This window comes from Enterobacter sichuanensis, assembly GCF_002939185.1.
Classification (GTDB): Bacteria; Pseudomonadota; Gammaproteobacteria; order Enterobacterales; family Enterobacteriaceae; genus Enterobacter; species Enterobacter sichuanensis.
The window spans coordinates 1-53,280 of sequence record NZ_POVL01000037.1 but is presented as its reverse complement, the minus strand read 5'-3'; the positions used below and the strand labels follow the sequence as shown (position 1 = coordinate 53,280).

Here is a 53,280-nt window from a genome sequence, read left to right as displayed (position 1 = left end):
GGAGAGCAGACCTGCATTAGCCGGTGAAATATGGAACGGTTCACCCTTCAGGAAGAAAGCCAGATAGTTATAAAGTGAGGTAAATGCGCCGAAGATAATAAAGCTGATGACAAACGCCAGCGCCAGATTTTTGTTTTTGAAATGCGATGCTGCCCCTTTTACCATTCGCATCACGTTCAGGTTTTGCGTAGGAGTGAAGTTTTTGGATTCAGGCAGAAGGAATTTCACCAGAATAGCAACCGCAATCAGACTGACGGCAAAGCCGTAAAAGATGACATGAATAGAAACGTGATCGATAAGCTGACTGGCAACAATACGGCCGGACATGCCGCCCATCGAGTTACCGAAGACAAAATATCCCGTGACGATCCCTGCTGCTACCGGTGCGACTTCCTCACTGATGTAGGCGGTTGCCGCTGCCGCGATACCGCTCAGCGCCAGACCAATCACCGCACGCAGCGCCACCAGCATCGCCCAGGACTCCACCAGCGGGCAGAGCAGCGTCAGGATCCCGCCCAGCAGAAGGGAGACAATAATTAACCGCTTCCTGCCATAGTGATCGGATAACGTTCCGGTAAACAGCAAGCCAATTGCCAGCAGCGCCGTTTCTGCTGACAGGATAATACTCACCTGACTGACTGGCACATTATATTCCACAGCCAGCGTCGGCAGCAGAGGTTGAATAAAAAACAGAGAAGCAAGTTCAGCAAGCCCGGATAATGCCAGCGCCAGAATTACGCGAATATGCGCACTGGCTTTTACCGGCTCAGATGCTTTCTGGGTATTGTTAGCATGCGTTAACGCCATAATAACCTCAGTATTATAGTTAAGGTACAGAATTTCGTTGTGTAAGGCAGATGTTTTTCGGATTTTATTTAATCAACTTCAGAGAGCATTTTCTCAGGTACGCAAACAACGCCTTCAAATAATTTACGTGAAGTACGAATAACCGCCGCACGGGTATTTTCGATATTGTTATCTTCCCTCAATAGTGACACCGATATTTTTCCACTTGGATGTTCGATATCAATAATATTGGTAAAACGATCCTTTGGTCGGTCGGCGATAATTTTCGCGGCGACGGATCCTTCAATGAGCGTCGCGGTCGAAATACCAATTGATCCGGTAATCGCCAGTGATTTATGACAGGTGTGTGGCATGAAATAGCGCACCTGAAGCGTTCCGCCGTTACGCGCCTTGCTGAGCAGAACCGGTTTAGGGATCACTTTGTTGGACACGTCCCCTAAGCCCATCGCGGCGCCAGCCTGACGACGCAGATGTTCGAGCTTTTCTTTAAAAGCCTTATCAGCGTCCAGCTCTGCGGGTGACTCCCCTCCTGTTTTTCCCAGGGCTGAGGCGTCAATCAATACCATGGGCATTGCCATATCGATACAGGTGACTTCAATTCCGTCGAATTCGTTTGTCACACTCTCCGTTGGCAGTAATTTTCCTGTTTTAGAACCCGCAGAATTCAGGAACGTTAAGCCAATGGGCGCAGCGGTACCCGGCACACCGTCAATCTGGGTATCGCCTTCATACACGACCCGGAAATCTGGCGTTTGCACTTCCGCATCAACCAGAGTCCCGGTATTAAGATTACGGATCCGCACCGTCGTTACCGGGCTTTGCGCCTTCACCAGCCCTTTTTCTATCGCAAAGGGCCCCACGGCACAGAGCATGTTGCCGCAGTTGGGTGTGGTATCGACGCGACGTTCGTTGACCATCACCTGCGCAAAGAGATAATCCACATCAGCGTCCGGGCTGTCGGAAGGACTGACGATGGCCACCTTACTGGTTTGCGGGCTTCCTCCGCCAATACCGTCAATTTCAAGTTCATGGCCCGCGCCCATCAGGCTGAGTAAAACCGCATCACGCGCTTCGGTTTCCGCAGGCAGGTCGCTGGCCAGAATGACGGGACCTTTTGATGTCCCGCCACGCATTAATACACATGGGATCTTAAGCATGTCTTTTTCTCATTTCACTTTTATCAGGAGCGCAATAAGGTTTTCACACTCCAGTTGATAACTCTAATGTCAAAAAAAGCGGGATTAATACGTTTTGCACATTAATAACCCTTGCGTTATCGTGGTTTAAGAAAAGCGAAAATGGGATGCAGACATGCAACATGAATTACAGGGAATACAAGCGTTTGTAAAAATTGCAGAAATCGGATGTTTTACAAAAGCGTCGCAATTTCTTCATATTTCACAACCGGCGTTAACACGAAGAATTCAAAAACTGGAAGAAAGTCTGGGTACCACGCTGTTTGAGCGTTCAACGCGCAGCGTCAAGCTCACAACGGTGGGAAGAGAATTTTTACCTAAAGCAAAGAATTTAATCGATTTTTATGAAAGCTCAGTCCTGAGTATTAAAGAGATGGCGACGCATCAGGCCGGGGTTATTACAGTTTCCTGTATCCCTATTGCCGCCTTCTATTTCCTGCCTTCCGTGATACGAGATTATAACAATGACTACCCAAACATCCGGATCCGCATCCTTGAGCACAGTGCCAGCGATTGTCTCGAAGCGGTTTTAAATGGCGACGCAGATTTCGGTATAAATATGATAAACATCACACATCCGAATATCGATTTTGCCCCGCTGGTGAACGAACCTTTTGTTCTGGCATGCCGCCGCGACAATGAACTGGCGAAAAAACCGCTGGTGACCTGGGACGATCTGGCAGGCATGAAGCTGATTGGGGTCAGGCGTTCCAGCGGGAACCGTTCGCTTATCGATCAGGCGTTCGAGAAAATGGCCTGGAAACCGAACTGGTTTTATGAAGTGCGTCATCTGTCAACGTCACTGGGGATGGTGGAAGCGGGTCTTGGCGTCTCTGTCGTTCCCAGCCTGGCGATGCCGACCGATGAACATCATATTCTGGTCAGCCGTCCGCTGATTGAACCCGTCATACGCCGCACCCTGGGGCTGGTACAGCGCCGGGAAACAACCCTGAGCCCGGCGGCGGAGAAGTTCCGGGAGATGGTTTTACATCTGTGGTCCGGTGAAAACCGCAGCCCCTGGATTGGCAAATTTACCCAGTTGTAACCGTCTCATATTGGCCCAAAAGTACCGGTATTGGTGTTCCAGGTGACTCCTGTCGTTGATGACTGTGCGAAATAATGGCTCCCGAACAGAACACAGAGGGAATTCACGTGAAGATATCCATTTTTCGTACGGCATTGCTGATTGGCATGATAAGTACGTTTTCCACTTACGCTACCGAACAGGAGACACCCCGGATGAATAGCAAAACAATTCGCGCGATGACGGGCGCAACGGCAACGCAATCTTTATCTGCTTCTGACACTGCGTTAATCGTCGTGGATATTCAAAACGAATATTACGCATCAAACGATTTTCGCGGTCAGATGGTTATCCCGGATGGCGAGAAAGTCCTTAAGAATAGCCAAAAACTGGTCAGCTATGCCCATCATATCGGGCTGCCGGTATACTTCGTGCGTCATCTGGGGCCGAAGGATAGCCCGCTGTTCGCCGAAGGGTCTGTCTATGCGCAATTCCATAAAGATCTGCAACCTTCTGCGCAAGACACTATTATCACCAAAACGACCCCCAGTTCTTTTGTTGGCACCGATCTGGATGCGCAATTAAAGAAAAAAGGGATTAAAACCGTGATTGTGATTGGTCTGATGACGCATATGTGCATTTCGTCTACTGCGCGTGACGCCGTCCCCCTGGGTTACAGCGTGATTATTCCAGAAGATGCAACAGCAACACGCGATCTGGATGACGGTCAGGGTGGCGTGGTGGATCACAAAACACTGCAACGTGCGGCATTAGCCGGTGTTGCCGATGTATTCGCTGAGATAATGACCACTGAAGACGTTATAGCACTGCCAGTCACAAAATAAGACCGGACTTAAACCCTGTCGCCAGCCAGACTTCTATACTGGCTGGCACATGGAGACTGATATGACGTTGAAAATTGGTATTGTGGTATTTAATGGCATCATCCCTTTTCACCTGTCGGTGCCGTATGCCGTGTTTGAGAAAGCGCTGACGCCGAAAGGTGAGCCACTTTGTCAGCTGGTTGTTTGCGCCACGACGCCTGGTGTGCTTAAAACCAATGCGGGTTTTTCTATCGTTGTTGAGCGCGGGCTGGATGGGTTGGCCGGAATGGATATGGTCATCGTCCCAAGCTGGGATGTCCCTGAGCATGTTCCTGAACCAGAACTTTTGCAGGCCTTGCAAAATGCCCATGCCGCAGGAGCACGTATTATCGGTTTGTGTATGGGCGCGTTTGTTGTCGCAGCCGCCGGGCTATTAAAAAACCGGCCTGCGACAACGCACTGGCGATGGGCAGCTGACTTTCAGCGCCTTTACCCCTGTGCGCAAATGAATAATGACGTACTTTATATCGATGATGGTGACGTTGTCACTTCTGCAGGAACAGCGGCCAGTATCGACTGCTGTCTGCATCTGGTGCGTCAGGCATGGGGAGCAGAAGTGGCAAACAGCGTCGCGCGTTTGCTGGTTGTACCGTCCCATCGTCAGGGTGGACAGCGGCAATATGTCGAATTACCGGTTCAGAATACGCGTCGCGGGGATAATTTCACCAACGCGCTGGCCTGGGCAACGGAGAACCTTGCGCTCGCCCTCACGCTGGACTGCGTGGCGGAAAAGGCCTGTATGAGCCGCCGCAGCTTTACCCGGCGTATTCAGCAAACAACCGGGGAGAGTTTTTCGCGCTGGCTGCTGAACCAACGCATTAACGTCGCGCAACGTTATCTCGAAAAAACTGACCAGCCGGTGGATGACATTGCCGAGCGGGTCGGGTTTCCCTCGACAACCTCCTTGCGTCGTCACTTTAACAATCGGCTGAATACGTCGCCTTCCCGCTATCGACGCGAATTTCGCGGCCGATAGCGGTCCAGGTTATTTCCCGTGCGTATCAAAACCCGCCATCACTGCCGTCAGCTCTGCCAGTGAAAAACCGTGTTTCGCATCATCAACGCCCAGCCCAAAGCGCGTCTGCATCAGTTGATACAGCGCCGCGGCATCGGGGAGATGGATCTGCTCCTCCACATGGCCGTTCTGCCAGTGGGTAAAGTTGAAGTTGGTTAGCGTCAGCTTGCCGCCATCCGGCAGATGGCGACACATCAGCAGATGGTGACGGAAATGCGACTGCGGCCAGTGCGCCGACCAGAAATTCCCCATCACATAATCACTGAAATACTGCGTTGTCAGGTCAAAGTGGTACATCGACTGCCAGTGCTCGTGGTGTCGGAACTGCAGCACCCAGTCGTTGCCTTCGCTCAGCAGACGATACAGCCCGTGCGGCGTCTCCTGTTCTTCGCTAGCGAGCAGACGAATCGGCGCCGTCAGCGTCTGGCCGCCAAACCCAACGTCGGCAATCCATCGCTCGCCGTTAAGCTCAACTAACAGCAGGCGGTGCGTACGCGGCGGCATTTGCGGCGGATTAGCTAATACGACGCGCCCGAGCACGCTACGCACCGTAAACCCGACCTCGCGCAAGACTCGCTCGAACAGGCCGTTTTGCTCAAAGCAGTATCCCCCACGTCTCCCTGTCACCAGTTTGTCGACCAGGCACTGATCGTCAAGCTGGATTTCGCGCGGCAGGACGACATCGATATTCTCAAAAGGGATCGCACAGTTGTGATGCAAATGCAGCGCTCGCAGGGTGTCGATATCAACAGAGGCCGGCTGCTTCCAGCCGATACGAGCGTAATAGGCAGTCAGAAAGGGGGACATATATCAGTTTCCTTTGATAGTGATGCTGTGTTTATAAACTAATTCTACGTGTCCACTTTGATTTCCGTGCTTTTTCTGCATACTCATCTTTGTAGATGAGGAGATCCTATGAGCCACTTTCGCCCTGTTGAATTACGGCATGCCAGCCGTCTGCTGAACCACGGCCCCACCGTACTTATCACCAGCCGGGATGAAACCCTGGACAGACGCAACGTTATGGCCGCCGCTTGGTCCATGCCTGTGGAATTTGAACCGCCGCGCATCGCTATTGTGGTGGATAAAAGCACCTGGTCGCGCGAACTGATTGAACGCAGCGGAAAGTTTGGCATCGTCATTCCCGGCGTGGCTGCAGCCAACTGGACCTGGGCGGTGGGTAGCGTCAGTGGACGTGATGAAGACAAATTCAACTGTTACGGCATCCCGGTGGTAAACGGTCCCGCGCTCGGCCTGCCCGTCATAGAAGAAAAATGTCTGGCATGGATGGAGTGTCGGTTATTACCCGTCACATCCGCAGCAGAAAAGTACGATACGTTGTTTGGCGAAGTGGTTTCAGCGGCAGCGGATGAGCGCGCGTTTGTCGAAGGACGCTGGCAGTTTGACGGTGATAAGCTGAATACGCTGCATCATCTGGGCGCGGGGACGTTTGTGGCGAGTGGGAAGATGGTGAAGGCGCTGGATTGATTGCCTAAATCATATCTTACTGAATTATAGTAAAATTCTATGGCATTTTATGTTTACAATAATGATGCGAAACGGAGGATATTTTCGGAGTTGTTTCTTAGAACTCTTTTATTAAGGAAATATCTCATGTCATGGAATAAAGATGGTGCAATCTCGTATGCCAAATCACACGCCCAACCGAAAAGTACGGGGTATTGTGCTCGCTACGTCACCGAAGCAATCAGAACCGGTGGAAAATACGCACTGTTCAGGCACGACTAATGAAAATACTCTACTTTTTTCTCTTTGCCCTGTCTCCGTTCGCGGTTGCTGGAAGTGTCTATGCCCCAGAGCAGGCAGCGCTCAAATTCAACCAATGGTATATCGCGCAGCTGAATCAGGACAAACCGCCGGTTCTCAATCCAGACATCATGCATGAATACGTTGCCTCAGGGACAATTGCTGCAATTAAGGAAATGTACTCAGGGGATAGTAACGAGAAAGACATGCCTGATGCGGATATGTTCATTAAAGCGCAGGATTGGGATGAGGACTGGAATCAGATAACCGTCCTGCATTCTGATTTTGATGCCGTTTGCACAAACGTTTATATCGCGTTTGGTAAGAAACAAGATCACGTTGTAGCAGATTGTCTCGTTCAGGAAAAAGGGAAATGGAAAGTTCGATCGGCCACGCTGATCAAGTAATTAACTGACAGCCCCCCTGCTACAGCAGCAAAAACACATGGTAGCCCAATGACTACCATGTGTAATTAACTAACTACTTCGCACGCCGCGCAATAATCTCATCCGCCACATTTCGCGGAGCTTCCGCAAAATGATGGAACTCCATCGTATACGTCGCGCGTCCCTGGGACATTGAGCGTAATGTCGTGGCGTAACCAAACATCTCCGCCAGCGGTACATCCGCGCGAATAATCTGGCTTCCGTACTGCTCTTCCATGCCCTGAACCATGCCACGACGGGAAGAGAGATCGCCCATAATATTGCCGGCATACTCTTCGGGTGTTTCCACCTCCACGTGCATGATCGGCTCAAGGATCACCGGATCCGCCCTGCGCGCCCCCTCTTTAAAGCCGAGGATTGCCGCCATGCGGAAGGCCATCTCCGAGGAGTCGACATCGTGATACGAACCAAACGTCAGCGTCGCTTTGACATCGACAACCGGATATCCGGCCAGCACACCGCTGTTCATGGCTTCACGCAGCCCTTTCTCAACGGACGGAATATACTCGCGCGGCACCACGCCGCCCTTGGTGGCATCTTCAAACGTAAAGCCACTGCCGGGCTCGGTCGGCTCCAGGCTCAGCACCACATGACCGTACTGCCCTTTCCCACCGGACTGACGGACAAATTTGCCTTCGATATCCTTCACCGCTTTACGCAAGGTCTCCCGGTAGGTGACCTGCGGACGGCCAATGTTCGCCTCGACGCCAAACTCACGCTTCATGCGGTCGACGATAATCTCCAGGTGCAACTCTCCCATCCCGGAAATAATGGTCTGACCGGACTCTTCGTCAGTATGCAGGCGGAAAGAGGGATCTTCCGCTGCCAGACGCTGCAGGGCGATCCCCATTTTCTCCTGGTCACCTTTCGTTTTCGGCTCGATAGCCAGCGAGATAACCGGATCGGGGAACTCCATGCGTTCCAGGGTGATCACCGCATTCGGGTCCGTTAAGGTGTCACCCGTGGTGACATCTTTCAGCCCAACGCAGGCCGCGATATCTCCGGCGCGCAGTTCGTCCACCTCATGGCGATCGTTGGCATGCATCAGCACGATACGCCCGATCCGCTCTTTCTTCCCTTTCACCGGGTTATACACCGCGTCGCCTTTGCGCAGCACGCCAGAGTACACGCGGATGAAGGTCAGCTGGCCGACGTACGGGTCACTCATCAGCTTAAACGCCAGTGCGGAGAATGGCTCATCATCGCTGGGATGACGCTCAGCGTGTTGCCCTTTTTCATCCACACCGTCGATAGCGGGCACGTCCAGCGGCGAGGGCATCAGCTCAATCACCGCATCGAGCATGCGCTGCACGCCCTTGTTTTTAAACGCGCTGCCGCACAGCATCGGCTGGATTTCACCCGAGATGGTGCGAATACGCAGCCCTCTGATGATTTCCGCTTCGTCCAGATCGCCCGTTTCCAGGTATTTATCCATCAGCTCGTCGCTGGCTTCCGCCGCCGCCGAGACCATTTTTTCCCGCCACTCCCGGGCGGTATTCACTAAATCATCCGGCACGGGCGCGTAGGTGAACACCATCCCCTGCGTGGCATCGTCCCATAGAATGGTGCGCATCTTGATGAGATCCACCACCCCGGTGAAGTGCTCTTCCGCGCCTACCGGGATCACAATCGGTACCGGATTCGCCTTCAGGCGCTCCTGCATCATCCGCACGACGCGGAAGAAATCGGCACCCGGACGGTCCATTTTGTTGACGAAGGCCAGACGCGGTACGTGGTATTTATTCGCCTGACGCCAGACGGTTTCGGACTGGGGCTGAACGCCGCCGACGGAGTCATACACCATCACGGCGCCGTCGAGGACGCGCATGGAACGTTCCACCTCAATGGTGAAATCCACGTGCCCCGGGGTGTCGATAATGTTGATCCGGTGCGGTTCAAAGCCTCTGTCCATACCCGGCCAGAAGCAGCTGACGGCCGCGGAGGTAATAGTGATCCCGCGCTCTTGCTCCTGCGCCATCCAGTCGGTTGTTGCCGCGCCATCGTGTACTTCGCCCAGCTTGTGGCTCATCCCGGTATAAAACAGGATGCGCTCGGTGGTGGTCGTTTTACCGGCATCGATATGCGCGGAGATACCGATGTTACGATAACGTTCGAGAGGAATGGGTCGGGGCATGATATTTCCTTAGTCTGTATGACGTCTCTGTGACGACCGGGATGGTCGCTTACTCATTCGTTTGCTATAATAGTCCTATTGTACGAGTATTATCGAACTATTTTTTAAGGGTTGACCTATTGTTGATATAGCTCAATCTGACACCCTGCGCAGGAAAACGATGATCCCTAACCATCCCGAAACTGAACAAATATTGCTGGAAAATGTGCTGTTTGCCCTCGGCAACCCGCTCCGGCTGTCGATTATTCGCCGCCTGTCCGATGGCAGCGAACTCAGCTGTAATGCGCTGCGTCCGGATGAAGTGGTGAAATCCACTATGACTCATCACTGGCGCGTGTTGCGCGACAGCGGGGTGATCTGGCAACGTCCACAGGGACGAGAAAATATGATCTCCCTGCGCAGAGAAGATCTGGATGCCCGCTTTCCGGGGCTAATGGAGATTTTGCTGCGTACACCGTAACCCGGTCGTGCCGGGAGGCGATTACACCTCCCGGCTTTGCATCAGGACGGCTGTGTTGTCGCGAATGTCTTCGCAATCATTTCAGCGGTTGGCTGTAATCCTCCGAGGCTCCACTGCTCAGGGTCGTGCTCATCAATACGGATCCAGACCGAGCGACGGAACTCGGGATCCCCTCTTCCCTCGATTTCCACCATCAAGTCCGTCATCCGGCGCAGCAGCTCGCTCTTCTGCTCGTCGTTCATGATCCCTTTAATCGTTTGTACATTCACAAAAGGCATTGTATTCTCCCTAATAACCAAGGTCTAAAAATCATACTCAGGTTAGAAAGGAAAACCGCCGGTGTCAAAAGAAAAATCGTTGCCTTACCTCTCGCCCGAACTGTGCGGTCTGGCTGAAGGGGCAAAAATCGTGGGCGATCAATGGATTTTGCTGATCCTGAGGGAGGCGTTTTACGGCGTGACGCGCTTCGAAACCATGCGTAGCCATACCGGGATCACGAAACAAACCTTAGCGACGCGTTTAAAACTGATGACGGAGCTGGGGCTGCTCTCCCGAATACCTTACCGGGAAGAAGGGGCACGGGAACGCTATGAGTACCAGCTTACCGAAAAAAGCCGCACCCTTGCCCCGGTACTTCTGGCGCTGATGGAATGGGGACACAGACAGGTGTTACACACCGCACCGCATTTAACACTGGTGGATAAAGAGACAGGCGATCCGTTGCATATTGGCTATGTGAATACGCAGGGTCATGAGGTGAAACCCCATCAGGTGCAGATTGTGCCGACACCAAAGGGGTAAGCCCGGCAACGTTACCCGGCTTACCCGCAGCATGTTACATTATCCACCCCATCAGCAGCGTGGCGATGATCACCGTCGACGCGCCGCCGATGCGGGTCGCAATCTGTGCAAACGGCATGAGGGACATCCGGTTAGAGGCGGACAAAATGGCCACGTCCCCTGTCCCGCCCAGACCGCTATGGCAGCAGGTGACGATGGCCGCTTCCACAGGATACATGTTCAGACGCGACGCAATAAAGTAGCCGCTCAGCGCCATCGCAATCACCACCGAACCGCACACCACCACGTACCCCACCGAGAAGACTGAGACCACGCTCTCAAGCGGCACGTATAACATCCCGAGGCCAATCATCAGCGGCCAGACCAGCGCAGCGGAGACAAATTTATAGCAGCTGTGCGCCCCCTGCTCCATGGAGGCCGGGATCACGCTGAAGTATTTGCACAGCACGGCAATCAAAATCATCAGCACCGGGCCGGGAATGTGGACCAGTTTTTCAAACAATCCGCCGACGATGAAAAACGCGCACACCATCAGTAATCCGCCCCCCATCAGATGAAAATCCGTCTGTTGAGCACTTTGCGCCCCTGCAAACAGGCTGGTGTCTTCTTTACTGCGCGTGAGCATGCCGTTTCCAGAAAGCGCCGGACGTTTGGTCCCGAGACGCGCCAGCGAGCCTGCACACACAATGGCGAAAATATTCCCCACGACCGCAGCGGGTGCCAGTTGCGCAACAAAAACATCCGGCGTTTGTCCCAGTATTGCCGAATAGGCCAGGGAGAGGGGCAAAATTCCCTCGCCAATCCCGCCGCCAATGATGGGCACAATGATAAAGAAGAAGGTGTGGTAAGGCGTATAACCAAACAGTGATCCCATAATGAGCCCGGTTAGTATGGCCATGAATGTCCCCGCCACCAGCGGAACAAACATGCGCATCATCCCCTGAATGAGCAGTACCCGGTTCATCCCCAGAATACTGCCGACCACCAGGCAGGCGATGACGAAATAGAGCAGATTCGCCTCTTTCATCAGCAGATGCACCGTATCAAGGGTCTGTTTCCCGAAGACCCCAAAATAGACCAGCACAGAGGGGACCATCAGGCAGAGGATCGCCGGACCGCCGATATCTTTCAGCAAGGGGATCTGACGCCCTACTTTGGCAAACGCGAAACCGAGCGTCATGATGACCGCGAGACCACCGATCATATTTTTCGGCAGCAGCCCTGCCCAGGCGGACGTCGCCACAATGGCGGCGATCCCGACAAACAGCATCAGCGGAACCGCGCCCACCTCGGTATTGTTGAGCCCAAAGGCAAAACGCGAGGTCGACAGTTCAGAAGTCGGTACAGGATTATCTTTCATATAATCACCTGAAAATTGTGTTCGGATAAACAGAGAAAGGAATAAACTGAAATCTATTCCTGATAGCAATAAATGTTCTTTAATATAAAAATAATGACTTACGTGGCCTTTTCTTAAAACAGGCTCAGCGCGAAATTAACATGGAGAAACGCAGGGAAATGTGAACAACACAACTCTTTTATTTTAAATAACTTAATTCATTATTATGTAACTAAAGTTAATGACAGCCATTCAGGTAATCTTTTTGAAATTAATAAAACCAGAGAGATTGTGACCCTTATCACTCCTGCCCTGCAGGCTAACCGTTAGATTAGCGCTGCAACAAAACAGATAAAATACTGACATGAAAACATCAAACTTCATGCCTGCCCGCTTGTTTTCTCAATCTGTTTTATTAGAAAATTCAGGAGTTAACCATGTCCCGCAAAGAAGTTCTGTACACCCCCTATAACGGAGCCGTACTGCTGGAAAATCCGTTATTAAATAAAGGTCTCGCCTTTATTAAAGAAGAGCGAGATCATTTTAATCTGCATGGTTTATTACCGCATAATGTGGAAACCATTGAGGAACAAACCGAACGCGCGTGGATACAGTTCTGCCATTTTAAAAGCGATATTTCCCGCCATGTTTATCTGCGCAACATTCAGGATACCAATGAAACTCTCTTTTACAATCTTCTGCGTTCACATCTGAAAGAAACGTTACCGATAATCTATACCCCGACCGTAGGGGAAGCCTGCGAGCATTTCTCTACCATTTATCGTCGTGCGCGCGGTTTATTTATTTCATGGCCTAACCGTCACCGTATCGATGAGATGCTGCAAAGTTTCTCGCGCAACGACATTCGGGTGATTGTCGTCACGGACGGGGAGCGTATTTTAGGGCTTGGCGATCAGGGGATAGGCGGTATGGGTATTCCGATTGGTAAGCTGTCGCTGTATACCGCCTGCGGAGGGATCCATCCGGCCTCCACGCTCCCGATCATGCTGGATGTCGGCACCAACAATCAGCAGCACCTGGAAGACCCGATGTACATGGGCTGGCGCCATCCGCGCATCACCGATGACCAGTACGCGGAATTCATGGATATGTTTATCAGTACCGTCAAGGCGCGCTGGCCCAACGTTCTTCTGCAGTTTGAAGACTTTGCCCAGAAAAACGCCACCAGACTGCTGCAGCGCTACCGCGACCAGCTGTGCTGCTTCAATGATGATATTCAGGGCACTGCAGCCGTCACCGCCGGTACGCTGATTGCGGCGGCGCATGCCGCGGGCACGCGCATACGCGATCAGCGGGTAGTGTTCCTCGGCAGCGGTTCTGCGGGGTGCGGGATCGCCGAAAAAATTGTTGCGCTGATGGTGGATGACGGTCTAACCGAATCCGAAGCCCGCAGCCGGATCTTTATGGTCGATCGCTTCGGTCTGCTGACCGACGACATGACCAACCTGCTCGATTTCCAGAAAAACCTGCTTACCGCCCGCGAAACCGTTTGTCACTGGCCGGTAGAGGCGAAAAATATCTCGCTACTGGACGTGGTGAAGAACGCGCATCCGACGGTGATGATTGGCGTTTCCGGCCAGCCTGGACTGTTCAGCGAAGAGATTGTCAAAGAGATGCATCGCCACTGTCCGCGCCCCATTATCATGCCGCTCTCAAACCCGACGTCGCGGGCAGAGGCACAGCCGCAGGATCTTATCGCCTGGACCCAGGGTGCCGCGCTGGTCGCCACCGGCAGCCCGTTCGCCCCGGTATTCTGGGAGAATGCGCACTACGAGATCGCCCAGTGTAATAACGCCTATATCTTCCCGGGCCTGGGACTGGGTGTGCTGGCCTGTGAGGCTCGCCGTGTGACGGAAGAGATGTTGATGGCGGCAAGCCGCAGCCTGGCCGCGCAGTCTCCGCTGGTGACGACAGAAAGAGGAGGATTGCTGCCACCGGTAGATCAGATTGAAACGGTCTCACGTCAGATTGCCGTTGCCGTCGCCCGCGCCGCAATTGCACAGGGCGTCGCCCCGGCAATAGATGATGAAGCGTTGATGGCGCGTATCGAGAAGACCTGGTGGCAGGCGGACTATGCGCCTTACCGCCGTTCCGCGCTGTAGCGCCGGTCACGCCCTCACCGCAGGGTGAGGGCATCGCTGAAGTTTTAGTGCTGTACGCCTGAGCGGTCAGAAAAATCGCCGGCGGAGAGAATATCATTCCGTGGAGCCGTCTGTTTCTGGCGGGCATAGCGGTCCGGTACCCCTTCGGGACGCGTTTTGAAGCGACGGTGCAGCCACATATACTGCTCCGGCGCCATCCGTACCGCGTGCTCAATCGCCCTGTTCATCTGCGTCGCCACGGCTTCTTTATCGCCGCCCTGCAGCGCCTCGCTGATATCCTCAAGAATAATCAGTTCGTAACCTGAGCCGTTCGCCCTGCGACGCGGCACGAAGGGGACGACGGCAGGCCGTGCGCTTTTGACCAGCATATAGCTGCCCGCCGTCGTGGCGGCATCCGGCACCGCAAAAAACGGCACAAAGACGCTATTGGTCTTCCCATAGTCATGGTCCGGGGCGTACCACAAGATTTCATTCTGCTTCAGCGAGCGGATCATGCCTTTTAAATCATGGCGATCGAGCATGGTTTTATTGGAACGCAGACGCCCGCGGGTCTGCAGCCAGTCCAGCAACGCATTATTGTTGGGACGGTAGACCCCAATGCCCGGGTTAAGCATGCCAAAGATCCGCGCGCCCAGCTCAAGGGTAAGAAAGTGCATACCAACGAGCACCACCCCATTGCCTTTCTCACGCGCCTTTTCCATATGTTCATACCCGGTCACGGTATAGCATTTCCGCACCCGCCACGCAGGCCAGAACCAGGCCATACCGGTTTCGATGACGCCCATGCCTACCGATTCGAAATTACGCTGCAGCAAGGTTTCGCGTTCGTCCGCGCCCATCTCAGGAAAGCAGAGTTCAAGGTTACGGCGGGCAATCGCGACGCGGCGAGGGAGTAAACGCATCGCCAGTCGGCCAAGGCCATGACCGATCCGGAACAACAGCGGATAAGGCAGCAGCATGATGAGCCACAGTGCGGCAATGCCTGTCCAGCTTAGCCAGTACCGGGGATGAAGAAAGGCGAGTGAAAACCGGGGTAATTTTGTCATCAGAAAATTATCCTTTAACGTGTCTGTCCTTAACTGATTCGGTTGAAGATCTTTCCTAAGGATTTATGAAATGTCAGTCAGAAACGTGAAGTGTAGCGGATAAGACAAAACTCATTTTTACGATTTTTGCGAAAAGCGGAAAGCCGGGAAGGACAAAGCCGCTCCCCGGCAGACGATCTTACATTGAATAGCCGGGCTTTTTGATCAGCTCGTCCAGCTTTGGTCCTATTTCGATATCCCAGACCTGCGCTTTCCAGTCCTCGGGATTCACCTGGTTCAACGCCACCGACACTGAACTGTCTTTACTGTTGAAATGGCGAATAATCACCTCGGCAATATCCGCCGCCAGGGCGTTTTTTTGTTCGTCGTTCAAATCACGGGGAAAACATTTGATATCTACGTGTGGCATGTGCAGGCTTCCGGTTGTGAATGAGGGTTCCACGTTATCAGATAATATTGTTTGCCTTTAACACCTTGTGCAGTTCCGGCAGCTGGCATACGGTGTCCGCAATGGCCGTCAGCTTCGGCGTATTTTCCGCAAACCAGGCGTGACGAGGCCCCCAGGTACGCGCCACGGTAATATACACATCCAGCAGCGTCAGCCGTTCACCCAGCGCAAACGGGGCCGCCCTGAGCTGGTTTTCGAACCACAAATAGAGAGATTTCCGGTACTCAATGCAGTTTTTCTGCAGCTGTTCCGGTGCGTCCGGCACCCAGCGTTCGGGATAATCTGCATACGTGAAGGTGGGATAGACGTTCGCCACAAACCAGATGAGCAGACGCTGAAACTGCTGACGTTCAGCCTGACCCACGGGCGGAGCCAGATCGGGACAACGGTCGAGCACCATCAGGGCTATTGCCGCCGTTTCGGTCATGATCGCGCCATTTTCCAGCTCCAGCGTCGGCACCTGACACAGCGGGTTCAGTTTTTGCAGTAACTCACGCTGCGGACCAGGTTGGTCAAACCCGTCCACGTTGATAAAGTGATAGGGAATATCTGCCAGGGTCAGCATCACTTCACTGATTGCCGAGCCCCAGCCGGGTACGCCATAAAGTTTAATCATTTTGCCCCCTCAGGAGTGAAAATCCTAAGTGTAGAGCACCATTAGTAGGTTATCCCAGGCGGGTTGACCTCCGATTGTTCCACCGCCTCGCCCTGCTCCCCCCAGCGCGCCAGCACTTTCTGGTACTCTCCGCGCTCAATCGCACCGTTGAGCGCGGCCTGCAGGGCATAAACCAGTTGATTGCCTTTTTTGGTCGTGGTGGCGACATAAGCTTTCTTCGGCCCCAAACCGACCACGCGGGTTTTGCCGGTCAGCGCCGCTTTATACGCCGAGACCGACTGCGGCCCGAAGAACACATCCGCCCTGCCGGACTGGATGTAAAGATTGCCCGAGGCATCGTCGTGGAGATAAACCGGCAACGCAGGCTCGCGTCCGGCCTTTTTGTTCTCCTCGTTCCAGCCCAGCAGAATACGTTCCTGATTGGTGCCCGAGCCGACAATCACTTTTTTACCCGCCAGGTCTTCCGCACGTTTAATCGACTGGATATCACTGGTCGACTTCACCGAAAACGCCAGCGAGTCGACGCGGTAGGTGGCGAAATCAAACTTCTCTTTACGCTGTTCGGTCACCGCAATGTTCACCAGCGCCACGTCGTAACGCCCGGAGGCGATCCCCAGCGGCCAGTCTTCCCACGCCGTCGGCACCAGCTTCAGCTTCAGCCCCAGACTGCCCGCCAGCAGGCGGGCGATATCCGGGTCGCTGCCAATCCGCGTGCGGTTATCGCTGGCCAGCAGCGCCAGCGGCGGGGAGTTCAGCATCGAGATGGCAACCGTCAGCGTTCCCGGCTCAACAAATTTATAACTGGCGGGGATCTTCGCCACAGCCTGCCGATCCACCGTCACCGGCAGCGGCTGCTCGTTGGCTTTTAAATCAATGCTGGCGTGGCTGGCGGCTGAAAAGATCAGCCCCGCCAGAAGTCCATATTTCATTGTCGCTCCTTACAGCACTTTAGAGAGAAACTGGCGCGTTCGCGGGTGCGACGGACGGTTTAACACCTCGTCGCTGCTTCCCTGCTCGACAATTTTTCCGTCGACCATAAACACCACCTGATCCGCCACCTCCCGGGCAAAGCCGATCTCGTGGGTGACCACCACCAGCGTGGTGCCGGATCGGGCCAGCTTCTTGATCACATCCAGCACTTCACCCACCAGCTCCGGATCAAGCGCCGAGGTGGGTTCATCAAACAGCATCACCCGAGGTCGCAGCGCCAGCGCGCGGGCAATGGCAATGCGCTGCTGCTGGCCGCCGGAAAGATGGCGGGACCAGGCGTCCGCTTTATCCCGCAGCCCCACCACATCCAGCAGGCTGTAGGCCCTTTCCACCGCCTCTTTCTTGCTGAGTTTTTTATGCGCGACCGGCGCTTCAATCAGGTTTTCCAGCACCGTGAGGTGCGGAAAGAGATTGAAGTTCTGAAACACATAGCCCACGTTGACCCGCTGCTTAAGGATCTCCTTCTCTTTCAGTTCAAAGAGTTTGTCGCCCTGACGGCGATAGCCAATGTAGTCGCCGTCAATCTGGATAAAACCTTCGTCGACGCGCTCCAGGTGGTTAATGGTGCGCAGCAGCGTCGATTTGCCCGACCCGGATGGCCCGAGGATCACCGTCACGGACCCTGGGGGGATCTCAAGCGTTACGTTGTCGAGTGCTTTATGGCGACCGAAATATTTACTGACGCCGGTAATCGAAATATGTCCTTCAGGAGAGGCTGGCATGGACGGGCTCCTGTGCTGGCGTGGCGGTGACAGAGCGGCTACGCCGGGTGGCGCGGTTCTGGTTAACGGCAGAACGGCGTTCGCTACGGGCAAGTGCGCGTTCGACACCGTACTGGATAGCGGACAAGACGGTGGTAATAACGAGGTACCAGGCGGCCCCGACCATCAGCAGCGGGATCACTTCCTGGGTGCGGTTGTAGATCATCTGAATGGTATAAAACAGCTCCGGCATCGCCAGGACGTACACCATCGCCGTGCCCTTGGCGAGGCTGATGATCTCATTGAAGCCCGACGGCAGAATGGTGCGCAGCGCCTGAGGTAAAATGATGCGCACCGTACGACGCCAGGCCGGCAGGCCGAGCGCGGCCGCTGCCTCATACTGCCCGTGGTCAACGCCGAGGAAGCCGCCGCGAATAATTTCGGCGGTATAGGCGCTCTGTACCAGCGTCAGCCCCACCACCGCAGTGGAGAACTGCCCCAGCACGTTGATGGTTTCAAAGCTGCCCCAGGTGATGCCGGTGAACGGCACGCCGAGCGAGAGCGTGTCGTAGAGATAGGAAAAGTTGTACAGGATGATCAGCACCACGATCAGCGGCAGCGACCGGAAGAGCCAGATGTAGGCCCACGCCAGGCTGCTCAACAGCCAGGACGAAGAGAGTCGCGCCAGGGCCAGCATGCCGCCAAACACGACGCTCAGCGCGGTGCCGATCAGCGTCAGCAGCAGGGTCTGACCGACACCGTCGAGGATCACCGGGTCGAAGAACCAGCGGGCGAACACGCCCCACTCCCAGCGCGGGTTAAAGGCCACGGACTGAATCACGACCGCCAGGACAAACAGCGCCACCGCGGCGCCGACGGTCCGCAGCGGATAACGCGCCGGGACCACCTTTATGGTTTCAACGTTGCTCATCGTCGTTCCTCATGCGGTTTTACTGAACGCTTCGCGTACCAGCGTTTTGGTGAAACGCAACCGACCATCAAACGGCGGCTGGCTATACTCTTCCGGATCCCGGTTCAGATCGAACTGCGGCTGATAGCCCTGGCTGAGATAGAGCCGGACCGCTTCCGGCTGGCGAAAACCGGTGGTCAGGTAGATCTGGCTATACCCCGCCAGCACCGCCCTGCGTTCCAGCTCCTGCACCACTCGCCCGGCAAGTCCCTGCTGACGCAGGGATTTATTGGTCCAGATACGCTTAATCTCTGCGGTCCGTTCGTCATAGGGCTTGTAAGCGCCGGTGGCGATAATTTCCCCGTCACGTTCCAGGACGATAAACAGTCCCTGCGGCGCTAAATACCATTCCGTCAGCTCCACTTCCGCATCTTTAGAGAAGTAGTCCCCGTAACGGGCGGCATATTCCCCGAACAGCCCCTCGATGATGGGCTGGAGTTCGGCATCTTCCGGCGAGACATCACGAAATTGTTCGCGCATAGCGCCTCCTTAATCACCCAGGCCAGCCGGGTTCACTTCTGACTGAGGAATGCGCTCAACCCCTTCCCCCCAGCGGTTCAGCACTTTGTCGTAATCGCCGTTTTTGATCACGCCGTTCAGCGCGATTTGTACCGGCTCAACCAGCCCGCTGCCTTTTTTCAGCGTCACCGCGATATGCGCCGCCTTCGGCCAGCCGCCGTCGACGCTACCCACCAGTTTGGTTTTGCCGTTCAGCGCCGCTTTCCACGCGCCAATCACGTTCGGACCAAAGTAGGCATCCGCACGCCCGGACTGCAGCGCCAGGGTTTGAGCCGCATCATCTTTGGTGTAGATCGGAGTAAAGGGTTTCAGCCCCTTCTTCAGGTTTTCCGCGTTCCATGCCAGCAGGATGGACTCCTGGTTGGTGCCGGAGCCCACGATGATCCGCAGCCCGGCGATGTCTTCCGCCTTCTGCAGCGAGGTAATCGGGCTGGTGGATTTCACGTAGAAACCGAGGGAATCCTTACGGTAGGTGGCAAAATCAAATTTCTGTTTGCGTTCTTTGGTGACGGTAATATTGCTGATGGCCGCATCGTATTTGCCGGAGGCGACCCCCAGCGGCCAGTCTTCCCACGAGGTGGGCACCACGTTCAGCTCCAGCCCGAGGCTGTCCGCCACCAGACGAGCAACGTCGACCTCGCTGCCCAATAGCGTTTTGTTGTCATCGGAAAACACCGTCAGCGGCGGCTGGTTAAGCCCCGCCACCGCCACGGTAAATTTTCCCGGTACGGCAAAGCGATAGTCTTTCGGCAACCGGGCGATGGCATCGCCGTTTTTGGCAGTGTTGATCGGCGTTTTATTGGCCTCGATGCTCACGCCGGTGCCGTTAATGTTCACATTCTCTGCCCAGACGGCAGGGGTAAAGGCCAGCGCGAGCGCCAGAATAAGCGATGTTTTCTGCATAGCGGTGTTCTCTTTTATTGTTGTGTGAAGTGATTTTTCGGTTGGTCCAGACCTAAGCTTTCGCGCAGCGTGGTACCCGGGTAGTCGGTGCGGAACAGGCTGCGTGCCTGCAGAACCGGCACGACCTGGTCCACAAAGCGCGGGAAGGTGTCCGGCGTGCCGCCCTGAATGATGAAGCCGTCGGCGGCATAGCCTTCAAACCAGGCCTGCAGACCGTCGGCCACCTCTTCCGGCGTACCGGAAAAGCGTGGACGCGGCGAAGCGGCTTCCAGCGCCACCTGACGCAGGGTTAAGTTGCGCTCGCGGGAGTTCCGCTTGATCTCATCGGTAGTGCTGCGGAAGCTGTTTTTGCCTAAGTCGCCGATATCCGGGAACGGTTCGTCGAGCGGATACTGGCTGAAATCATGATGTTCGAAATAACGCCCGAGGTAATTAAGGGCATCATTAATCGACACCAGCGCCGCCGTGGTTTGATACTGGTTTTCCACGTCCTCTGCATCTTTTCCCACAATCACGCTGACGCCCTGGAATATATGTAAATCCGACGGGCGGCGGCCGTGAGTTTCCAGCTGCTGTTTCACGTCGCGGTAAAAGGCTTTTGCCTCGTCGAGGGTTTCATGGTGGGTGAAAATGGCGTCGGCATGTTTCGCCGCCAGTTTTTTCCCGTCCTCCGACGCGCCGGCCTGAAAGACAATCGGACGTCCCTGCGGGGTACGGCCAATATTCAGCGGTCCGGCGACCTGGAAGAAATCACCATGGTGCTCCAGGGTGTGCAGTTTTGCCGGGTCAAAGAACTGACCGCTCTCTTTGTTGCGCACAAAGGCATCTCCTTCCCAGGAGTCCCACAGCCCTTTCACCACGTCGAGATACTCGTCGGCAATCCGGTAGCGCAACGCATGTTCAGGGTGTTTTTCGCGGGAGAAGTTCTTCGCCGAACCTTCCAGCGGCGAGGTCACCACGTTCCAGCCCGCGCGGCCATTGCTCAGATGGTCGAGGCTGGCGAACTGGCGGGCCGTGGTAAAGGGCTCGCTGTAGGAGGTGGATAAGGTTCCCACCAGCCCCAGGCGCGAGGTGATGCTTGCCAGCGCAGATAACACCGTTAACGGTTCAAAGCGGTTTAAAAAATGCGGGATCGATTTTTCGTTAATATAAAGACCGTCGGCAACGAATAAGAAATCGAGTTTGCCCTCTTCCGCCTTTAATGCCGTCGCTTTGACGAAATCAAAATTGATACTGGCATCGGCGATGGCCTCAGGGTGGCGCCAGGCGGACATATTCCCGGATGCACCATGCAAAATGGTCCCGAGCCGCAGTTGACGATGTGCAGACATATTCACCTCTTCAGAATTAAACGTGTTGCAGGGCTTTTTCCGCAAGCTGTGCAAAATAGCGGGCAGCGGGCTCGATTAATGCTTCGTCCGGGTTAAACGCCGGGTGATGTAAACCATATGCACTATTGCTGCCAATGCTGACAAACGCGCCGGGTATGGACTGCAGATAGACCGCGAAATCTTCCCCGCCCATGTGTAACTCGGCGTGCCGGGTTTCATAGCCCGCCTCCCGGGCAACTGAGGTAGCAAATGCCGCCCAGCGTTCGTCATTGACCAGCGCGGTGGGTCCGGCATACCAGGTAATATCAATCTGCGCGCTGAAGGCGCTGGCAAACCCGGCGGCAATCTCGCCCACGCGGGCTTTCACGTTCTGCTGTACCTCCGTGCGATGGGTACGCAGCGTGCCTTCCAGCTCGACGCTTTCCGGCAGCACGTTCCAGGTGTTGCCGCCCGCAATGCGCGTCACGCTCAGCACCACGGAATCCAGCGTGTTGACGTTGCGGCTGGCGACACTTTGCAGCGCCGTCACCAGCTGGCTCGCCAGCACGATGGCATCGTTACCTTCATGCGGACGTGCGGCATGCGCGCCTTTGCCGGTAATGCGAATCACAAAGCGGTCGACGTTGGCATAGAACGGCCCGCCGCGGGTGGCGAATTCACCGACCGGCAGGCCGGGCTCGTTATGCATACCGAAAATCGCGCTGACATCCCGCAGGGCACCGGCCCGCACCATGCTCTTCGCGCCGCCAAAGTTCTCTTCGGCAGGCTGAAACAGGATCCGCACCCGGCCGTTAAGCGAAGCTTCCCGCTCTTTCAGCTTTAACGCCGCACCGAGGATGACGCTGGTGTGGATGTCGTGTCCGCAGGCGTGCATCACCCCTGCCTGCTGCGAGCTAAACGGTACGCCGCTACGCTCTTCAATCGGCAGGGCATCGATATCTGCGCGCAACGCAATCAGCTTGTTGCCGGAACCAATTTCCGCAACCAGCCCGGTCGGCAGATCGTAAGGCAGCGGCGTAATGCCCGCCGTTGTCAGCCACTGGCGCAGGCGTGCGGTGGTCTCGACTTCCTGACCGGACAGTTCCGGGTTCTGGTGCAGCTCGCGACGCCAGGCAATCAGTTGTTCGCCAAAGCTCATACGGTAACCTCCCTGTTAAGACGGGCCTCGGCCAGCAAACGCAGTGACGCCACGCGCGTGGCACCGTCTGCTACCGGGGTATCAATAATAAATTCGTCAATGCCCCACGTTTCATGGAGGGCGTTAAGGTGTTCAAGCACGGATTCCGCCGTGCCCGCCAGCAGAGATTGCGCCCGACGCGCAATGCGTACCGGCTCACTCCCTGCCTGACGCGCGAACGCGTAAGCCTGCTCTTCGCTGGCCACCGTGACGCGCTGGCCGTTGGCCAGCTCAACGCCCCACACTTCCACCTTCTGCGCCAGGGCATCCGCCTCGGCCTGGGACTGCGCCACAATCACCTGCACCGCCACCATCACATCGCGGACGCTGTTTTCACGCCAGGTGGCGATCACCTCGCGCAGCAGATCCGGATCGCCATTCAGGTGCGCGGCAAAAACAAAGTGCCAGTCGAGGCTGGCGGCCAGCAGCGCGCTTTCGCGACTCGCGCCGAGCAGAAAACCCTGCGCAGGCGACGGCGGCAGCGGCGTGGCCAGAACGGCTTCCTCCGTTGACTGATGCTCAGGACGGATCCAGCGGTCGAGCTGGGCCAGCTGTTCGGCAAAACTGCCCTTTTCCTGCTGATTCAGCCCCTGCTGCAGCGCGCGGGTCGAGAGCGGCAGACCGCCCGGCGCTTTTCCGACGCCGAGATCCACGCGGCCTGGCGCCAGCGCGGCCAGAACGTTGAAGTTCTCGGCGACTTTATACGGGCTGTAGTGCTGAAGCATCACGCCGCCGGAACCGACGCGAATGCGCGAGGTTTGCCCGAGGATCCAGGCAATCAGCAGTTCCGGTGAGGGGCTGGCAAGTTGGGGGGTGTTGTGGTGTTCGGCAATCCAGAAGCGGTGATAGCCCAGATTTTCTGCCTGCTGCGCCAGCGCCAGGGTACGCGCCAGTGCATCGGCAGCCGTTTCGTGTTGAGCGATGGGGCTTTTATCCAGAATGCTGATTCGCCATGACATGTTGCGTTCTCGTTTGACTTAACATGTCGACATTATTAAAGGCGTATTTCACCACTGAGAAACAATTAATTTACATTTAGTTTGCCGGAAAACAGATATATAAAACCACGCTAAGAATATGTCTTCAGAGAGGCAATCAACGCATCCACCTGACTGCGGCGGGTAATACGGACAAAGCGAATGTGCGCGTAGCGCGGATTTTGCAGATCGGCTTCATAACGCCTGCGGTTGTTGCGCCAGGTTTTTATCGTCCAGATGATAATGGATTCTCTGCTCAGGAACGCGCGGCGAAAACTCTCCTTATTCCCCGTGCCTGGCCAAAGTTCCCGTTTATGCCAGGCCCGTTTGATGGCCCTGGTAACGGCCTGATACAGCGTGCGGGTAAACCCATAATCGACCCACACCACAACATCGACATGGCGCCATTTAACCGGGCGCGTGCGGTTATAGTTACCGTCAAGCATCCAGTCTGGCGACGCCTGCAGCGCCTGCTCCAGCGTTTCCTGAAACACGTCGTCCGGGGTTCCCTGCCAGTCAGGGCGCCAGTAGAGTTGGTCCATCTCGATACAGGGAATGTCCAGCTCGGCCGCAATTTGCTTCGCCAGCGTGCTTTTTCCACTTCCGCTGGTTCCAACGACATTAATTTTCACTCAAGCCTCAGCCCGTTAACAAAAACTGACCAAATAATAACGTTTTCATCCTGTTAACGAAACGCTATTTCAGCAGGGCAATTTTACCTGGGAGGCGAAGTGCACGACGCGCCTTAAGCAGGCGATTGTCGTGTCTGGCGGTTAGCCGTTCGGGTACTGCTCGTCGGTGACTTTTTCCATCCACTCTACCGGGCTGCCGTTTTCCGATTCGGCGATGGCGATATGCGTCATCGCCGTTTGCGCGCTTGCCCCGTGCCAGTGCTTCACGCCGGGTGGGATCCAGGCGATATCGCCCTGATTCAGCACTTCTGCCGCTTTGCCCCACTCCTGTAGCCAGCCGCGCCCCTGCGTCACAATCAGCGTTTGTCCCAGGGGGTGCGTATGCCACGCCGTGCGCGCGCCCGGCTCAAAGGTCACGGTTGCCCCGCCGATGCGGGCAGGTTCGGTCGCCTGAAAGGGCGCGTCAATGCGGACGGTGCCGGTGAACCAGTCTTCTGGCCCCTTTGCTGAAGGTAATGAACCGCTGCGGATAATTTTCATGTTGTACTCCTCGTTGACTGTTGCGTTAACAGTAGCGCAAAGCAATCCGAACTATTAGCGTGCATAATCAGATAGGAAATATGATTGAAATTCATAAATAGAGGCAACCGCGATGCTAAAAGACAATTTCAACGACCTGCTCTCTTTTATGGTGGTTGCCCGCGAGCGTAGCTTTACGCGCGCAGCGGCGCAGTTGGGCGTATCGCAATCGGCACTGAGCCATGCCATGCGCAAGCTTGAAGCGCGGTTAGACGTACGCCTTTTAACCCGCACAACCCGCAGTGTGGTGCCCACCCAGGCGGGTGAGCAGCTTTTTGCGCGCTTAAGCCCACATTTGCGAGAGATCGAGCAGGAACTCACGGCGCTTCGTAGCGCCCGCGACAAACCCGCTGGCTCGGTCCGCATTGTCGCTGGCGAGCACGCGATGGACGCCGTGCTCTGGCCGATACTGAAAACATTTATGGCGCAATATCCTGAGATTAACGTCGAGGTGACGATCGATAACGGCCTGACGGATATCGTGGACGGCCGCTTCGACGCGGGAATACGTCTGGGTGAACAGGTGGCAAAAGATATGATTGCGGTGCGGATCGCTCCGGACATGCGCATGGCCGTCGTCGGTTCCGCTGTTTATCTTGCACGCTTTGGGGTGCCTCAGGTACCGGAGCAGCTCGCTGACCACCGCTGCATCAATATGCGCCTGCCCACGCGAGGGGGATTGTATCAATGGGAATTTGAACGCGACGGGCGCGAGATTCGCGTGCGGGTTGAAGGACAGCTAACGCTGAATAATCTGTCGCAGCGCATCGATGCGGCGGAGAGTGGTCTCGGATTAGCCTACGTGCCCGAGTCCTCGGTTCTGGACGCTCTTCATCACGGACGGCTGGTCAGAGTCCTTGATTCATGGTGCCCCACTTTTGAAGGATATCACCTCTATTATCCGAGCCGTCGACAGCACACTACCGCGTTCAGGTTGCTGCTTAATGCCCTGCAGCAATAAAAATTTATACCATTTGGTAATAATTAAGGGAATCTGATGATTAAATAATCAACCTCGCAATTGTTTTGACTAAAAACTCACCACGATTCAGCGTGTTGTGATCCCCGTCTGCTCTGACCACACGATTTCCTTCGACGTGCATCACTTTCGGCACGGTTATATTTTGCGTCGCTTATGAATTGCAGGTAGGATGCCTCGCCATGTTTCGCCTTATCCATACGCAGAATGACTGGGAAGGCGACATGTGTTTGCGCAGAAGCAATCGTTTGTATTGCATTCTGCCAGGCAGGACTATCACGATAATGGTTCAGACAGGCAAACAGGTAACTCAATGAAAACAAGCAATAAAAGCGCAGCCGATCATCATGCTGCTAAACGTCGCTGGTTGAACTCCCACGAAGAGGGCTACCACAAAGCGATGGGCAACCGTCAGGTTCAAATGATCGCCATCGGCGGCGCTATCGGAACGGGTCTGTTTTTAGGTGCGGGTGCACGTCTGCAGATGGCTGGCCCGGCTCTCGCCCTGGTCTATCTGGTGTGCGGGATCTTCTCTTTCTTCATTCTTCGCGCGCTGGGCGAACTGGTACTGCATCGCCCTTCCAGCGGAAGCTTCGTCTCCTACGCCCGTGAATTCCTCGGTGAAAAAGCGGCCTACGTGGCGGGCTGGATGTATTTCGTCAACTGGGCGATGACCGGTATCGTCGACATCACCGCGGTTGCGCTGTATATGCACTACTGGGGCGCGTTCGGCGATGTGCCGCAGTGGGTCTTTGCGCTTGGCGCGCTGGCCATTGTCGGCACCATGAACATGATCGGCGTGAAGTGGTTCGCGGAGATGGAGTTCTGGTTTGCGCTGGTCAAAGTGCTGGCCATCGTGGTGTTCCTGGTCGTGGGTACCGTCTTCCTTGGCAGCGGTAAACCGCTGGATGGCAATGCCACCGGCTTCCACCTGATAACCGATAACGGCGGTTTCTTCCCGCACGGTCTGCTGCCTGCGCTGGTGCTGGTTCAGGGCGTGGTGTTCGCCTTTGCCTCCATCGAGCTGGTGGGTACCGCAGCAGGTGAATGTAAAGATCCGCAGACGATGGTGCCAAAGGCCATCAACAGCGTGATCTGGCGTATCGGTCTGTTTTACGTCGGTTCCGTGGTCCTGCTGGTTCTGCTGCTGCCGTGGAACGCCTATCAGGCGGGGCAGAGTCCGTTCGTGACCTTCTTCTCTAAGCTGGGCGTGCCTTACGTTGGCAGTATCATGAACATCGTGGTGCTGACGGCGGCGCTCTCCAGCCTGAACTCCGGTCTGTACTCTACCGGCCGTATCCTGCGCTCCATGTCGATGGGCGGTTCTGCGCCGAAGTTCATGTCGAAGATGAGCAAGCAGCACGTGCCGTACGCCGGTATTCTGGCCACGCTGGTGGTCTACGTCTTCGGCGTGTTCCTGAACTACCTGGTCCCGTCACAGGTCTTCGAAATCGTGCTGAACGTGGCCGCACTCGGGATCATCGCTTCCTGGGGCTTTATCGTGGTCTGCCAGATGCGTCTGCGTAAAGCGATCAAAGAAGGGAAAGCCGCTGACGTTAGCTTTAAGCTGCCTGGCGCACCGGTGACCTCCTGGCTCACCCTGCTCTTCCTGTTCAGCGTGCTGGTGCTGATGGCGTTCGACTACCCGAACGGCACCTACACCATCGCGACCATTCCGCTGCTGGCCGTGCTGCTGATTGCCGGCTGGTTTGGCGTGCGTAAACGCGTTCATGAGATCCACAGCACCGCGCCGGTTCATCCTGATGATGAAAAACACGACGCACCGCTGGTAGAAGAGACCTCGCGTTAATACGCAGTCAATAAAAAGGGAAGGCATTTAGCCTTCCTTTTTTTTATTACAACGCGATACGAATCACATCGTCAGGCTGGGTGGCTTCCTGCTGGCGGGTGGATTTCTGTTTCACCGTCACGTACAGGGCTTTGCCATCCGCTGAGAGCGCCAGGCTGTTCGGGTAGACCGGCGTGTCGATGGTTTTGGTGACCTTATACGAGTTGGCGTCAATCACGCTTACCTTACCGGCTTCACGGTGCGTCACATAAACTTCATTGCGGGCCGGGTTAAACAGGACGGCCAGCGATTCCGGCGCGGCGATTTTGTCGATCACGCTGCCCTCTTTCAGGCTCACCACCAGCACTTCCGGCTGTTTTGAATCGGTCAGGAACGCGCGCTGACCGGCAGTGTCGAGGCTCAGATTCAGGTAGAAGTGCTCTTTGCCGTCATCCTGCACCTTTTTACGGCTGATAATTTTATTGCTGGCCGTATCAATCGTCACCAGCTCGCCGTCCGCATTGGTGGTATAGAGACGTTTCGCCTGCGCGTCCAGCGCCAGGCCGGTGCTGTAGGTCCCGGTATTGGCAATGGTCGCTTTCAGCTTCAGCGTGGCGCCATCCACCACCCAGACGACGCTCTCTTTCCCCACGCCCGTGATGTACACTGTGTTCGTGCTGTCATCGGCCACCAGCTGGCGCGGCTGCAGTGGCTTAACGGTGTCACTACGCTGACGTCCATCCAGCACCAGCCGCCCTTTTACATCGCCCGTTTTCGCATCAATGGCCGTTACCGCGCCGTTGATAGTATTGCCCAACCACAGCGTCTGGGTCGCCTTATCAAGAGTGGCACCAAAAGGTTTGAGATCGCTGTGAATCGCCTGCGTCACGTCCAGCGTAACCGGATCGAGGCGATAGACAACGCCGCCCTTGTCGGTTTTACGGCTTTGCGACGTCGCGACCCACAGGGCATTTTCCTGCTGGCTCACCGCCATTTCATACGCCCCTTTTCCCACGGCTTTACGCAGCACCTCTTCGGCGGCATGAGCCTGGAACGTTCCGGCAAGCAGTAACGTGGCTGAAAGCAGTGACAGGCTCAGGCGCGGTGAGCACAGATGACGTAAAGACATAACAATTCCTTTTCTGAAATGAGGGGTTCTGCTGACATCGCTTCCGGCAGGCAACGTCATGGCATTGCCTTTTGATAATGAGAATAGTAATCATTAATGAATCAAATGTGGAGATTTTCTTTCCCGCTTCGCCTTCCATTAACGCAATGTGCGGTTATAGTTTTCAAAACTTTTACAAAACCTTTAACATATATGGACATGTTCCATTTGGTTCGTTTATACACCACAACCGGTTTTATTCATGAAAATCATTTCTGCCCATAAGGCTTCTCTTCCGCTGCTGCTGGTTCCTGTTATTTTTGCGCCTCTTACCGCCATGAGCGCGGAAGAACAGACCATGATCGTCAGCGCCACGCCGCAAACCGTATCGGAACTCGATACTCCAGCCGCGGTCAGCGTCGTCAATGGCGACGATATGCGCCATGCCGCTCCCCGTATCAACCTGTCTGAATCTCTCGGCAGCGTCCCGGGCCTGCAAATTCAGAACCGGCAGAACTATGCGCAGGATCTTCAGCTGTCGATGCGTGGGTTTGGTGCCCGTTCAACCTTCGGCGTGCGCGGCATCCGTATGTACGTAGACGGTATTCCGGCCACCATGCCGGACGGACAGGGTCAGACCTCGAACATCGATCTCTCAAGCGTGGAGAGTGTTGAAGTGCTGCGCGGCCCCTTCTCTGCCCTGTACGGCAACGCCTCTGGCGGCGTGATTAACATCAATACCCAGACCGGGCAGCAGCCGCCGACCATTGAAGCCAGCAGCTATTACGGCAGTTACGGGACCTGGCGCTACGGCATGAAAGCCACTGGCGCGATGGGTGATGGCACCCACGCAGGCGATGTGGATTACACCGTGTCCACCACCCGTTTCACCACCAAAGGTTATCGCGACCACAGCGGCGCGCGTAAGAACCTTGCCAACGCCAAACTGGGTGTACGTATTGATGACGTCAGCAAGCTGACGCTGGTCTTTAACAGCGTGGACATGAAGGCCAACGATCCAGGCGGACTGAACTATCAGGAGTGGCGGGACAACCCGCGCCAGTCCCCGCGCGGCGATCAGTACAACACGCGTAAAACCATCAAACAGACCCAGGCCGGCCTGCGTTACGATCGTCAGCTCAGCACCCAGGACGACCTCAGCGTGATGATGTACGCCGGTGAGCGTGAAATGACGCAGTACCAGTCGATTCCGTATCAGCCGCAGCTGAAACCCTCCCACTCCGGTGGGGTGATCGATATGCAGCGCCACTATCAGGGGATTGATACCCGCTGGACGCACCGTGGCGAGCTGCTGGTGCCGGTGACCTTCACCACCGGTCTTAACTACGAAAACATGAGCGAAGATCGTCGCGGATACGAGAACTTCGTCATGGATAACGGCGTACCGGATTACGGTGTCAAAGGTGATAAGCGTCGCAATGAACGCAATCTGATGTGGAACGTCGATCCGTATCTGCAAACGAGTTGGCAGCTGACGCAGAAACTGTCAGTGGATGCCGGGGTACGCTACAGCTCGGTCTGGTTTGATTCCAATGACCACTACGTGACGCCGGGCAATGGCGATGACAGCGGCGACGCGAGCTACCACAAATGGCTCCCTGCCGGTTCCGTGAAGTATGCCGTGACGGACGCGTGGAACCTTTACGCCGCCGCCGGGCGTGGCTTTGAAACGCCAACCATCAACGAGCTTTCCTACCGTTCAGATAACCAGGGTGGGCTGAATATTGGTCTGAAACCGTCCACCAACAACACCTATGAAGTGGGCAGCAAAACCCGCATCGGCAATGGCCTGCTGACCGCCGCCCTGTTCCGCACCGATACGGATGACGAGATCGTGGTGGATGCCAGTTCTGGCGGCCGTACCAGCTATAAAAATGCCGGCAAAACCCGTCGTCAGGGTGTCGAAGTGTCCCTCGATCAGCAGTTCGCTGAAAACTGGAAGCTGAAGATGGCGTGGACCTATCTGGACGCCACTTATCGCACCAACGTATGCGGCGATACGAACTGTAACGGTAACCGGATGCCGGGCATCGCCCGTAATATGGGTTACGCCTCGTTTGGCTGGCAGCCGGAGGAAGGCTGGTACGCGGGTTCAGATGTGCGTTACATGAGCGATATCATGGCCGACGATGAGAACACAGCGAAAGCGCCATCGTATACGGTGGTCGGACTGAATACCGGATATAAATTTAACTATGGTAACTGGGGCATGGACGTCTTTGGTCGCGTCGATAATCTCTTCGATAAAGAGTACGTTGGCTCAGTCATTGTCAACGAGTCCAACGGCCGTTATTACGAGCCTGCACCTGGACGTAGCTACGGTGTAGGGCTCTCGGTCTCTTATCGCTTCGAGTAAGTAATAAGAAAAGTTTAATTTATCCCTAAAATAACGCTCCTGATGGCAATAAACCATCAGGAGTTATTCATCAGATAAATAATCAGGTGCGGTATATAGTCGCTCTGTTAAATAATCTCTCAGTTAAAATATTGTCGCTGTAAAAGAGTATTGGCTTCATCAATCAACTTATCAATTGCCTTCTGACTGGCTTCAACATCTCTTCGCTCAAGGGCGGTAAGGAGTTCGTCATAGTGATATGTCGAGGCTTTGATGTCGTTGAGTTCCTGATGCAGATAGTTCATGCAGGGCCCGATACGCACCCATAACTGTTCAATTAGCGCGTTAAGCGTTGGCATTTCCGCATACTGATACAGCGTAAACCGCAAGACGCGATTCGCATGCAGTGCCTGCTGAACGTGCCCGTTGCGCATGGCCTCATGGAAGGCATCTGACATTTTGCGCAACGTCTCAAGCTTAGTGTCAGACATATTCTGACAGGCGGCGGCAACGGCCATCGGCTCAAGCTGTTTTCTGATGGCGTTAATCTCGTTATAACGCTCCAGCGTCACCTCTGGCACCAGAAATGCCTGTGCGGGAGTGGCGTGTAACGCGCCAGAAGAGACCAGCCGCAAAAGCGCCTCGCGAACCGGAGTAATACTGGTACCTAATTTATCGGCGATCTCTTTCGTTATCAGTCGTGCCCCAGGTTTGAGTGAGCCTGTAATTAACGCCCCTTTCAAACTGAGTTCAACTTGCATAGTAAGGCTGACCCTTTGGGCTTTTTCTAAGTGATCCAAATCAAGCATGTTCAATTCCTGTAGCTAAAACTTAATGCTATTTTTAAACGCCAGTTTTAATAAAACGACGCTGGTCCGATATATCCTGTATCGTCATGCCTGGTGGTGGGAGTACGTAAAAACTGCAAAAAAAAGCAAACGTCAATTTTTATCGATTTCGGGCTCATCCGGGATGATGGCGCGAAATGCCATGTCCAGTAATTAAAGACAATATATCGTATCTTCACAAATAAATATGGCGGGAAACCCCGCCATAGTACTCTTTATTTATTGTCGTCCGCGACGCGAATCACGACTTTACCGAAGTTCCGCCCTTCAAGAAGGCCAATCAGCGCCTCCGGTGCGTTCTCCAGCCCGTCCGTGACCTGTTCACGATAGTGAATTTTACCTTCCTGTACCCAGCGCCCCATCTCCTGCTGGAACTCCTGAATGCGGTGCCCGTAGTCCTGGCCGATGATAAAGCCCTGCATACGAATGCGTTTCTTGAGAAGGGTCGCCATCAGAAGCGGCAAGCGATCCGGCCCCTCTGGCAGGCCCGTCGCATTATAGCCGCTGACCAGACCACACACCGGCACGCGTGCGGCGGTATTCAGCAGCGGCAGGACCGCGTCAAAGACTTTGCCGCCGACGTTCTCATAATAGACATCAATGCCGTTCGGGCAGGCGTGTTTCAGTTGCTCAGCGAAATCCGCCGCGTGGTGATCCAGACACTGGTCAAACCCGAGAACCTCGACGGCATGGCGGCATTTTTCAGCACCACCGGCGACGCCGACCACCCGGCAACCTTTGATTTTGCCAATCTGCCCCACGGTCGCCCCCACCGGGCCTGTTGCCGCTGCAACCACCAGCGTCTCACCCGCTTTGGGTTGCCCAATATCCAGCAGCCCCATATAGGCAGTAAAGCCCGGCATACCCAGAACACCCAGCGCCCAGGAAGGATGAGATGGATTTTCACCGAGCTTCACCAGACCGCTGCCGTCTGAAAGTTCATACTCCTGCCAGCCGCTGTAGCCCAGCACCCACTCACCCGTTTTGAAATCGGGATGTCGGGAGTGTTCAACACGGCTGACCGTTCCCCCTACCATCACCGCACCAATCTCAACCGGCGGTGAATAGGATGGCGCATCGCTCATGCGCCCGCGCATGTATGGATCCAGCGACAGCCAGACGGTGCGAAGCAAAAGCTGCCCCGCCTCAGGTTCCGGAACGGGTTGCGTTTCCAGACGAAAATTTTCTGCGACTGGCGCACCATGAGGGCGCGAAGCCAGGACCCAGCGGCGATTTTGCGAAACAGGTTGATTCATCGGGATCTCCTTCTGGTACAAATGTCTTTACAGCCTGGCGCAGGAACGGCGTTCTCGCCTTAGCATTACAAGCCAGACTGGTTCAGCCGTACAACCAGATAGATGCAGGGTTCATTCGTTTCATTGATGAACCGGCAGTCATTGGGCGGCCCCAGTTCGAGACAGTCTCCGGCACGCATCTCGTGGCGCGTATCGCCCTCCTGAAACACCAGCTCGCCGGACTGCAGCCAGATAAGCTGACGTGCCAGCGCGTAAGAAGATGCCGGCATCGGAACATCGCTGCCCGCAGGCAGTTCAACCTGAACAAGATCGATGGGCAGATCGGTGCGGGGAGAAACATGGCGGCGGAGGTAGTGCGTCTGCGGGTCACGCCAGACGGGCTGGTTTGCCAGGCGCAGCAGCTTTCCTTCCTGCATTTCGGCACGGGCAATCAGCGTGGACATGCTAATGCCAAACGCGCCAGACAGGCGGGCAAGCAAGGTGGCTGTCGGGCTGCTGTCCCCACGCTCTATCTTATGGATCATGGCGCGGGAGACGCCTGCCCGGTCAGCAAGCTCGCTCAGGGACCAGCCGCGAGACTCACGTTCGAGGCGAATTCTTGCGCTAATCCGTTGATTCATTGTGTCTGTTATGGTGTTCATGACGTCATACTATAGTGTATGAACGGCATTTCAATGGGCTTTTGATAACAAAAAAATATGGCTTATGCCGTAGCGATCGGGCGATACAGTTGTGTAATATCGTAGCCATAACGTAACACTATAGTGAACAACACACAGAGGTTTAATCATGATCGTTCGTCATGCCTGCAAAGAAGACTGCGCTGCGATAGGAGAGATCTACAACCACGCGGTGGTGCACACCGCCGCGATTTGGAACGATAAAACCGTCGATACCGAGAACCGCATCGCCTGGTTTGAGGCGCGCACGCTCGCGGGTTACCCGGTACTGGTCAGTGAGGAAGACGGCGCGATCACCGGTTACGCCTCCTTTGGCGACTGGCGCGCTTTTGATGGTTTTCGTCACACGGTTGAGCACTCGGTTTACGTCCACCCGGATCATCAGGGCAAAGGCATTGGCCGCACGCTGATGAAAGCGTTGATTGACGAGGCCCGCGCCATCGGTAAACACGTAATGGTTGCCGGGATTGAAGCGCAGAATCATGCTTCGATCCATCTTCATGAAACCCTCGGTTTTGTCACGACGGGGCAAATGCCGCAGGTGGGGACCAAGTTTGGCCGCTGGCTGGACTTAACCTTTATGCAGCTGCAGCTGGATGAGCGCAGCGATCCGGACGCTATCCCATGAATCAGTCGCTGACGCTGGCATTTCTGGTGGCGGCGGGAATAGGCCTGGTGGTGCAAAACACCCTGATGGTGCGTATCACCCAGTCCTCCTCCACCATACTTATCGCGATGTTGCTGAATTCCCTGGTCGGCATTGTGCTGTTTGTCAGCATTCTGCTGCTGAAACAGGGCGTCGCCGGATTTAGCGAGCTGGCCACAACGGTACGCTGGTGGACGCTCATTCCCGGGCTGCTGGGCTCCTTTTTTGTGTTTGCCAGCATCAGCGGGTATCAGAATGTTGGCGCGGCGACGACGATTGCCGTGCTGGTGGCAAGCCAGCTCATCGGCGGGCTGGTGATGGACGTGCTGAGAAGCAATGGCATTCCGCTACGCGCCCTGATCGGCCCGGTGTGCGGCGCGGTGATGCTGGTCGTCGGCGCCTGGCTGGTGGCGCGACGTCAGTTTTAATCGCTAGAGGATCGTGCCACCTTTGGTCAACTGTTCGTGACGCGCCTCCATCTCTTCTTTGTGCTCCTTACCGTGGTGCGAAATGGCGGTACGCAGGCGTTGTTGCTGGGTGTAGCGCTCTTCACGGCTTAGCTCAGCGTCATCGCTCAGTTCAATCAGCAGTTCATTCATATGGGTGATGACGCCTTCGTTAATCGCGGCATCGACACGGGCGATCACGTCGTTTAAATGTGACATTGTCACTCCTTGTTATGTGCCCGGTAGCGCTACGCTTACCGGGCCTACGGGTGCCAAATGTAGGCCGGGTAAGGCGTAGCCGCCACCCGGCGATGACATACTTAATTCAGCTTCGCTTTTGAGAAATCGCTGCCCATCAGGCTCACGCTGTACCCGGTTATGTTGCTCCGGGTCGCATAGAACGTTTTGCCGTTCGCCAGCGCGATCCACGGCGCCTGCTGGTAGAAGATTTCCTGCGCCTGGCCGTAGAGTTTCGCACGCTCCGCCGGGTTGCTGGTCAGCTTCGCTTTTTGTACCAGGGCATCATACCCCTTGTCACACCAGCGCGCGGCGTTTGAGCCGGTTTTAATGCTGTTGCAGCCCAGCAGCACATCGGCAAAGTTGTCCGGATCGCCGTTATCGGACATCCAGCCAAACAGCGCAGAGTCATGTTCGCCTTTACGCATGCCGGAGAGGTATTCGCCCCATTCGTAAGAGACAATTTTGGCCTTCACGCCGACTTTTGCCCAGTCGCTCTGGATCATCTCAGCGATACGACGGGAGTTAGGGTTATACGGACGCTGAACCGGCATTGACCACAGCGTGACCTCCGCGCCCTTCTCCAGCCCGGCCTGCTTCAGCAGCGCTTTCGCTTTTTCAGGATCGTAGCTGTAGTCCTTCAACGCTTTGTTAAAGCCCAGCATGTTTGGCGGGATCGGCGATTTTGCCACCGTGCCCGACCCCATAAACACCGCATTAACGATGGCCTTCTTGTCGGTCGCGTAGTTCAACGCCTGACGCACCAGCACGTTATCAAACGGTTTTTTCTCGGTGTTAAACGCCAGATAGCCGACGTTCAGCGCATCGACCGAGTGCAGCGTCAGGTCTTTGTTGTTCTTGATAACATCAAACTGCACCGGGGACGGCGCAGGAATGATCTGGCACTCGTTGGTCTGCAGCTTCGCCAGGCGGGTTTCCACGTTTGGCGTGATGGAGAAGATGAGATGCTTCGTCGGCACTTCGCCTTCCCAGTAGTTCGGGTTTGCGACGTAGCGGATCAGCGAATCCACTTTGTACTGCTGGAGAACGTAAGGCCCGGTACCAATCGGCCAGGTGTCCACGTTCTCCGGAGTGCCTTTTTTCAACATCGTGTCGGCGTATTCAGCGGAGAGAATGGAGGCGAAATCCATCCCCCAGTCGGCCAGGAATGCGGCGTTAGGTTCACTGAGGGTGAACTGAACGTGGTAATCATCGACCTTTTTCACGTCCTGGATCAGTTTATCGAGACCCACATCGTTAAAGTATTCGTAATTGCCCTGCGACACATTGTGGTACGGGTGTTTAGGGTCTTTCTGACGCATAACCGAGAAAATAACGTCATCGGCGTTAAAGTCACGCGTCGGTTTGAAGTATTTATTGCTGTTGAACTTCACCCCTTTGCGCAGGGTAAAGGTATAGGTCTTGCCGTCAGGTGAAATCGTCCAGGACTCGGCAAGTGACGGCACCGGGGTATTTTTCACCGGATCGAAATTGATCAGGCGGTTATAGAGCACCTGAGAGCTGGCCACAAAAGACGGTCCAGAGCTGGCAATTTGCGGGTTGAAGGACTCGGGGGACGCTTCAGAACAGTAAATAAGGGTGTCGTTGTTTGCCGCCCATGCGGCACCGGCTGGTAAAAGTGCGCTCAGCGCAAGGGCGAGCAGTGTTTTCCCTGTAGACATGGTTATAACCCTGACAATTTTATTATATAGAACAGTAATAACAGCACAGCCGTAATCACCTGGCAAATAACTAAACACTATCAGGTTATTCTAAAGTTACGTTTTTCGCTGGTTTTGCAGCCAGCGTCAGAAAAAGCGATTTGTCTTAAGTGCCATTATTCGTCAAGCACAACCGTCACTTTCTATGCCGCAAGAAATCGGCGCTTTTAGCGTCTCTTCCTCCGTTTGTTTGCTTCCTCGTTTCGTTAAAGTAACGGTGTGAAGAAGTATATGGGATCAAATCGTGGCAAAAACTCTTTTACGCAGCGGTAATCTGGATGATTTTCAGGCCGTTGGCGGCGGCGGACAAGCCGTTTTTGAATCAGCGTTACAAATCCGGGAAGCGCTCCGGTTGCGCAAACAGCAGGCCATCGTCGACTGTCTGGCTATTCCTCAGGTCAACGACAGCGGTGACCGCGTGGACTGGTATTCTCCTGTTGACGGGAGCGTAACCAGCTGGAAAGCGGCCGGTGAAGATGACCGTTATCGCGCCCTGCGCTATCTGGAAAACACGCTCGCCAGCGTCGAGTCGTTAAGCAAGAAATGCCTCCAGTCGCCCAAAACTGCGCAACAGCTTTTTGGCTCTCTGCTGTCAAAGGCGTTTCAGTTCCCGGGTGAAAATTTCCTTTTCCTGGTGGACGGAAAACCGGTGATCAGCTTCTGGGGATTTGTAAACCTCAACGAAAATGCGCGCGACGATGTCCTCGACTGCCTGCGTGAATCCCTGATCCCTGAGCCTGACCCCGTTGTGATTGACGATCCTGAGCCCGAGCCGGAACCCGAACCTGTGGTGACCTTTGAGCACGCTGACGAGCCGCTGGTCGCCCCTTCTACAGTGGTGCGCATTACGTCGGAAGAGCTGTACGAACCTGAGCCAGCCCCGGTTGTTGCGCAACCCGTAGAGGAACCGGCCCCGGCGGTTGTCGCGAAAAAACGTCGTATCCCCCTGTGGACGCTGCCGGTTGCTGCCGTGATCGTTGCCGCTATCGCCGCGCCGCTGCTGTGGCCAAAACAGGCGCCTTCCGCCGAGCCCGCACCGGCCCCCGCCCCTCAGCCCGTGGAGATTGCGCCAAAGCCGATTAAAGCGGTTGAGCCGCTGGCGATGACGTTACCGCTGCATCAGGCAGAGGTGGTGGCCAGCAAAGAGAAAGAGCCTGCGCCTGCGCCACAGCCCGCTCCGGTGGTGATTGCCGCCATCCCGAAAGATGCCATGGTAATGGAAGCGAATCAGGTAAAAGCGGGATCCACGCGTTTCCTGAACGGCACCTGGCGCGCCATCCTCGACGTAAAAGATCCGGTGACCGGCAAGCCGCCGTCAATGCGCTATCAAATCCAGAACAATAAAGGTTTCGCCCGTGTTGTTCATGGCGACAACATTGTCTGTCGCGCGGAAGTCTTCTCCGGGCTGCACAGCAATGGTGAACTGATGCTCAAGAGTCGCGGTACTGCCCGCTGCACCGACGGTTCCCGCTACCCGATGCCGGAAATTGCCTGTAAAGCAGGTACCAGCGATATAGCAGAATGTCGCGCACGTTATGATGCAAACACCGTCGTCCCCCTGACGTTCAAGAAAGCAGGTGCCTGATCCTATGCTGGTAAATCTTTGCGACTATAAACAAAGCGTCACGCTTATTGCTAACAGCGGCGTGCAGTTCCTGGATTTCGGCCTGACGCCGCAGGACACCGCCAGTCACGGGCGCTTCGTACGTAAAACCGCGAATGGCCCGCTTTTACGACTCGATTTCGACATGGTTAACGGGCGCTATACCCTGCCGGGCATTAACGGCGGGCAGCCAGAAGTGGTCAAACCGGAAACCACCATCCCGCTGCATCAGTCGCTGGCGGTTCTGGATGGCGTCTGGCTCCCCGTGCCTTTCCTGCGCTTCAACCCGCCGCGGACTTTTGTGGAAGGGCCGGATAACTGGGCCCGCGTACAGGTGCGCAAGCTTGACACCCCCGACACGGCAGGCAATACCCACCGTGTGACCCTGGCGCTGGACAGCCAGATTGCCGGACATGCCACGTCCGCCCTCTCCCCGGTTGAGAACGATATCCTGAACGGGACCCGCTTTGCCCTGGCGTGGCGCGATGCGGAAGTTGAAAATTTCCTCGATCAGACCTGGATTGACGGCTGGCTGCGCGAGGCGTTTACCCAGTATGCCGATGGCGTAGAAAACCGTTCCGAGCGCGATCTGCAGCAGGCGATGCGCAGTTTTGAATATCAGGCGCACTGGCTTAACCTGTTGACCATGCTCGGTGAACAGCTCACCGTGCCGGAAGTCAAATTTGTTACCCATACGCTCAGCACCCCGGCCATTCCGGTCGACCTGATCCTCGACGTGGGGAATACCCACACCTGCGGAGTGATTATTGAAGACCACGGCGATGCGAACGATGGTCTACGCCAGACCGCCGAACTGCAGGTACGCTCATTAAGCGAGCCGCAATTCCTTAATGAGCCGCTGTTTACCAGCCGTCTTGAGTTTTCGGAGGCGCGTTTTGGCAAGCAGCACTTCTCGGTTGAAAGCGGTCGCGAAGATGCCTTTGTCTGGCCGTCGATTGTCCGCGTCGGTGATGAAGCCCGCAAGCTGGCGATGCAGCGTCTGGGAACCGAAGGTAACAGCGGCATCTCCAGTCCGCGTCGCTACCTGTGGGATGAAACACCGGTGGTACAGGACTGGCGCTTTAGCCAGATGAACAGCAAAACCCAGCGTGAACCGCTTGCCACCGCGTTCCCGCTGATGAACCTGATGAACGATGACGGCGAGCCGCTCTTCACGCTGCCGCAGGATGAGCGACTGCCGGTCTTCTCGCCGCAGTACAGCCGCAGCACGCTGATGACGCACATGCTGTGCGAACTGCTGGCGCAGGCGCTGGGGCAGATCAACAGCGTCGCCACGCGCCTGCGTCTGGGCTTCCCGGCGTCGCCGCGCCAGCTGCGTACCCTGATCCTGACGCTGCCCTCGGCCATGCCTAAGCAGGAGCGCGAAATTTTCCGCCGCCGCATGTTCGAAGCCATCGCCATTGTCTGGAAAGCGATGGGATGGCACCCGCAGGATGAGGATTTTGTCACCCGCAAACAGCAGGAAAAAAGCGTGGTGCCGGTGCCAGAAATCCAGATGGAGTGGGACGAAGCCAGCTGCGGTCAACTGGTCTGGCTGTATAACGAAGCGATCTCCCGCTTTGGCGGTCAGACGGAAGCCTTCTTCGCCTCCCTTGCTCGTCCGGACCGTGAGCCTGAGCCCGGTGCGCAGCCGGGCCGGGCGTTGCGCGTCGCCTCCATCGACATTGGCGGGGGCACCACGGATATGGCGATCACCCATTACCAGCTGGATGACGGCTCCGGCAATAACGTCAAAATCACTCCGCAGCTCCTGTTCCGCGAAGGGTTTAAGGTGGCGGGCGACGATACGTTACTGGACGTGATTCAGCGCTACGTACTGCCCGCCCTGCAAACGCAGTTACAGAAATCGGGCATTGCGGATGCCTCCTTGCTGATGGCGTCACTGTTCGGCGACTCCGGGCGCATTGATACCCAGGCCGTACTTCGCCAGCAAACAGCCCTTCAGCTCTTTATGCCGATTGGTCATGCCATTCTTGCCGCGTGGGAATCCAGCGATGTTGACGATCCGCTGGCCGGTCTGCATGCCACCTTTGGCGATCTTCTGCCGCAGAAACCGACCCGCAATGTGATGAATTATCTGCAGCAGGCCATCGATCATGCCCTGCCGGCGGGTTCCGACGCTTTTGACCTGTTCGCCGTGCCGCTGCATGTCAATTTCCGCGAAATGCAGGACGCGATGCTGGCCGGGCAGTTTACGCTGGCCTCGCCGCTGCACGCGGTGTGTGAGGCGATTTCACATTACAGCTGCGATATTCTGCTCATCACCGGGCGTCCTGGCTGCCTGCCCGGTGTTCAGGCGCTGATTCGCCATCTGCAGCCGGTGCCGGTTAACCGCATCGTCTGGCTGGATAAATACCAGGTGCACGAATGGTATCCGTTCAGCCAGCAGGGGCGGATTGGCAACCCGAAATCGACGGCTGCCGTGGGAGCCATGCTCTGCAGCCTGGCCCTTGACCTGCGTCTGCCGCGCTTCAACTTTAAAGCCGCGGACATTGGGGCGTACTCCACCGTGCGTTATCTCGGCGTGCTGGATAACACCGTGAATACCCTGCGCGAGGAAAACGTCTGGTACCAGGATATCGACCTCGATAAACCGGGTGCGAAACTCGACGCGCGCCTGCACTTCCCGCTGCGCGGTAACGTTACCCTCGGCTTCCGTCAGCTGGCGAACGCGCGCTGGCCCGCCACGCCGCTCTACACGCTCAGCATTAACTCACCTGAACTGGCGAAAGCGATTGCCGGCGACGGCGTGCTGAACGTTCGGCTCAAACTCTGCGGCGGCAGCAAGCAGGAGGGCCCGGAGGCCTTTGAGCTAAGCGATGCCTGGCTGCAGGACGGCACGCCGGTGGCACCTGACGCATTAACTTTCAAACTGAATACTCTGGCCGATCGCCGACACAGCGGCAGCCATTACTGGATCGACAGCGGGAGCGTATACCTGAAATGACAGCGACGACCACCACCACTCAGGCCTTAATCGGGTGGATTAATGAGACCCGCCTGAACGCCCCTGTACTGGATAACGATGCCGACGCCCTGCTTGCCCGAATCAACGCGGTGCAGGCGCGGGAGCAGGCCATTGAACGCGCCATGACCCGCCAGAGCAGCATCGGGCTTTACGGTCATTCCCAGAGCGCGAAAGCGCACCTGCTGTTGTCCCTGTGCGGCAGCGGGAATGGCCGCCTGAACGTGACGCCGGGCCAGCGCAGCTTTGACTATTTTTCGCATATCAACCCGGGACATGCCCTGACCAATATGGCCGTTCGCTTCACCCGCGAAACCCCTGACGTGGTGGATGAGGCATTCCCGCTGCGTCTGAGTCTGGTTACCGAGGCCGAGCTGGTCCAGCTTTTCATTACCCGCACGACGCTGCATCCGCAGATACGCGCGGTGGATAAGGCGGTTATTGAGACACGCCTGGAGAAATGGCGCGGCCTGCGCCAGCCGCAGGGCGTGCCCGGCATCACGGCGCAGGAAGTGGGGGCGATTGCCCGCTTCTGGCAAAGCACGGTGCCTGCCGCTAAACAGCAAATTGATGACGCCCTGTGGCATGAGTTTGCCCAGCTGGTGCCATCGCTGGATCTCAGCACGCGCGCCAGCGTCTGGTCGTTGCTGTGGGGCGAGCAGCAGGAGCTGACCCAGCAGTGGTTAAACCTGGCCCATGTGCTGCATCAGACCAGCCATGCCAGCGCCCTCGCCGCCCCGCTGAGCCTGCTGGTGGATAGCTTTGGGCTGCCGGGTGAAGGGTTCCTGACACACGACGGTACGCCAGCCCTGCAGGACGCCCAGGAGACGCTGCTTCATCCGTTGAATGACGGCGAAATGCTTAACGCGATCAGCATCCCCGTCGATGTACTTGCCTTCCTGACCCGCGAGCTGGTGTTGCCGGTTGAGAACGCGGCCCTGGATAATGTCGATATCATTGATATCCCGCTTGTTGAAGATACCGGTGCTGACCCGCTGCGTCAGGCGAAATCCCAGTGGTTGCTGGAGCATTACCGTCAACAGCTCGAGCCGGATGTGCTGGTCATTTGCAACGCCACGGCGCAGCACGAGCAGACAGCCAAAAAAGCAAAAGTGTTAATGAACTGGGTCAAGGAGACGCAGCCTGCGGAAGACTCTGCTCTGCCGGGCCTGGTCTGGGCGATTACTCCCCATGACGCCCGCTTCACCACCCGGCAGAATCTTGATGAAGCCGTTCAACACCTGCTCGGCAAGCCGGGTTTGCGCTGGGGTACGCTGCAGGCGCTGGACAGCCACAGTATGCAGCGCGTCATCGAGTGGCTGTCTCAGGCCACGCTGCCTGCGCTGCGACACAAGCGTCTCAGCACGCTGAAAAATGGGTTGCGCCAGGCGCTTTCATCGCTGATGCAAAGTTATCTGGTACCGCTGGTTGAAGAGCCGGGCACCCGACGTGCTCAGGCGGAAAACATGGTACGCACGCTGCAAAGCAGCGCCGCCCGCCACGGTGAGCTGCTGGATGGTCTGCTGCCGCCGCTCAAAGCCTTTGAAACGCTGCTGGCCGTTCAGCAACCGCGTGAGGAGCAGGTTAACGGACTGTTCACGGACACCATTGACCTGTTTGCCGACAGCGCCCAGGAGAATACCGCGCAGTACCAGACAAAAGACAAAGCGCGTCTTGCGCACCGGGTCTGGATAAACCATCTGCGTCAGTGGAGCCGCAATGAAGCTACCGCCGCCCGTCTGGGGCTGGAACCCGCCGTGTTGCAGCAAATCGCAGATGTGCTGGTAGTCACCAGTTACCGGCTGGATCTGCCTCAGCAGCTACAGCGTATTGTCGAAGCGGATAAAAGTAGCGCGGCGCAACTGCATGCCGTGATGGGCAATTTCATTGGCTGGCTGGGTTATGACCAGACGCCCGTGGCGACACGTCCGGCCAGCCGCATCCGCAAGGGTCAGGCTATCTTCGTCACGCCGGTCGTCAGCAGCGCCGGTCCCCGCCTGACGCGCCTGGGGGAACAGCCTGTGCATGCGGCCACTGCGTACGTTTACGACTGGCTGGTTGCGCTCTATAGCCGCGCAATAGAGAACATTGATTACCAGCACCCGCATGATGTTCAGCCGGGGGCCCGCAAGGCTCTGCAGGCGTTATTACGCTGAGGGCGGATTAACACTGTAGCCGCCTTTCTTGCCGGGTGGCGCTGCGCTTACCCGGCCTGGATTCTTCACCGCTGCAGACCCGTCACCGCCGGTCGGTCACTCCGTCATACACCCGGCTAGCGTCTGCGCCAGCGCGGAGGGGTTTTCCCAGGACATTGAGTGGCCCGCCGCAGGGATGATTTTTACCGCAACGCCCTTCTGCTTCAGATTATCCACATCGTCATCCGGCAGCGACCGCTCGCCGAAAATCAGCGTTACCGGGCACGGGAGTGACAGGAACTGCACCTCCCATTCTGGCTCAACGCCCGCCACCAGACTCGCGGCACCGCGCCAGACGGCGTAAGGGGCATTGCTCTGCAGGCACCCTGCCCACGCCGTGGTTTCGGCGCGCAGCATAGCGTCATAGCCCTGTTCCAGAAATTGTTGCTCGGTTTGTGCTGCGATAGACCGGCTGAACATGCCCCCACCCGCATGAAAATTGGGTTCCGACACCATCAGCCCTTTCACGCGCGCGGGCAGCATCCCCGCCGTTTCGATAGCAATACTGCCGCCCATGCTGTGACCGTACAGCCAGAAGGTGTCCAGTTTGAGATGGTTAATCAGCTCCACGACGACACGGGCCTGATCGGTGGTTCGGTAGCGGTAGTGCGCAGGTTTATCGCTGTAGCCGCTACCTGGCAGATCGACGAGAATGGCCCGGCGCGCCCCGAACTGAGGGTCATGCACGACACGGGGATATTCATAGGAAGCGGCACAGCCCAACCCGTGAATGAGCACCACGGGATCGCCAGTGCCGGGCAAATCATGCCAGCGCACGGTGCAACCGGCCTGTTGCGAGTAAAAACTGTTCATAAGCACTCCTTTTACGATGCACTGTGTATTTATACAGTTACCGTATCTGGAATGCCATATTCATCTATTAAAAATGGAAGGGAGCTTCAGAAAAGCGAGACCAGCAGTGCAACGGGAAAACTCATTGGCCAGGTTGACCCCACCAGAAAAGCACTGAGCAGTCGGATACGTTTGCGGTCTTTAGAGAGGAACCAGGTGATTAATGCGCAGATGGAAGCCATGATTGCGTAAAAAACCAACATCTTTTGATACAACGTCATTCTGTATACCAGAGCCGAAAAAATAACCGCACGCAATATGCGTCATATGTTGACACAGATCAAGTTTTTTCGTTACAGAATAACCACTTAAAAACTACGGCTAATAACAATTGAGTATCTTGCTTAACACCCATCACGGACAAGGTGAACGCCCGACCGCGTAAACGGCCAGGCGCGCAGGCTTAGTGCTTAATCATGACGTGCCGGACGACCGTATAATCCTCCAGTCCGTAGACCGACATATCCTTGCCGTAGCCGGATAATTTCATGCCGCCATGCGGCATTTCGCTCACCAGCATAAAATGGGTATTCACCCAGGTGCAGCCATACTGCAGGCGCGCGCTCAGGCGATGGGCGCGGCCCACGTCTTTGGTCCAGACCGATGACGCCAGGCCGTACTGTGAATCGTTCGCCCAGGCCAGCACCTGCGCCTCGTCATCAAACTCGGTGACGCTCACCACCGGGCCAAACACCTCGCGCTGGACGATGGCGTCGTCCTGTTTTGCCCCCGCCAGCAGGGTTGGCTGGAAGTAGTAGCCCGCCCCCTCTTTTTTGCTCCCGCCCGTAACCACGCGGATATGGCCGAGCGCTTTCGCCTCATCGACAGCCTGACAGACGCGTGAAAGATGGGCGGCAGAACTGAGGGGCCCCAGCTCGGTATCCCCATCCTCCGGGGCGCCCATTTTGAGGCTGGCTACCGCGGCGCCCAGTTTTTCCACGAGCGCAGCATAGATCCCTTTCTGAGCATAGATACGGCAGGCGGCCGTACAGTCCTGCCCGGCATTGTAGAAGCCAAACGTCCGTACCCCTTCGACCACCGCATCCAGGTCGGCGTCATCAAACACAATAACGGGCGCTTTGCCGCCCAGTTCCATGTGGGTGCGCTTAATGGAGGAAGCCGTATGGCCGATGATATGTTCCCCGGTCGCAATCGAACCGGTCAGCGAGACCATGCGGACTTTTTCATGCCCGGTCAGCGGATCGCCGACCGTCTTACCGCGGCCAAACAGCACGTTCAGCACTCCCGCCGGGAAGATGTCCTTTGCCAGCTCCGCCAGCTTCAGCGCCGTCAGCGGCGTAATTTCAGAGGGTTTGATCACCACGCAGTTACCGGCAGCGAGCGCTGGCGCGAGCTTCCATGCCGCCATCATCAGCGGGTAGTTCCACGGCGCGATAGAGGCCACCACGCCGACCGGATCGCGGCGGATCATCGACGTGTGGCCATCAAGATACTCTCCGGCGGCGAGGCCATTCAGGCAGCGGGCCGCCCCGGCAAAGAAACGGAAAACATCGACCACCGCCGGGATCTCATCCCCCAGAACGCAGTGCAGCGGCTTGCCACAGTTGAGAGATTCGAGCCGGGCAAATTCTTCACCACTCGCCTCGATGGCGTCAGCTAGTTTCAGCAGGCACTCCGCACGCGCTTTGGGCGTGGTCTGCCTCCAGTCGATGAACGCCCGATCAGCGGCCTCTACCGCCGCATTGACCTGGGCCGGTGACGCTTCAGCAATGTCCAGCAGTACCTCTCCGGTGGCCGGATTATAAACCGGCTGCACCTCTCCTTCTCCGGCAACCAGTTCACCCTTAATCAGCAGATGTGTTTGCATAGCATTGTCCTGTTGAAATGAATGTTATTTCCCGCTGCCGGCAATGCTCTCGCCGTCGCGGGTTAGCCACCAGGCTCCCAGAATGGGGACGGTTGTAACCAGCATCACCAGCAGTGCAACCACGTTGGTGACCGGCACGTCGCGGGGACGCCCGAGCTGGTTAAGCAACCACAGCGGTAACGTGCGCTCGTGTCCCGCCGTAAAGGTTGTGACGATTATCTCGTCAAACGACAGGGCAAACGCCAGCATTCCCCCGGCCAGCAGCGCTGAACCCAGATTGGGCAGCACGACATAGCGGAAGGTTTGCCAGCCGTCGGCCCCAAGATCCATCGACGCTTCCACCAGGCTCCAGGAGGTGCGTCGGAACCGGGCAATCACGTTGTTAAACACCACCACCACGCAAAAGGTGGCGTGTCCCACCACGATAGTGAAAAAGCCCGGCTCAAGGTTGATGGTTTTGAACGCGGTCAGCAGCGCCAGTCCGGTGATGATCCCCGGTAACGCAATCGGCAATAGCAGCAACAGGGAGATCGCATTCTTGCCAAAAAACGCACTTCGCCACAGGGCCGCTGCAGCAAGCGTGCCAAGGACAAGGGCAATCGCGGTGGAAAACGCCGCAATTTGAAGTGACAACGTCACGGACTCAATAATGTCTCCGCGCCCCGCTGCCACGCTAAACCACTTCAGCGTCAGCCCCTGCGGCGGAAAGCTGAAGGCGGCGTCTTCGGTGTTAAAGGCGTAGGTGGCGATGATCAGCAGCGGGAAGTGCAGGAAGATAACGCCTCCCCAAGCTGCGACTTTCAGGAACAGTGGTGCGCGTTCAGAGTGCATCGAATGCTCCCAGGCGTTTCACTAACGCCAGATAAAGCGAAATCAGCACGATGGGCACCAGCGTGAACGCGGCGGCCATCGGCATATTGCCAATGGCGCCCTGCTGGGAATAGACCATATTGCCGATGAAATAGCCCGGCGGCCCCACCAGTTGGGGAACAATGAAATCCCCCAGCGTCAGGGAAAAAGTAAATATCGAACCCGCCGCAATACCCGGAATGGCCAGCGGCAGAACGACGTAGCGAAAGGTCTGGCGGGGTCGCGCCCCGAGATCGGCCGAGGCCTGCAGTAAAGAGACTGGCAGGCGTTCCAGCGCCGCCTGGACCGGCAGGATCATAAACGGCAGCCAGATATAGACGAAGACCAGAAACCGTCCCAGCCCGGAGGTTGAAAGCGTGTTGCCGCCAATGCCCGGAAGCGTCAGGAGTGAGGTCAGGATCGGCTCCAGACCCAGATGGCTGAGAAACCACTGCGCCACACCATCTTTCGCCAGCAGCAACGTCCAGGCATAGGCTTTGACGATGTAGCTCGCCCACATCGGCAGCATCACCGCAATGTAGAAAAACGCCTTCCACTTGCCATGAGTGTATCGCGCCATGTACCACGCCATCGGAAATGCCAGAATAGCGCTGGCAATGGTCACCGCAATCGCCATGGTTAACGTACGCAGGATAATGTCGTAGTTTGCCGGGTTGAAGAGCGCCAGGATGTTCGCCAGAGTCAGATCCGGCGTGACGGCCATGGTGAAGTCATCAAAGGTGTAAAACCCTTGCCACAGCAGGGTCAGCAACGACCCTAAATAGACAATGCCAAACCACATCAGCGGCGCAAGCAGCAGCAGGAACAGCCCAAGCGACGGTTTACGCCAGAACAGTGCGGTTATGCGGCTCATGCGGCTACGAGAGGGACCAGGATGCGCAACGCTCATCTCCATTTCACCTCTCCTCGTGAAGGCGGATCATCGCCTCGCGTGACCACGACGCCATCACGACCTGCCCCGGCGCAACGCCGTTCAGCGACGAGACGTCACTGACGTTGGCCTGGCTCACCAGCAGTTTTGCGCCATTATCCAGTTTCAGTTCCAGACGCGTGGCGGCCCCCTGGTACTGAACGGCCTGCACGCATCCCTGAACCTGAACGTCACCGCTCTGGTTAAGGCGAATATGTTCCGGACGCAGTGAATAAGCGCCTTCCATACCGCATATCTTCTGCGCAAGGACCGTATCGAAGACGTTGGACGTGCCAACAAAACCGGCAACAAACGGCGTACGCGGACGCATGTAAAGATCGCGTGGGGTATCCACCTGCTCGATGCGTCCATTATTGAATACCGCCACCCGATCTGACATGGACAGCGCTTCGCCCTGATCGTGGGTGACGAAAATAAAGGTGATGCCGAGTTCCTGCTGAAGTTTCTTCAGCTCGAACTGCATCTGTTCACGCAGTTTGAGATCGAGTGCACCTAACGGCTCGTCCAGCAGCAACACGCGCGGCTCATTGACCAGCGCCCGGGCGATGGCGACACGCTGACGCTGGCCACCGGAAAGTTGCGAAGGTTTGCGGGCAACGGCAAAGCTCAGACCCACTTTTTCCAGCGCATCCCGGGCCTGCGCATGGCGTTTTTTCTTATCGACGCCTTTTACCATCAACCCGTAAGCGACATTATCGAGGATCGACATATGCGGGAACAGCGCATAGTCCTGGAACACGGTGTTCACGTCCCGCTCCCAGGGCGGCAGCTCGCTCGCCTCTTTGCCAAAGATAGAAATCGTGCCGCCTGACAGCTGCTCAAAACCGGCGATCAGCCGCAGGCAGGTGGTTTTGCCGGAGCCCGAAGGCCCCAGCATGGAGAAAAACTCTCCGTCACGGATCGCAATGGTCACCCCATCCACCGCCCGCACGTCGCCGTACAGGCGGGAAACATCGTTAAACTCTACCGCGTACGTCATGTTCTGCTCCCGGGCGATTAACGGCCACCCATGATGGCGATGTAATCCTGCGTCCAGCGGCTGTAAGGCACATATTTGCCGCCTTCTGCGACCGGCGTTTTCCAGAACATGATTTTGTCGAACTCGTTATACCCGTTTGTTTCGCAACCCTTTTCGCCCAGCAGCGTGCTGGCCTTACACCCTTCCGGAACGACGGGAAGCGAGCCAAACCAGGCGGCCAGATCGCCCTGCACTTTCGGCGTGAGCGACCAGTTCATCCATTTATAGGCGCACATCGGGTGTTTTGCCTGTGCGTGCAGCATGGTGGTATCTGCCCAGCCGGTCACCCCCTCTTTCGGGAAGACGGTGGCGATGGGCTGGTTCTCGGCCTTCAGGGCATTCGCCTGATACGGCCAGGCGCTGGAGGCCACGACGCCTTCATTTTTAAAATCGCTCATCTGGACGGTGGTGTCGTGCCAGTAGCGGTGGATCAGCGCATGCTGGTCGCGAAGCACCTTAAGCACGGCGGCATATTGTTCCTCCGTGAGCTGGTATGGGTCTTTGATGCCCAACTGCGGCTGCGTGGCTTTGACAAACAGCGCCGCATCGGCGATGTAAATCGGACCGTCGTAGGCCTGAACGCGTCCCTGATTGGTTTTACCGTCCGGCAGATCCTGTCTGGTAAAGACGACGCTCCAGCTGTCCGGTGGCGTCGGGAAAGTTTTGGTGTTGTACATCAGCAAGTTGGGCCCCCACTGATAGGGCGTGCCGTAGACTTTCCCGCCGACGTTAAACCATTCCCCTTTTACTATCCGTGCATCGAGGGTTTTCCAGTTGGGAATAAGATCGGGGTTAATCGGCTGAACGCGTTTGCCCATGATCAGGCGGAGCGATGCATCACCCGACGCGGTGACCAGATCGTATCCCCCTTTCGCCATCAGGCTGACCATTTCATCCGAGGTTGCCGCGGTTTTGACGTTTACCGCACAGCCGGTCTCTTTTTCAAACTGGGTGACCCAGTCATAATTTTTATCCGTCTGCCCCCGTTCGATGTATCCCGGCCAGGCAATAATATCCAGCCGGCCTTCCCCGTCGCCAATGGCTTTTGGCGGTTCTGCGGCTTGCGCGGTCATGATCGTCATGCCGAGCGCACACAGGCTGCTGCGGGCAAATTTTTTGCTCATAAGAGTTACTCCTGTCGCAATGAAATTTAGCGGCAGCCGTGCCGTAAAAATATCTCCCTTAATAAACGTAGACCGCGCAAATGCGCCGCACCGTGCGGCTTAAGGAAATTTCATCAAGGTGTGACCGGGGGCGCATTCCCCGTTAACTGGATTATAGACAAGGGGTTAGCCGTGAGAGGCAGTATGCACATTTCGTATGACGCAGCGCGGCGAAATAGTCGCCGCGCCGGTAAAAAGATAAGGAATGATTATTGAGTAAAAGGCGGGAATAGTTATTTCAGCATACTGCTAATTAATTTACCTAACTGTATCACCGCCTGCTCTTCCCGTTCCCCCCAGGCCCAGGAGGTATTAAAACGGAAGAACGGAGTCCACGCGTCAGAGGTGGAAAACATCTTTCCCGGAGCAATGCTGATGTGATGACTCAACGCCTGTTCGCTCAACAGCCCGGCATCCAGCTGGGCCGGAAGTTCGAGCCATAAAAAATAGCCGCTGTCGTTATGGTGAATTTTGACCCCGGCAGGCATATGACGCAACAGCGACTGCCAGGCCTGCTGTTTTCGCTCGGCCAGCGTGCGCCGCAGGCGGCGCAGATGGGCGTCGTAACGTTTGGTCGCCAGGTAATCCACCAGCGCCAGCTGCATCGGAGAGCTGGTGGACAGCGTGCTCATCAGCTGGAGCTGCTGAATGCGCCGCGCGTGCTTTCCTGCCGCCACCCAGCCAATGCGAAAGCCGGCCACCAGACATTTCGAAAATGACGAGCAGTGCAGCGTCATGTCCTGGCGATCCCAGGCTTTCGCCGGAAGCGGCTTTTCACGCCCAAAATAGAGCTCGCTGTAAACGTCATCTTCAATCAGCGGCACGTTATGCCGGGTCAGCAGCGCGACAAGCTGTGCTTTTTTCTCCGCGCTCAGGGTGAAGCCGAGCGGATTCTGGCTGTTGGTCATGATCCAGCAGGCTTTGACCGGGTAATCATTCAGCGCCTGCTCAAGCGCATTGAGATCGATCCCCTCGCGGACGTCCGTCGCAATCGCCAGGGCTTTCAGTTTCAGGCGTTCCAGCGCCTGCAGCGCACCGTAGAAACAGGGGTTTTCGACAATCACCCAGTCGCCGGGCTCGGTGACCGCCTGCAAGCTGAGATTCAGCGCTTCAAGCGCGCCTGCGGTGATCACGATCTCTTCCGGGGAGATGTTCATCCCCTGCTGCGCGTAGCGGCGGGCAATGGCGTGGCGGAGATCGACGTTACCCGGCGGCAGGTTCTCAATCACGCTCATCGCCGTCGCCGTTTTGCTGACGTTTGCCAGCGAGCGGTTAAGCTGCTGAAGCGGGAAAAGGCGGGGGTCGGGAAACGCGGAAGCAAAAGGCACAACGGAGGGGTCGCGGCTGGCCTGTAAGACCTCGAAGATGTAGGTGTTGATATCCACCGCTTCGTCACGCATGACCTGAGCGGGTGGCGCAGGCTGTTGCGTGGTCGGGCGCGAGGCAACGTAATAGCCCGACTGCGGTCTGGCGACAATGCGCCCCTGACTTTCCAGCATCTGATACGCGTGGCCAACGGTCATAAAACTCATGCCGCTGCTCGCCACCTGCTCTCGCAGGGAGGGCAGCTTATCGCCCGGCAGCCAAACGCCAAGTTCGATCTGCGAGATAATTTGTTGCGCCAGACGCTGGTATTTTTTCATCAGATTCTCCTTATGACCGACAGTGTATATCAGCAGGAGAAAAAGAGAAGATTTAGCTAACTGTTATAGTTTGCTTAATGAATTACTTACGGTAACCGGTAACGTGGTTCTGCGCCTGACGCGCTGCGGCCAGATGGTCCAGCGTAATCATTGGCGATTTGCAAAAGATGCATTTCGCGCCGTAAGGGTTTTTCTCAGACACATCAAAGGCTGAGGTACGGTACTGCGAGCCATGACAGCAAGGGCAGCGAAAATGGATATAAGAAGTCATAGGATTCTCCTGTAAACGTAAAAACGTAAAATTACTCATGAGCCGATCAGGCGACAGTGGTTTGAAACAAAACTAATCGGAATGTAGATAAAGACCCAAGAGAGGCTGCGGAGAGGCACAACGTGATGAGAACTGCTTTATAAAACTACGTCAGATATTTATTTGGACTCAAAACCAGAAGATCATTAACGCACGATGCTGACGACAAAGCAAGCGGTTTTATGCGGAAAATTCATAAAAATAGCGTTTTTATTCAGAAACGTTAAAAGCGGAATGAAGTATAGACGAAATCAATTCCGCAAAAAATATTTATAATTCAATAAAATATAAAGATATTGTATGGCATTTTTTGCCTAATAACCTGCACACACAGGGAGTATTAACACTCATCAAAACACGAACTGTTAAAGAAAAAAGGAGTGAAAGATGGCCATTCCAGCATACCTGTGGCTAAAAGACGATGGTGGCGCAGATATCAAAGGCGCTGTCGATGTACAAGATCGCGAGGGCAGTATTGAGGTGATGGGGTTCGGTCATGGTCTGCATCTGCCAACTGACAGCATGACGGGGAAAATTACTGGTACCCGTATTCATTCAGCCCTCGTTTTTGAGAAGGAATTCGACAGTTCTAGCCCCTATCTCTACAAAGCCGTTGCAAAAGGTCAGACGCTGAAAAGTGCAGAGTTTAAGTGGTATAAAATCAACGATTCCGGGCAGGAGGTTGAATACTTCAATATGCAGCTAGAGAATGTCAAGGTTGTATCTATATGTCCACTCATGCACGACGTTAAAAACCCGGCAACAGAGAAACATAACCATCTGGAAAGTATCGCCCAGCGTTACGAAAAAATAACCTGGAAGCACTGTGACGGTAATATTATTTTTTCTGACGAGTGGAAAGACAGATGATTCGGTGTACTTTTCATTTAAATGGCTATCAGCTTTCCACTTTGAGCTGTCCTGGCTTAG

Annotated in this window: 49 protein-coding genes and 1 pseudogene; 17 read left to right on the top strand and 33 right to left on the bottom strand. The window is 55.9% G+C overall.

The genetic code is table 11. The annotated features are described in order from the left end of the window. A partial coding sequence (locus tag C5687_RS16450; RefSeq protein ID WP_146086288.1) for an MFS transporter occupies positions 1 to 807 on the bottom strand: 807 nt, incomplete at its 3' end. Positions 808 to 875: 68 nt separating this feature from the next. Further along, the gene (locus C5687_RS16445) at positions 876 to 1,964 is read right to left on the bottom strand and encodes a 4-oxalomesaconate tautomerase (protein WP_104557389.1); all 1,089 of its coding nucleotides are present in this window, start codon (positions 1,962 to 1,964) and stop codon (positions 876 to 878) included. Positions 1,965 to 2,118: 154 nt separating this feature from the next. Here C5687_RS16445 and C5687_RS16440 point away from each other — a divergent pair, with 154 nt between their 5' ends. The 3 genes from C5687_RS16440 to C5687_RS16430 all read left to right on the top strand — a co-directional run bounded on the left by C5687_RS16440 (position 2,119) and on the right by C5687_RS16430 (position 4,887). Further along, on the top strand, positions 2,119 to 3,048 hold the full coding sequence (locus tag C5687_RS16440; protein WP_104557388.1) for a LysR family transcriptional regulator: 930 nt from the start codon (positions 2,119 to 2,121) through the stop codon (positions 3,046 to 3,048). Positions 3,049 to 3,194: 146 nt separating this feature from the next. After that, positions 3,195 to 3,872, top strand: a complete 678-nt coding sequence (locus tag C5687_RS16435) for a cysteine hydrolase family protein (RefSeq protein ID WP_238380489.1) — start codon at positions 3,195 to 3,197, stop codon at positions 3,870 to 3,872. A gap of 61 nt (positions 3,873 to 3,933) precedes the next feature. Then, complete coding sequence (locus tag C5687_RS16430) at positions 3,934 to 4,887, top strand: GlxA family transcriptional regulator (RefSeq protein WP_104557386.1); 954 nt, start codon at positions 3,934 to 3,936, stop codon at positions 4,885 to 4,887. Between the two features lie 9 nt (positions 4,888 to 4,896). Here the strand turns inward: C5687_RS16430 and nhoA are convergent, their stop codons facing one another. Then, on the bottom strand, positions 4,897 to 5,733 hold the full coding sequence (gene nhoA, locus C5687_RS16425) for an N-hydroxyarylamine O-acetyltransferase (RefSeq protein WP_104557385.1): 837 nt from the start codon (positions 5,731 to 5,733) through the stop codon (positions 4,897 to 4,899). Between the two features lie 108 nt (positions 5,734 to 5,841). Between nhoA and C5687_RS16420 the strand changes: the two genes are divergently transcribed. Both C5687_RS16420 and C5687_RS16415 read left to right on the top strand, forming a co-directional pair. After that, entirely contained in the window at positions 5,842 to 6,414 is a 573-nt protein-coding gene (locus C5687_RS16420) for a flavin reductase family protein (protein WP_095440595.1), read from the top strand. A 260-nt stretch (positions 6,415 to 6,674) separates the two neighbouring features. Beyond that, entirely contained in the window at positions 6,675 to 7,100 is a 426-nt protein-coding gene (locus C5687_RS16415; RefSeq protein WP_059386926.1) for a DUF3828 domain-containing protein, read from the top strand. Between the two features lie 73 nt (positions 7,101 to 7,173). Here the strand turns inward: C5687_RS16415 and fusA are convergent, their stop codons facing one another. Continuing rightward, positions 7,174 to 9,273 (bottom strand): elongation factor G, encoded by a 2,100-nt coding sequence (gene fusA / locus C5687_RS16410; RefSeq protein WP_047958695.1) that lies wholly within the window; start codon positions 9,271 to 9,273, stop codon positions 7,174 to 7,176. A 160-nt stretch (positions 9,274 to 9,433) separates the two neighbouring features. Between fusA and C5687_RS16405 the strand changes: the two genes are divergently transcribed. Then, positions 9,434 to 9,733, top strand: a complete 300-nt coding sequence (locus tag C5687_RS16405) for an ArsR/SmtB family transcription factor (protein WP_025760192.1) — start codon at positions 9,434 to 9,436, stop codon at positions 9,731 to 9,733. Between the two features lie 41 nt (positions 9,734 to 9,774). Here C5687_RS16405 and C5687_RS16400 read toward each other — a convergent pair whose 3' ends face one another. Continuing rightward, on the bottom strand, positions 9,775 to 10,011 hold the full coding sequence (locus C5687_RS16400; protein WP_025760193.1) for a tautomerase family protein: 237 nt from the start codon (positions 10,009 to 10,011) through the stop codon (positions 9,775 to 9,777). A 61-nt stretch (positions 10,012 to 10,072) separates the two neighbouring features. Between C5687_RS16400 and C5687_RS16395 the strand changes: the two genes are divergently transcribed. Beyond that, entirely contained in the window at positions 10,073 to 10,534 is a 462-nt protein-coding gene (locus C5687_RS16395; protein ID WP_025760194.1) for a winged helix-turn-helix transcriptional regulator, read from the top strand. Positions 10,535 to 10,568: 34 nt separating this feature from the next. On the opposite strand, the gene C5687_RS16390 is transcribed toward C5687_RS16395, so the two are convergent. Next, positions 10,569 to 11,894, bottom strand: a complete 1,326-nt coding sequence (locus C5687_RS16390) for a 2-hydroxycarboxylate transporter family protein (protein WP_104557384.1) — start codon at positions 11,892 to 11,894, stop codon at positions 10,569 to 10,571. 416 nt (positions 11,895 to 12,310) lie between these two features. Between C5687_RS16390 and C5687_RS16385 the strand changes: the two genes are divergently transcribed. Then, a complete protein-coding gene (locus tag C5687_RS16385; protein WP_104557383.1) occupies positions 12,311 to 13,996 on the top strand; it encodes an NAD-dependent malic enzyme in 1,686 nt (561 codons plus the stop codon). 44 nt (positions 13,997 to 14,040) lie between these two features. Here C5687_RS16385 and C5687_RS16380 read toward each other — a convergent pair whose 3' ends face one another. The 12 genes and pseudogenes from C5687_RS16380 to C5687_RS16320 all read right to left on the bottom strand — a co-directional run bounded on the left by C5687_RS16380 (position 14,041) and on the right by C5687_RS16320 (position 24,846). After that, positions 14,041 to 15,042 carry a Kdo(2)-lipid IV(A) acyltransferase gene (locus tag C5687_RS16380; RefSeq protein WP_104557382.1) on the bottom strand — a complete coding sequence of 334 codons (1,002 nt, stop codon included), beginning with the start codon at positions 15,040 to 15,042 and terminating at the stop codon, positions 14,041 to 14,043. A 178-nt stretch (positions 15,043 to 15,220) separates the two neighbouring features. Beyond that, positions 15,221 to 15,451: a tautomerase PptA gene (pptA, locus tag C5687_RS16375; RefSeq protein ID WP_059386920.1), complete on the bottom strand. Its 231-nt coding sequence runs from the start codon at positions 15,449 to 15,451 to the stop codon at positions 15,221 to 15,223. Between the two features lie 37 nt (positions 15,452 to 15,488). Then, positions 15,489 to 16,106 carry a glutathione S-transferase family protein gene (locus C5687_RS16370; RefSeq protein ID WP_025760199.1) on the bottom strand — a complete coding sequence of 206 codons (618 nt, stop codon included), beginning with the start codon at positions 16,104 to 16,106 and terminating at the stop codon, positions 15,489 to 15,491. Positions 16,107 to 16,147: 41 nt separating this feature from the next. Then, positions 16,148 to 17,035, bottom strand: a complete 888-nt coding sequence (locus C5687_RS16365; protein WP_045285032.1) for an ABC transporter substrate-binding protein — start codon at positions 17,033 to 17,035, stop codon at positions 16,148 to 16,150. 9 nt (positions 17,036 to 17,044) lie between these two features. Continuing rightward, the gene (locus C5687_RS16360) at positions 17,045 to 17,818 is read right to left on the bottom strand and encodes an amino acid ABC transporter ATP-binding protein (RefSeq protein WP_045285033.1); all 774 of its coding nucleotides are present in this window, start codon (positions 17,816 to 17,818) and stop codon (positions 17,045 to 17,047) included. Beyond that, positions 17,802 to 18,728, bottom strand: a complete 927-nt coding sequence (locus C5687_RS16355) for an amino acid ABC transporter permease (RefSeq protein WP_045285034.1) — start codon at positions 18,726 to 18,728, stop codon at positions 17,802 to 17,804. Before C5687_RS16355 ends, C5687_RS16360 begins: the two co-directional genes overlap by 17 nt. 9 nt (positions 18,729 to 18,737) lie before the next feature. Further along, entirely contained in the window at positions 18,738 to 19,247 is a 510-nt protein-coding gene (locus C5687_RS16350; RefSeq protein ID WP_045285035.1) for a GNAT family N-acetyltransferase, read from the bottom strand. A 9-nt stretch (positions 19,248 to 19,256) separates the two neighbouring features. Beyond that, positions 19,257 to 21,520 (bottom strand): annotated as a pseudogene (locus C5687_RS25085) (NtaA/DmoA family FMN-dependent monooxygenase). A 16-nt stretch (positions 21,521 to 21,536) separates the two neighbouring features. Beyond that, complete coding sequence (locus C5687_RS16335; protein WP_025759146.1) at positions 21,537 to 22,658, bottom strand: amidohydrolase; 1,122 nt, start codon at positions 22,656 to 22,658, stop codon at positions 21,537 to 21,539. Further along, entirely contained in the window at positions 22,655 to 23,656 is a 1,002-nt protein-coding gene (locus C5687_RS16330) for an LLM class flavin-dependent oxidoreductase (RefSeq protein ID WP_104557380.1), read from the bottom strand. Before C5687_RS16330 ends, C5687_RS16335 begins: the two co-directional genes overlap by 4 nt. A gap of 110 nt (positions 23,657 to 23,766) precedes the next feature. Then, positions 23,767 to 24,306, bottom strand: a complete 540-nt coding sequence (locus tag C5687_RS16325; protein ID WP_104557379.1) for an AAA family ATPase — start codon at positions 24,304 to 24,306, stop codon at positions 23,767 to 23,769. A 141-nt stretch (positions 24,307 to 24,447) separates the two neighbouring features. Continuing rightward, the gene (locus C5687_RS16320; protein WP_095440584.1) at positions 24,448 to 24,846 is read right to left on the bottom strand and encodes a (R)-mandelonitrile lyase; all 399 of its coding nucleotides are present in this window, start codon (positions 24,844 to 24,846) and stop codon (positions 24,448 to 24,450) included. A gap of 112 nt (positions 24,847 to 24,958) precedes the next feature. Between C5687_RS16320 and C5687_RS16315 the strand changes: the two genes are divergently transcribed. Next, positions 24,959 to 25,846, top strand: coding sequence for a LysR family transcriptional regulator (locus C5687_RS16315; RefSeq protein ID WP_095440583.1), 888 nt, complete (start codon positions 24,959 to 24,961; stop codon positions 25,844 to 25,846). 331 nt (positions 25,847 to 26,177) lie between these two features. Continuing rightward, positions 26,178 to 27,674 (top strand): L-asparagine permease, encoded by a 1,497-nt coding sequence (gene ansP / locus C5687_RS16310; protein ID WP_008501774.1) that lies wholly within the window; start codon positions 26,178 to 26,180, stop codon positions 27,672 to 27,674. Between the two features lie 46 nt (positions 27,675 to 27,720). On the opposite strand, the gene yncE is transcribed toward ansP, so the two are convergent. Beyond that, positions 27,721 to 28,782: a 7-bladed beta-propeller protein YncE gene (gene yncE, locus C5687_RS16305; protein ID WP_104557378.1), complete on the bottom strand. Its 1,062-nt coding sequence runs from the start codon at positions 28,780 to 28,782 to the stop codon at positions 27,721 to 27,723. 241 nt (positions 28,783 to 29,023) lie between these two features. Between yncE and pqqU the strand changes: the two genes are divergently transcribed. Next, positions 29,024 to 31,138, top strand: a complete 2,115-nt coding sequence (gene pqqU / locus C5687_RS16300; protein ID WP_104557377.1) for a TonB-dependent receptor PqqU — start codon at positions 29,024 to 29,026, stop codon at positions 31,136 to 31,138. 119 nt (positions 31,139 to 31,257) lie between these two features. On the opposite strand, the gene C5687_RS16295 is transcribed toward pqqU, so the two are convergent. From C5687_RS16295 to C5687_RS16285, 3 genes are all read right to left on the bottom strand, one after another. After that, positions 31,258 to 31,926 (bottom strand): GntR family transcriptional regulator, encoded by a 669-nt coding sequence (locus tag C5687_RS16295; protein ID WP_104557376.1) that lies wholly within the window; start codon positions 31,924 to 31,926, stop codon positions 31,258 to 31,260. A 254-nt stretch (positions 31,927 to 32,180) separates the two neighbouring features. Then, a complete protein-coding gene (locus C5687_RS16290; RefSeq protein WP_104557375.1) occupies positions 32,181 to 33,221 on the bottom strand; it encodes an NADP-dependent oxidoreductase in 1,041 nt (346 codons plus the stop codon). 65 nt (positions 33,222 to 33,286) lie between these two features. Further along, a complete protein-coding gene (locus tag C5687_RS16285) occupies positions 33,287 to 33,862 on the bottom strand; it encodes a helix-turn-helix domain-containing protein (protein WP_104557374.1) in 576 nt (191 codons plus the stop codon). 148 nt (positions 33,863 to 34,010) lie between these two features. Between C5687_RS16285 and C5687_RS16280 the strand changes: the two genes are divergently transcribed. Together C5687_RS16280 and C5687_RS16275 are read left to right on the top strand one after the other, a co-directional pair. After that, the gene (locus tag C5687_RS16280) at positions 34,011 to 34,529 is read left to right on the top strand and encodes a GNAT family N-acetyltransferase (protein WP_104557373.1); all 519 of its coding nucleotides are present in this window, start codon (positions 34,011 to 34,013) and stop codon (positions 34,527 to 34,529) included. Continuing rightward, positions 34,526 to 34,975, top strand: a complete 450-nt coding sequence (locus C5687_RS16275; RefSeq protein WP_095440581.1) for a DMT family transporter — start codon at positions 34,526 to 34,528, stop codon at positions 34,973 to 34,975. Before C5687_RS16280 ends, C5687_RS16275 begins: the two co-directional genes overlap by 4 nt. 3 nt (positions 34,976 to 34,978) lie before the next feature. On the opposite strand, the gene C5687_RS16270 is transcribed toward C5687_RS16275, so the two are convergent. Further along, entirely contained in the window at positions 34,979 to 35,212 is a 234-nt protein-coding gene (locus C5687_RS16270; protein ID WP_104557372.1) for a YdcY family protein, read from the bottom strand. Positions 35,213 to 35,313: 101 nt separating this feature from the next. Beyond that, positions 35,314 to 36,912 carry an ABC transporter substrate-binding protein gene (locus C5687_RS16265; protein WP_104557371.1) on the bottom strand — a complete coding sequence of 533 codons (1,599 nt, stop codon included), beginning with the start codon at positions 36,910 to 36,912 and terminating at the stop codon, positions 35,314 to 35,316. A gap of 283 nt (positions 36,913 to 37,195) precedes the next feature. On the opposite strand from C5687_RS16265, the gene C5687_RS16260 reads away from it, so the two are divergent. The 3 genes from C5687_RS16260 to C5687_RS16250 are packed head-to-tail and all read left to right on the top strand — an operon-like array spanning position 37,196 to position 43,696. After that, entirely contained in the window at positions 37,196 to 38,536 is a 1,341-nt protein-coding gene (locus C5687_RS16260; protein ID WP_104557370.1) for an SrfA family protein, read from the top strand. A 4-nt stretch (positions 38,537 to 38,540) separates the two neighbouring features. Beyond that, positions 38,541 to 41,522, top strand: coding sequence for a virulence factor SrfB (locus tag C5687_RS16255; RefSeq protein WP_045285048.1), 2,982 nt, complete (start codon positions 38,541 to 38,543; stop codon positions 41,520 to 41,522). Then, positions 41,519 to 43,696 (top strand): virulence factor SrfC family protein, encoded by a 2,178-nt coding sequence (locus C5687_RS16250; protein WP_104557369.1) that lies wholly within the window; start codon positions 41,519 to 41,521, stop codon positions 43,694 to 43,696. Before C5687_RS16255 ends, C5687_RS16250 begins: the two co-directional genes overlap by 4 nt. A 96-nt stretch (positions 43,697 to 43,792) precedes the next feature. Here the strand turns inward: C5687_RS16250 and C5687_RS16245 are convergent, their stop codons facing one another. The 9 genes from C5687_RS16245 to ymcF all read right to left on the bottom strand — a co-directional run bounded on the left by C5687_RS16245 (position 43,793) and on the right by ymcF (position 52,311). Further along, on the bottom strand, positions 43,793 to 44,548 hold the full coding sequence (locus C5687_RS16245; RefSeq protein ID WP_104557368.1) for an alpha/beta fold hydrolase: 756 nt from the start codon (positions 44,546 to 44,548) through the stop codon (positions 43,793 to 43,795). A gap of 86 nt (positions 44,549 to 44,634) precedes the next feature. Then, on the bottom strand, positions 44,635 to 44,808 hold the full coding sequence (locus C5687_RS16240) for a GhoT/OrtT family toxin (RefSeq protein ID WP_013096478.1): 174 nt from the start codon (positions 44,806 to 44,808) through the stop codon (positions 44,635 to 44,637). 182 nt (positions 44,809 to 44,990) lie between these two features. Continuing rightward, entirely contained in the window at positions 44,991 to 46,415 is a 1,425-nt protein-coding gene (gene patD / locus C5687_RS16235; RefSeq protein ID WP_104557367.1) for an aminobutyraldehyde dehydrogenase, read from the bottom strand. 24 nt (positions 46,416 to 46,439) lie between these two features. Beyond that, complete coding sequence (locus C5687_RS16230) at positions 46,440 to 47,246, bottom strand: ABC transporter permease (protein ID WP_104557366.1); 807 nt, start codon at positions 47,244 to 47,246, stop codon at positions 46,440 to 46,442. Continuing rightward, positions 47,236 to 48,180 (bottom strand): ABC transporter permease, encoded by a 945-nt coding sequence (locus C5687_RS16225; protein ID WP_104557365.1) that lies wholly within the window; start codon positions 48,178 to 48,180, stop codon positions 47,236 to 47,238. Before C5687_RS16225 ends, C5687_RS16230 begins: the two co-directional genes overlap by 11 nt. A gap of 1 nt (position 48,181) precedes the next feature. Then, entirely contained in the window at positions 48,182 to 49,195 is a 1,014-nt protein-coding gene (locus C5687_RS16220) for an ABC transporter ATP-binding protein (RefSeq protein WP_059386902.1), read from the bottom strand. Positions 49,196 to 49,212: 17 nt separating this feature from the next. Continuing rightward, the gene (gene ydcS, locus C5687_RS16215; RefSeq protein WP_025759116.1) at positions 49,213 to 50,358 is read right to left on the bottom strand and encodes a putative ABC transporter substrate-binding protein YdcS; all 1,146 of its coding nucleotides are present in this window, start codon (positions 50,356 to 50,358) and stop codon (positions 49,213 to 49,215) included. Positions 50,359 to 50,630: 272 nt separating this feature from the next. After that, a complete protein-coding gene (locus C5687_RS16210; RefSeq protein ID WP_104557364.1) occupies positions 50,631 to 52,040 on the bottom strand; it encodes an aminotransferase-like domain-containing protein in 1,410 nt (469 codons plus the stop codon). Positions 52,041 to 52,122: 82 nt separating this feature from the next. Continuing rightward, positions 52,123 to 52,311, bottom strand: a complete 189-nt coding sequence (ymcF, locus tag C5687_RS16205) for a cold shock small protein YmcF (protein WP_032672600.1) — start codon at positions 52,309 to 52,311, stop codon at positions 52,123 to 52,125. A gap of 426 nt (positions 52,312 to 52,737) precedes the next feature. On the opposite strand from ymcF, the gene C5687_RS16200 reads away from it, so the two are divergent. Continuing rightward, positions 52,738 to 53,220 (top strand): Hcp family type VI secretion system effector, encoded by a 483-nt coding sequence (locus C5687_RS16200; RefSeq protein WP_104557363.1) that lies wholly within the window; start codon positions 52,738 to 52,740, stop codon positions 53,218 to 53,220. Positions 53,221 to 53,280 lie beyond the last annotated feature (60 nt).

What these genes read in the sequence shown, in the direction of transcription:
- C5687_RS16445 (WP_104557389.1), bottom strand. Translation starts at nt 1,964, where the DNA reads ATGCTTAAGATCCCATGTGTATTAATGCGTGGCGGGACATCAAAAGGT.
- C5687_RS16440 (WP_104557388.1), top strand. Translation starts at nt 2,119, where the DNA reads ATGCAACATGAATTACAGGGAATACAAGCGTTTGTAAAAATTGCAGAA.
- C5687_RS16435 (WP_238380489.1), top strand. Translation starts at nt 3,195, where the DNA reads ATGATAAGTACGTTTTCCACTTACGCTACCGAACAGGAGACACCCCGG.
- C5687_RS16430 (WP_104557386.1), top strand. Translation starts at nt 3,934, where the DNA reads ATGACGTTGAAAATTGGTATTGTGGTATTTAATGGCATCATCCCTTTT.
- nhoA (WP_104557385.1), bottom strand. Translation starts at nt 5,733, where the DNA reads ATGTCCCCCTTTCTGACTGCCTATTACGCTCGTATCGGCTGGAAGCAG.
- C5687_RS16420 (WP_095440595.1), top strand. Translation starts at nt 5,842, where the DNA reads ATGAGCCACTTTCGCCCTGTTGAATTACGGCATGCCAGCCGTCTGCTG.
- C5687_RS16415 (WP_059386926.1), top strand. Translation starts at nt 6,675, where the DNA reads ATGAAAATACTCTACTTTTTTCTCTTTGCCCTGTCTCCGTTCGCGGTT.
- fusA (WP_047958695.1), bottom strand. Translation starts at nt 9,273, where the DNA reads ATGCCCCGACCCATTCCTCTCGAACGTTATCGTAACATCGGTATCTCC.
- C5687_RS16405 (WP_025760192.1), top strand. Translation starts at nt 9,434, where the DNA reads ATGATCCCTAACCATCCCGAAACTGAACAAATATTGCTGGAAAATGTG.
- C5687_RS16400 (WP_025760193.1), bottom strand. Translation starts at nt 10,011, where the DNA reads ATGCCTTTTGTGAATGTACAAACGATTAAAGGGATCATGAACGACGAG.
- C5687_RS16390 (WP_104557384.1), bottom strand. Translation starts at nt 11,894, where the DNA reads ATGAAAGATAATCCTGTACCGACTTCTGAACTGTCGACCTCGCGTTTT.
- C5687_RS16385 (WP_104557383.1), top strand. Translation starts at nt 12,311, where the DNA reads ATGTCCCGCAAAGAAGTTCTGTACACCCCCTATAACGGAGCCGTACTG.
- C5687_RS16380 (WP_104557382.1), bottom strand. Translation starts at nt 15,042, where the DNA reads ATGACAAAATTACCCCGGTTTTCACTCGCCTTTCTTCATCCCCGGTAC.
- pptA (WP_059386920.1), bottom strand. Translation starts at nt 15,451, where the DNA reads ATGCCACACGTAGATATCAAATGTTTTCCCCGTGATTTGAACGACGAA.
- C5687_RS16370 (WP_025760199.1), bottom strand. Translation starts at nt 16,106, where the DNA reads ATGATTAAACTTTATGGCGTACCCGGCTGGGGCTCGGCAATCAGTGAA.
- C5687_RS16365 (WP_045285032.1), bottom strand. Translation starts at nt 17,035, where the DNA reads ATGAAATATGGACTTCTGGCGGGGCTGATCTTTTCAGCCGCCAGCCAC.
- C5687_RS16360 (WP_045285033.1), bottom strand. Translation starts at nt 17,818, where the DNA reads ATGCCAGCCTCTCCTGAAGGACATATTTCGATTACCGGCGTCAGTAAA.
- C5687_RS16355 (WP_045285034.1), bottom strand. Translation starts at nt 18,728, where the DNA reads ATGAGCAACGTTGAAACCATAAAGGTGGTCCCGGCGCGTTATCCGCTG.
- C5687_RS16350 (WP_045285035.1), bottom strand. Translation starts at nt 19,247, where the DNA reads ATGCGCGAACAATTTCGTGATGTCTCGCCGGAAGATGCCGAACTCCAG.
- C5687_RS16335 (WP_025759146.1), bottom strand. Translation starts at nt 22,658, where the DNA reads ATGAGCTTTGGCGAACAACTGATTGCCTGGCGTCGCGAGCTGCACCAG.
- C5687_RS16330 (WP_104557380.1), bottom strand. Translation starts at nt 23,656, where the DNA reads ATGTCATGGCGAATCAGCATTCTGGATAAAAGCCCCATCGCTCAACAC.
- C5687_RS16320 (WP_095440584.1), bottom strand. Translation starts at nt 24,846, where the DNA reads ATGAAAATTATCCGCAGCGGTTCATTACCTTCAGCAAAGGGGCCAGAA.
- C5687_RS16315 (WP_095440583.1), top strand. Translation starts at nt 24,959, where the DNA reads ATGCTAAAAGACAATTTCAACGACCTGCTCTCTTTTATGGTGGTTGCC.
- ansP (WP_008501774.1), top strand. Translation starts at nt 26,178, where the DNA reads ATGAAAACAAGCAATAAAAGCGCAGCCGATCATCATGCTGCTAAACGT.
- yncE (WP_104557378.1), bottom strand. Translation starts at nt 28,782, where the DNA reads ATGTCTTTACGTCATCTGTGCTCACCGCGCCTGAGCCTGTCACTGCTT.
- pqqU (WP_104557377.1), top strand. Translation starts at nt 29,024, where the DNA reads ATGAAAATCATTTCTGCCCATAAGGCTTCTCTTCCGCTGCTGCTGGTT.
- C5687_RS16295 (WP_104557376.1), bottom strand. Translation starts at nt 31,926, where the DNA reads ATGCTTGATTTGGATCACTTAGAAAAAGCCCAAAGGGTCAGCCTTACT.
- C5687_RS16290 (WP_104557375.1), bottom strand. Translation starts at nt 33,221, where the DNA reads ATGAATCAACCTGTTTCGCAAAATCGCCGCTGGGTCCTGGCTTCGCGC.
- C5687_RS16285 (WP_104557374.1), bottom strand. Translation starts at nt 33,862, where the DNA reads ATGAACACCATAACAGACACAATGAATCAACGGATTAGCGCAAGAATT.
- C5687_RS16280 (WP_104557373.1), top strand. Translation starts at nt 34,011, where the DNA reads ATGATCGTTCGTCATGCCTGCAAAGAAGACTGCGCTGCGATAGGAGAG.
- C5687_RS16275 (WP_095440581.1), top strand. Translation starts at nt 34,526, where the DNA reads ATGAATCAGTCGCTGACGCTGGCATTTCTGGTGGCGGCGGGAATAGGC.
- C5687_RS16270 (WP_104557372.1), bottom strand. Translation starts at nt 35,212, where the DNA reads ATGTCACATTTAAACGACGTGATCGCCCGTGTCGATGCCGCGATTAAC.
- C5687_RS16265 (WP_104557371.1), bottom strand. Translation starts at nt 36,912, where the DNA reads ATGTCTACAGGGAAAACACTGCTCGCCCTTGCGCTGAGCGCACTTTTA.
- C5687_RS16255 (WP_045285048.1), top strand. Translation starts at nt 38,541, where the DNA reads ATGCTGGTAAATCTTTGCGACTATAAACAAAGCGTCACGCTTATTGCT.
- C5687_RS16250 (WP_104557369.1), top strand. Translation starts at nt 41,519, where the DNA reads ATGACAGCGACGACCACCACCACTCAGGCCTTAATCGGGTGGATTAAT.
- C5687_RS16245 (WP_104557368.1), bottom strand. Translation starts at nt 44,548, where the DNA reads ATGAACAGTTTTTACTCGCAACAGGCCGGTTGCACCGTGCGCTGGCAT.
- C5687_RS16240 (WP_013096478.1), bottom strand. Translation starts at nt 44,808, where the DNA reads ATGACGTTGTATCAAAAGATGTTGGTTTTTTACGCAATCATGGCTTCC.
- patD (WP_104557367.1), bottom strand. Translation starts at nt 46,415, where the DNA reads ATGCAAACACATCTGCTGATTAAGGGTGAACTGGTTGCCGGAGAAGGA.
- C5687_RS16230 (WP_104557366.1), bottom strand. Translation starts at nt 47,246, where the DNA reads ATGCACTCTGAACGCGCACCACTGTTCCTGAAAGTCGCAGCTTGGGGA.
- C5687_RS16225 (WP_104557365.1), bottom strand. Translation starts at nt 48,180, where the DNA reads ATGGAGATGAGCGTTGCGCATCCTGGTCCCTCTCGTAGCCGCATGAGC.
- C5687_RS16220 (WP_059386902.1), bottom strand. Translation starts at nt 49,195, where the DNA reads ATGACGTACGCGGTAGAGTTTAACGATGTTTCCCGCCTGTACGGCGAC.
- ydcS (WP_025759116.1), bottom strand. Translation starts at nt 50,358, where the DNA reads ATGAGCAAAAAATTTGCCCGCAGCAGCCTGTGTGCGCTCGGCATGACG.
- C5687_RS16210 (WP_104557364.1), bottom strand. Translation starts at nt 52,040, where the DNA reads ATGAAAAAATACCAGCGTCTGGCGCAACAAATTATCTCGCAGATCGAA.
- ymcF (WP_032672600.1), bottom strand. Translation starts at nt 52,311, where the DNA reads ATGACTTCTTATATCCATTTTCGCTGCCCTTGCTGTCATGGCTCGCAG.
- C5687_RS16200 (WP_104557363.1), top strand. Translation starts at nt 52,738, where the DNA reads ATGGCCATTCCAGCATACCTGTGGCTAAAAGACGATGGTGGCGCAGAT.